Below are 57671 nucleotides of genomic sequence, written 5' to 3' on the forward strand. Positions count from 1 at the left end.
CGATTATATTGAAGGCACGCCAGATTATCCTTACTATGCTGTGACTCCTATTCTTTCTTACGACGATTGGTCGTCTTCGGGCGTGCCTTACGGTGTAGCACATAATTTTGATTTAGACAAAACCGTGTCTATTCCTGCCAATGCAGAGAGTACTCATTTAAGAACCATTATTTCAGGTTGGGGACACGCAACACCGGAAGATACTGGAACAGGAAGAGGTTGTGCAGAGTGGTGTTATAGAACACACAGTGTTAAAATAAACGGTGCAAATACATTCGATCATTATATGGGACCAATGAATTGTGCGGCTAACCCAGTAAATAATCAAAGTCCAGGAAACTGGTCTGCTGATCGTGCGGGTTGGTGCCCAGGAATGGAAGTTCCCACCCGTTTAGATGTATTCGGTACGTCACTGGCAGGAAACACATTTGCTTTCGAGTATGACTACGAAGATTGGACTAACGATGGAGAAAATGGTAATGCTTATTACGCTACTTCTATATTTGTAGTCGTTAAAAGTAACACCCCAATTAATGCTCCAATAGTCACAAATTAAAACAGTTAATTAAGTGTCGAAAAGCACGCTATTTATAGCGTGCTTTTTTTGGTCTACACTTTTAGGTTTATTATCTTCCACTTATGAAACACCTGCTATTTTTTATTCTATTTTCTTGTAGTTTTTTAGGTAAAGCGCAACAAACGTCAGACATTGATTTTAAAAAGGCTATTGTTGATTTAAACACGATAGACGCTGAAAATAAATCGGTTAACGGAAGTGTCATCTATTCGTTTGATGTTTTAAAAACTGTAGATTCATTTTATTTAGACACTAGAAATAGTTCTTTTTCTAAGGTTTTACTTAATAATAAGGTTGTAAAATATCGTGTTAAAGAGGATAGGTTTTGGGTGTTAAGCACTTTGAAGCCTTCAATGGAAAATACATTGGAATTTTCGTTTTATTCGAGACCTAAAAAAGCGCTGTACGTTATTAATAGTGAAAGTGAAGAGCAACATCAAATTTGGACACAAGGTCAGGGGCAATACACCAGTAATTGGTTGCCGAGCATAGATGACACGAATGATAAAATAGAGTTTGACATATGTGTAACCTATAAAAATAATTTTGAAGTTATTGCTAATGGAAAATTAATTAAGAAAGAAAGTACTGCCACACATACCACTTGGCAGTACGATATGAAACAGCCAATGTCAAGTTATTTAGTAGCTTTAGCTATTGGAAAGTATAACAAAATTGAGGAGTTATCAGCGAGTAAAATACCATTAAGGTATTACTATTATCCAAAAGACTCCTTAAAAGTAGAGTCCACTTATCGCTACTCTAAGCAAATGTTCGATTTTTTAGAAACTGAAATAGGAGTAGCTTATCCGTGGCAGAATTATAAGCAAGTCCCAGTGAAAGATTTCTTGTATGCCGGAATGGAAAATACAGGCACAACCATTTTTAGTGATGCTTTTGTAGTCGATAGTACTGCCTTTAAAGATCGAAACTATGTAAACATAAACGCACACGAATTAGCACACCAATGGTTTGGGAATTTGGTTACCGCCACCAAAAGTAAACACCATTGGCTTCAAGAAGGCTTTGCAACCTATTATGCGTTATTAGCAGAACGGGATGTTTTTGGAGAGGACTTTTATTTTTGGCGATTACACGAATATGCTCAAGAGTTATTAGAGCAGGAGCAAGCAGGGGAAGGCACCGCCTTGTTAGATCCCAAAGCAAGCAGCGTTACTTTTTATAAAAAAGGAGCTTGGGTTTTAGAAATGCTTAGAGAAAAAGTGGGAGAAAAGGCTTTTAAAGACGCGGTTAAAAAATATTTAAATACCTTTCAATTTAAGAATGTAGAAACCGATTATTTTTTTAAGATACTTGAGCAAACGTCCAATCAGGACTTGAGTGCTTTTAAATTGAAGTGGTTAGAATCAGCAGATTTACCTATTACAGAAATGACCAATCATTTGATAAATCAATCAGAAAGTATAGCAACATTTTTTAAATACGATTGTTATGCAGAGCCAGATAGTTGTAAGAAACTTTTGCTAACAAGTGAAGCTGTAGAATTAAAATCTAAAATAATTCCGCAGTTAAAAGGTGATATTCCAGCATTTTTATGGTCTGAGACTGATTTGAAAGTAAGGCAAGCCATTGCTAAAAGTTTTACAGTCGTTCCTTTAGAGTTAAAAACCCAATACGAAACATTTTTAGAGGATAATTCGTACGCTACAAAAGAGGTGGCCTTGTATACGCTTTGGGTTAATTTTCCTGAAAGCCGATTGCTCTATCTCGAAAAAACAGCTAATATTAATGGTTTTAATGACAAGAACATTAGACTATTGTGGTTGGTTTTAGCTCTAAATACAGAGGGGGTTGCCAATAATGATAGAATTGATTATTACGCTGAGTTAATAGAGTATACCTCTCCAAATTTCGATTTTAATGTGCGCCAAAATGCACTGTCCTATTTACAATCTTTGGATGGGTTTAATGACACCGCAATTAAAAATGTAATTCTCGCCACTACGCACCATAATTGGAGGTTTAAAAAATCAGCTAAAAGTATTTTAAAATCTCTTTCCGAAAACGAGAAATATAAAGACATAATTACTAATTTAGAACAAGAAAAACCATAACAATTTGAAAGCATTAGTGATCTCTGGTGGCGGTAGTAAAGGAGCCTTTGCTGGTGGTGTCGCGCAATATTTAATAGAGCAGGAAGGTAAACAGTACCATATGTTCTTAGGCACGTCTACAGGGGGGCTACTCGTTCCTTTTCTAGCCACGAACGATATCGGTAAACTGTACGATATTTTTACTAACGTAAACCAACAGTCTATTTTTAGTGTTAATCCTTTTGTTGTGAAAAAGAAAAAAGGACGTGAATATGTGTCTATTAATTATTTTAATACGGTGCTTCAGTTTATAAAAAAGAGGCGCACTTTTGGTGAAAGTAAAAATCTAAGAAAAAATATTAAAAAGAATTTCACCAAAGAAGAATTTAATCTTATTCGCGCAACAAAAGAAGACGTCATTGTAACGGTAGCAAATCTTTCAAAAAACAGAACCGAATATAAATCTATTAATGATTTTGAATATGATGAGTTTTGCGATTGGATATGGATTTCTTGTAATTATATCCCGTTTATGTCTTTAGTGAAAAAAAATGGGTTCGATTACGCAGATGGGGGTTTAGGCTGCGTTATTCCTATTCGAGAAGCAATAAGACGTGGTGCTACAGAGGTTGATGCCATTATTTTAGAAAGCGAAGAGTTAGAGTATAATAAGGTACTCGGTAGCAATCCATTTTCCTTAATGTTTAGTCTGTTTGGACATTTATTAGATCAGGTAGAAAAAGGAGATATTGCTATTGGTAAACTCGCTGCACAATACAGAAACGTAAAACTGAATCTTTACTACACGCCAACGAAACTCACGGAAAATTCATTAATTTTTAATAAAAAATTAATGGAAAAATGGTGGTTAGAAGGATATGCTCACGCCGAAAGTAAACACGGTAAAGGTCTGTCTATGGACGATAGTCTCTCCTTAGAAAAGGAAATTACCAGATAGCGCTTATTTCTTCTTTTATATACGCTAAAGCTGTACTGCTTGGCGCTTGTTTTTCCATCATTTCCGTTAAAATTACTTCGCGAAGTTTATTTGCATTGTCTGTTTTTTCAGACATATTAGCTTTTAAAATAAGCTGAATGGTCGTGTTTTTTGCCGCTAAAATTATACTCCAGCAATCGCTAGTTAAATAGATTTGTTGCGATAAATTATGCTCAAATTCTTGTTCTATACTATCTATTAACAATCTCTCGTAATCATTTTTATCGCTAGAAAGCGGTGCTACTCTTATTAATAATTTAGAGGGTACAATACGCTCCAAAAACAAAGTCATACGCTCGTAAGCTTGTAGGCGCATCGGTAACGCTTCTTTCTTGAAGTCTTTATGCATTAAAAAATGACGTCTATTATTTTCGTTTTTAATATGTTCTTTAAAAAAGAAATAAGCAATAACTCCAGTTACGACTGCTGGAACAGTATAAATAAGAAGATTAATAAGTTGGTCCTGCATAATTGTGAATAAGATTATAAAGCAAACTTAGTTTCTTTTTAAGTAGTGTACAAGAAAACCGATAGTTGAATGAACGTTGGTTTTAAAATAATGAAGACTACGTTTTATAGTATGGGAGTATATTTCTTATAACGACCCCATTATATTTGAGTTGCTATTAGTCAACAATAAAAAAATCGGCAATACTAAAGTGTTTCTTAAAGGTTGTCGGTTTTTTTTATTCGGAAACAATTAAGACAATGTGCTATTACATTGAAATCGCATTTTACAAATAACCTCTTAACTATTTAGCGCAACTCTATTATTATTATTATTATAGAAACTTATAAACCCTAAACCTAACAAATTCTCTAAAGCTATGAATTCAACATTTAAAATTTTTCTATTTAGCGCAGTGCTAGCACTTACATTTGCTTGCAATAACGACGACGATGATGGTACAGATACCATTAATCCGCCAAATGAAGACGTGTGTAATTATCAAGGTCTTACTTTTTATACAACGTCCAACGGGACCGAAACTCTTATTCCCGGCGCAGAGCTAACTGCACAATATGTAACTGGAGGCTCTAATGGACCAGAAATTGAAATATACAAAACTACCAATCCTGGTTTTTTTAATTTTACAACCATCGTGGTTAATGAAGATGCTACAGGCACAGGCACCATTAATCTTGATGGTAACACGTATGCGAACTTAGCAATTACTTGCCAGAGAGGCGTTACCGGGACTACAGGAGCTGTTGTTGGCGACGAATTTAGATTCGATATTGTAGGTAACGGTTTGGAAATTGAGTTGTGTGTAATAGTAACCGACTTAACGTTGGGATACATTGATGCAGATGGTGATGGGTGCGGGTCGCAAACTATTTCTTACGGTTTTGGAGTCTTAAATAATATAGACACAGACGACACGGATTCAAGTATTTGTAATTAAAAACTTAAATAAGATGAAAAATATAAACATAATACTAGTACTCATTTCTCTTTTTGCCTTTAGTTGCGATAACAACGACGACGAACAAACAGATCCAGTAGTTCCAACCGATGGTTTTACGCACAATAATATATTTTTTGAAACTCCGAATGCTTATTTTGAGATAGATGAAGAGGATGACGACCCTAATATTGGAGGCGATGGCTTTCCAGATAATTACAGTTTTTTCTTTTCCAACGGAAGAATGTTCGACAATGATTTGGCAAATGTAAATGGCGTAAACGATGATTATTTATTCTCTTTAAACACAACGAGCTGGGTGTTTTTAAATGTAGAAGTCCAAGACAACCCAAGTTTGGCAAATGCAGGGCCACTGCCAAATAATACGTATGTGGTTTCTAGTATTCACGATTCTGTTATTATTGAGAATGGTCAAATAGATGCTTTAAGTCCAATATATATAAATAATAACACAGAGTTCGGTATTGGTAGCGAGAATGTGGGCATTTTTAATTTCCCAGGCCCAGTAGGTCCATCAATTACTTTTAATGCTATTACTATAGATAATGCTAATCCAACAGAAAGCACAGTAGATGTCGATTATACATTTATGAATGAAGATGGCGAAATAATCACGGGGCATTACGAAGGAACTTTCGGTATCATTTTAGACTAAAACTTAAAACTATGAAAATAATAAAAAATATTTTATTTGCTGCCGTTATCCCTATGCTTTATAGCTGTGACTACGGCAATGATAATGATCCTTTTGTAGATGAGGTTTGTGGAGACGGTGAGCAAGGTATTACTGTTATAAACGAAGGAGAGAACAATCTTCTCTTTGACGGAAACCTTGTTAATGTGCAATACGTAACTGGTCATCCAGATGGTGATTATTTGCACATATTTAACACCCAAAATGCACCAATAATGGATTTCTATACCTTTGGGACTACCACCGGTAGCTTGTCTACTTTAGGGACTAATTTTAATGCAATCGATGGCAGTTATTTTATGATGAATGGAAGTACCTATCCAGTAGGTAATACACAATTTTATACAACAGTAGTCAGTACATTAAGTGGCGGAAATCAACCTGGTGACGTAGTAACACTAGAACTTTTATATTTGTCTGCTCAAGATAATGATGCTGTCGATGCCTCAGTTAATGTGTGTGTAATTATAGATGAAATTGTAAGTGTTACCGATTATGTTTATATAACAGATGGTTCAAACCTAAAAATTGTAAATGTGACTAACGTTTTATCGCCTAGCTTGGAAACCGCTATTCCAGCACCAACATCATACTATGTAAATACTGCAAACAGCCTTGCGTATGTTGGGCATTTTGATGCCACAGAGCCTTTTGTCAGTTTTGTAAACATTGCAAACCCGCCAACTGCAACTATTTACGGTTCACTTGCAAAAAGTGCAACTTATGGTCGCGTTTCAGATGTGGTAGAAGTAGAAAACTACACGTATATTTCAGATGAATATAGAGGGTTTCATAAATTTCATATGGCGAGTGCAGAGTATAGTATTGTAGATGGCCACGATACAATGAGTATGGTTAAAAATGGAGATGATTTAGTTATTATAGATTTAGCTTCTGGTTTACATAGAATAGATATTACAGATCCAAGTACACCTTTGGTAACGAACACTACAAGTGCCCCTATGGATGTAGACATAGCTTCTTATCCTTACAGCAATGGAAGTTTTCATAGCTGGACAAGAACCGATGGCACCTATTATTATGTGGCGAATATTATAGATCAAAAATTAAAGAAATTTCAACAAACGCCAGCCGGTTTCCAATTAATTGATGAGGTTATTATTGGCGGTCACGCAACGGCTTTGGATGTTTCAGGTGCTTATGCTTATGTTACAATGAAACCTGGTCCAGACGCTCCTTTACAAACAAGTTACGATGGTGTGAAAATGATTAATTTAAACACGATGTCTGTTATGGACTCAAAGCCTCTAAATAACGCTAGTGGTGTCGTTGTTAATCTTAATTATGCTTATGTAACAGATGCCAATGCTTTATATATCTATGATATGTCTGGAGGGAGTTTAAATCTAGTGAGCACTTTTAATGCTGGCTATGGAAATTATATAGCAGTAGATAATTAATCAGAAAAATTAATAAGAAAAACAATGAAAATATTTTTAAAACCTTTTTTAGTATTCGCTCTTATAGTTTCTACGTTTAGTTGCGGTAACGATGACGATGCCGTAATTACGCCAACATTAAACACAAGCGAATATTTTAAATACACACTAAACAATGGAACAGAGCGTATTTTTGACGCTTCAGCAAAAGGCTATTTTACACCAAATACCAATTCGCCATTCGAGAAGTTTTATTTTAGGGCTTCCGCTGGCTCTGTAAATGATGCGAGCATTTTTGTAGATGGAGATTTTACCTTTCCAGATTTTACAACGTTTACAAATGAAAGTAATTTTTCTTGGGGAATTTCAGATGGCGTAACGAGTAATTTCATTTTTACAGAGTTTTCTCCAGGTCATATATTTGTGTCAAGTATAACGAATTTTGCTAGTTCTCCAGTGATGTGCACGGTTACGGTTCACCCCGTAAATGTTGGAGATTACATAGAGTTTACTTTTGAAGGCGATTTTTTGTATGCAACAGATACTACTGCTCAAGGAACAATAGTCGGCGAAGGCAGAATTTTAAGAAAACCAGATCAATAAAGGTTTTAGTAAGTAACCTCGGAGAGTAATAAGTTTGAAAAGGGATGGGCTGTCTCTGCTAAATAGCAAATGAAATGATGAATAAACGTACAAATATTTATGTCCATTATAATGTGCCGATCACTGCGAATACAGCAACCACAGAAATTAACACGACATTTTCTGTAAACGATAACTAAGGCTTTTCTATTACTTTAAACAGGTACCCAAATGCAGTAATGGATAAACTAAGAGTGGTATTGCAAACGAAAGGTGAGTTTAGATTGAAAATTATAAATGGACGAGACCTATTTATAGTACCTTTTAATACAGACGAAAACAGTTTAGATTTGGAAAGCTTATGTAACGGACTCTATTTTTTGTAGGTTAAAACATCTAAAGGTAATTCAATTAAAAAAATAATTAAAGAGTACCTTTTATCAGTTATATTGAGGAACACTAATTACTGTAAAACATTGCGCACCATTGAAACATAAAAAATGGCATATAACTCTATTACTTCTATTATTATGGAATGTGTTATTCGCGCAGCAGTATACCAATTATTCTACTAAAGACGGCTTGCCAAGTAACCACGTCTATACAATTATGCAAGATGCTAAAGGCTATATGTGGTTTTTAACAGATAAAGGAATGGTAAAGTATAATGGTAAAACTTTTAAAACTTTTACAACTAAAGAGGGGTTGCCAATTAACGATGTTTGGGATGCTTTTGTAACACCAGATGGTAAAATTTGGTATTTATCTAAATCTTCGCGCTTGGGTTTCATTGAAAATGACAGTGTTTTTTCATTTCCTAACATGGCGAAAAACGAAATTATGAATCCCATTTTTTCCTCTCAAATACAAAATAACGTGTATCCCAATGGGCCTAATAAGATGTTTACTTTAAAGGATACCATTTGGGAACAGATAAAAGAGCCTGAAAATAAATTAGGTAACAAAGATTTTGTTAAAATAATCAATAATAGTAATGTCTCTTATTTAACGTACAGTTACACTACAGATAATTTAATTGTTTATGATGAAAATAGCACTATTCTTAAACAATTTCACGCAAAAAATACAGCATACCACAAGACATCGAGAGGTCAAATAACAGAGAACTTGTTTTTTTGGGTATCAGATAAAAAATATTACATTTTAAATTTTGATACATTAGAATTCAAGACCTTTACTTTTAAAGATGAAATTGACATAGATTCTGTAAAACACGCCAGAATAAATGTGGTAGGTGATACATTTCAAATTTCTGGAGCTTCTTTTGTTGGGTATTTAGATGAGAACTTTCATATTTCTAAACCCTTTTTTTTTCCGCCGCATTTAAATGCTCATTTTGGTTTTATAGATAATAAAAATACAATCTGGTTATCTACTTTTAATAAAGGCGTTTACAAACTGCCTGACCTTAAACAAAATATTATTTATGATTTTGAAGGTGATAAGATTCAAAATTTAAACCGTATTCATAATAATTTAATTGCGAGTGTTTACAATCAAGGCTTTTTTAAGTATGCTGAAAGTGATAAAACATTTAAGCCTTACCTCTCTGTAAACGACTATATTTATGGCGCATCTGAAATCACGGCTCTTAATACAGCCTATTATTTTACGCCAAACATTATTTTTAAAGAATTTAGGGGAGAGAGACCAATTGCAACGTTTAAAAAAGAGTCTTTAAATCCAGAATATGCTACTAGACATTTAAAAAAGGTTGTTCTTTTTAATTCAGAGTTATATGCAATTTATTCCTTTGGAATCTATAAAATAGATGATGAAACCTTTAAGATTAAAGCTGATATCTCTCAGAGAGGGAGTAACGACTTGTTAGTTTTTAACTGTCGCTTAATTATTGCTACCAATAGTGGTTTAAAGGAAATAGAAAACGATGCTGTAAAAAACGTCATTTTTAAAACCCAAACTTTTAAAAAACCTGTATTAAGTATTAAACCACTTTCTGAAACTGAACTATTAATAAATACAGATGGTTTTGGAAGTTTTATATCAGATTTAGACACCATTAGGCCGTTAAATGGTTCTGAGTTTTTAATAGTTCAAGATGCCTTTGTTAAAGATAATACCATTTGGTTAGCTACAAATACAGGTGTATTGCATCTTGAAAAAAACAACGGTGAGTACCAATTAGTAAAATCTTATGGTGTAAACGATGGACTGCCTAATAATAATGTAAATTCTATTTTTGTAGACAATCAAGATTTAATTGTGGGTACTAACAATGGGTTGGCTATTTTACCTATCCACCAAGAAACACAAAATTTGTTACTTGATGTTTTTATAGAAAAGGCCACTTATAATGATGAGGTTATTACGGAGTGCGACAACACTTTTTTGTACACCAGTAATAATGTGGTTAACTTAAAATCTGATATCATAAATTTCTCTGAAGATAATGAAATCCTTCTTAATTATAAATTAGAACCTATTCAAAACGAATGGATAACAACGTCATCAACTATTTTTAATTTCAATAATTTAAAACCCGATCATTACACTTTTAATTTAGAATCCGGTACTATTAAAAAGCAACTCAGCTTTACAATTTTGCCTTTGTGGTGGCAAGCGTTATGGGTAAAAATAATGTTAGTTTTAATTGTGGTCGCTGTAATCGCTTATTTAGTTTGGGTGGTGAGTAAAAGCGTTCAGCTTAAAAAAAATAACGCCCTCATTCAAGAAAAAATGATGATTGAAATTCAGCTCAAAGCGTTGCGCTCACAAATGAATCCTCATTTTGTGTTTAATTCTTTAGCTGCGATTCAATATTACATAAATAACAATGAAATTGAAGCTTCAGAAACTTATTTAGTTAAATTTTCTAAGCTTATTCGCCAGTTTTTCGAATTGTCTAAAGAAACTGAAATCAGTTTAAATGAAGAAATTAAGCTCATTCAAAATTATTTGGATATTGAAAAATTACGATTTAAAGATAAGTTTCAATACCATATTAATTGCGATGATACAGTGAATACTAAGCAGGTAAAGTTGCCAACAATGTTATTGCAACCTATAGTAGAAAATGCCATTAATCACGGTATTTTTAATAAGGTAGAAAATGGAAATGTCTTTGTAAATGTTCTCTATATTTCAGAAAAAAGCTTTAAAGTTGAAATAATAGATGACGGTGTAGGATTTGTAAACACCCAAAAGCCGAATAATCGTAAAATAAAATCTTCGAATGTGTTAGAAGATCGTTTGAAATTTTTGAACAAAACAGGGCAGTGGTCTATATCTTGCACCGAAGAAGAATTAAACCCCAAATTAAGTGACAGAGGTAGCGTATCGACTTTTATAATCACACAACTATAATTTATGAGCAAGATAAGCGCTATTTTAATTGATGATGAAATTACTAACCTGAAAGGTTTAAAGCAGAAACTCGGAAAATTATTTCCAGAAATACAAGTAGTTCATACTTTTCAGAAGCCAGAAGACGCAATAAAAGGGTTGCAAGAGACCCAACCAGATTTGGTGTTTTTAGATATTGAAATGCCTCGTATTAGTGGTTTCGATGTGCTAGCTAAACTTGAGAAAATCGAATTTCAAGTTATTTTTGTTACCGCATACAGCGAATATGCCGTGGAAGCCTTTAAACAAAATGCTGTAGATTATATTTTAAAACCAATCGATGACGAAGATTTAATAGTTGCAGTGGAGAAGGCGGTTAAAATAGTACAAGAAAAAAAAGACTTTAATACCAACTCCAAATTAGTAAACTTATTAACCAATACGCTCTCTAATAATAAAAAGATAATAGTGCCAACCGCTAAAGGGTTATCCTTTATACCGCAAGAAGAAGTCTTGCATTTAGAAGGGTATGAAGGCTATACAAAAATACATTTAACCAATCTTACCACAATAATTAGCTCTTATAATCTTGGACGTTTTGAGAAACTATTGAGCAACATTTTTTTTAAATGTCATAAATCTCATATTGTAAACTTAGAAAAAGTGCGTCATTTTGAAAACGAAGGCTACCTTTTGTTACAAAACGACCAACGTGTGCCTATTTCCAGAACCAATAAAAAAGCCTTTCTAGCACTTTTTAAGTAGCGTTTTTAAAGAGGCGCTTTTTACAATTTATTACAAGGAGTTTATGAGCAAGTATTAAAATTGAATTAAAAATAAAGACTAAAAAAAAGCCTAGAATTCTTATTCCAGACGCTTTACACTTTCTTTGTTACTTTTATTTAATTAGCTAAAGTATTACTTTCATTGCTATTAGTTTCTGCTTTCAACGTTTTACCGTCCTTTCCGCCTAAGTATATGCACTCTTTCAAATCTTGCATACGTGTAAAGGGAACGAGTGTTTTATTGTATTTAAAAGCACTACTTAATTCTTTGGTCAATTCTCTATCATTAATATTTAAATCGATATCATCCATTGTAAATTGGCAAGGGTGTTCGTAACCTGCGGCGTGCGTAATTTCTATAAATTCTTTTCTAAAGGTTTTAAAGTATTGCGCTAAACGAATGGATTTTAAAGTTGGGTCTATACCATTTTGTAACCACTTACTTTGGGTGGCAACACCACTTGGACATTTATTGGTGTGACAAATTTGCGCTTGAATACAACCAATGCTCATCATCGCTTCACGCGCCACATTTATACAATCTGCACCCATTGCAAATGCCATAGCAGCTTTCGCAGGGAAACCTAACTTACCACTTCCTATAAAAACAATTCTCTCGGTAAGGTCTCTTTCTTTGAACACTTTATATAAGTCACTAAATCCGTACACCCACGGTAGCGATACATGATCGGCAAAACTTGGCGGCGCTGCTCCAGTACCTCCTTCACCACCATCTACGGTAATAAAATCGGGGCCTTTACCTGTTTTTTTCATTAAGTTCGCTAACTCTTTCCATTGTTCTAATTTTCCTATGGCAGCTTTAATTCCGACGGGTAAACCGGTAACTTCAGCTATATCTTCAATGAGTTGAAGCATTTCTGGAACGGTGCTAAATGCCGAATGTGTTGGTGGAGAAAGTACATCTTGTCCTAGCGGGACACTTCTAATATTTGCAATTTCGGGAGTAATTTTAGAAGCTGGTAAAACACCTCCTTTACCTGGTTTTGCGCCTTGAGATATTTTAATTTCTATGGCTTTTATATAAGGGAAATCTTCCACTAACTTCTTCATTTTATCCATAGAAAAATTACCGTTATCATCTCTAACACCAAAGTAACCTGTACCAAAATGAAAAACAACGTCGGCACCATTTCGGTGATAATGAGATAAACCACCCTCTCCAGTATTGTGGTAAGCTCCAGCAATTTTAGCTCCCTTATTCATAGATTCTACAGCTTTTGCTGAAAGAGATCCAAAACTCATTGCCGATACATTTATTACAGAAGCAGGGCGAAACGGTTTTCTTCTTTTATTGAAAGATCCCATTACCTTTGCACAGGGCAAAAAAGCGGGGTCTACAGCATTTGGGTGATCTACAGGAAACTTATAAGCGAACATTGCATTATTAATAAAAATGTGCTGATGTGCGTAAATATCGCGATCTGTACCAAAACCTTCGTAATTATTTTGGTGCTTTGCTGAGGCATAAATCCAACCCCGTTCAATACGGTTAAAAGGTAATTCTTCGCGATTATTTGCAACAAAGTATTGGCGTAATTCTGGTCCTATACTTTCTAATAGATACCTAAAGTGTCCTGCAATAGGAAAGTTGTGACTAATGGTATGTTTTCTTTGTAAAACATCTCTAAGAGCAATAAGTATAAGGGCTATAAGAACCCACATCCACCAAGAAATATTAGATAGAAAATCTAGAACAGTATCCATAATAGTTTAATTGTAAATTTTTACTCAAAAATAATCAATTTATAATACAAAGACAATTATAGGGTGATAGAAAAACTTTAACCGATTAAAATGATGCGCTCTCTAAGTGCATTCTGTAGCTATTGCTAAATGTTTAAAATTATTACCTAAACCAGTGGGGTAATGCCAACGACAATTACTATTTTTATACCCTAAAAATAACAAGAGTTTGGAGAAGTATTTAAGTCAGTTAAACGAAGCACAATTAGCACCTACGATACAAAAAGACGGCGCAATGATTGTTATCGCAGGTGCAGGTTCTGGAAAAACACGTGTATTAACCTTTAGAATTGCCTATTTAATGAGTCAAGGTGTCGATTCGTTCAATATTTTAGCGTTGACCTTTACTAATAAAGCAGCAAAAGAAATGAAAGGGCGTATCGCCGAAATTGTTGGTAGTGGTGAAGCTAAAAACTTGTGGATGGGAACCTTTCACTCGGTATTCGCTAAAATCTTAAGATTTGAAGGACATCATTTAGGCTTTCCTAGTAATTTTACGATTTACGATACTCAAGATTCTCAGCGCTTAATGGGCTCTATTATTAAGGAAATGGGTTTAGATAAAGATGTCTACAAAACAAAACAGGTGTATTCGCGTATTTCCTCTTATAAAAATAGTCTGGTTACAGTTAAAGCATATTTTAAGAATCCAGAACTAATGGAAGCCGATGCTATGGCGCGTCGTCCGAAAATGGGAGAAATTTATGCAGAATATGTAGACCGCTGTTTTAAAGCAGGCTCTATGGATTTCGATGATTTACTTCTAAGAACTAACGAGCTCCTTACGCGGTTTCCAGCCGTTTTAGCCAAATATCAAGATAAATTTAGATATATTTTGGTCGATGAGTACCAAGATACCAACCACTCCCAGTATTTAATTGTTCGTGCTTTGGCCGATCGTTTTCAAAATATCTGTGTTGTTGGTGATGATGCGCAAAGTATTTATGCCTTTAGGGGAGCGAATATTAATAACATCTTAAATTTTCAAAAAGATTACGATGACGTAAAATTATATAGATTAGAACAAAATTACCGCTCTACAAAAAATATTGTAAATGCGGCAAATTCTGTTATCGAGCACAATCAAACTAAATTAGAGAAAGTGGTTTGGACTTCCAACGAAGAAGGGCCTAAAGTTGTTGTTCACCGGTCGCTTACCGATGGCGACGAAGGGCGATTTGTAGCAAGTAGTATTTTCGAAAACAAAATGCAACACCAAATGCCTAATAGCGATTTTGCTATTTTATACCGTACCAATGCGCAATCGCGTGCTATGGAGGACGCTTTAAGAAAACGCGAAATTCCGTATCGTATTTATGGCGGATTATCATTTTACCAACGAAAAGAAATTAAAGATGTTTTGGCGTATTTGCGTTTGGTGATAAATCCTGCCGATGAAGAAGCGTTAAAGCGTGTTATTAACTATCCGGCGCGAGGTATTGGTCAAACAACCATAGATCGTTTAATGGTTGCAGCCAATGGTTACAAAAAAACTATATTTGAAGTCTTAAAAAATATCGATAAAGTAGATATTAAAATTAATGGCGGAACACGAAATAAATTAAAAGACTTTGCAACGCTTATCGAAAGTTTTCAAGTAATGAATCAAACTGCGAATGCTTTCGATTTAGCAGAATACATTACTAAAACTACTGGATTACTTAAAGAACTTAATAAAGACGGTACACCGGAAGGTGTTGTTAAACTCGAAAACGTCGAGGAGCTTTTAAATGGTATTAAAGATTTCGTTGAAGGACAACTAGAACTTGCTGATGCTTCAGATTCGTTAGCCGAATTTTTAGAAGATGTGGCGCTAGCTACTGATATGGATTCTGATAAAGGAGATGAAAACCACGTCGCATTAATGACTATTCACTTAGCAAAAGGGCTAGAGTTTTCTCACGTTTATATTGTAGGGCTTGAAGAAGATTTATTTCCTAGTGGAATGAGTATGAACACGCGAAGTGAGCTTGAAGAAGAACGCCGTTTATTTTATGTTGCGTTAACACGTGCCGAAAAGCAAGCGTATTTAACCTATGCGTTATCGCGATATCGCTGGGGTAAATTAATAGATTCAGATCCTAGTCGCTTTATTGAAGAAATAGATGAACAATATGTTGAAAATTTAACGCCTATTGAAGAGCGTCGTATAAACCCAATGCTCTCCGAAGATATTTTTGGAGATGCACCACCTAACAAAATAAGATTTAAAAAAGCCGTGCAACCTAAACTCCAAAAGAAGTCGAATAAAAAGGAACCAGAAAATTTTAAATTAAGCGTTCCTAAAAAATTGAAAAAAGTTGAAAAAACAGCCGCTACGGCAGAGAATACTAATTTGTTCGATGGTGAATTGGCCGTTGGTAACTTTGTAAAGCATTTACGCTTTGGAAAAGGAGAAGTTCTTAAAATAGATGGCAAAGGCGGCGATATAAAAGCAGAAATTAGATTTGAAGTTGGTGGCGTTAAAAAGCTATTGTTGCGTTTCGCAAAGCTTAAAATTATTGGGTAACAATTAATAACTGTTTAGTACGTGTTTTGTAGTTTAACAAAAAAAACAGTTTAAGCGTAGTCTTTTAAGGTCTACTAGCAATAATAAATATACTAGCGTTCGTTCGTAGTTTAGAACGCCCCGTTAACTTTAAGGTGTATTTTAATTTAGCCTGATCAATAAGGATAATTTTAATTAATTAAATTATTAGTAATCAGCTTATTTGTAAAATTATAATTATTTTTAAGTACAAAAAAATACGGTTATGGCAGAATTAATAAGAATTTACGAAGAAAACCCAAATCCGAAGGAAATAAAAAAGGTCGTTGATTGTTTAAAACGCGGCGGACTTATTGTTTATCCAACCGATACGGTGTATGGATTAGGTTGCGATATTAACAACACGAAAGCGTTAGAGAAAATCGCTAGAATAAAAGGAGTGAAACTTGAAAAAGCTAATCTGTCGTTTATTTGTCACGATTTAAGTCACCTTAGCGATTATGTAAAACAAATAGATACCTCGACTTTTAAAATATTAAAACGAGCGCTTCCTGGGCCTTATACTTTTATTTTGCCAGGATCGAAATCGCTGCCTTCAGTTTTTAAAAAGAAAAAAGAAGTAGGAATTCGTATTCCTGATAATGCGATTACGTTAGAAATTGTAAAAGCATTAGGAAACCCTTTGGTTTCAACTTCTATTAGAGATGAAGATGCCGTTTTAGAATATACTACCGATCCTGAATTAATACTTGAAAAATGGGGTAACCTAGTCGATTTAGTTATCGATGGTGGTTATGGCGATAACCACGCGTCTACTATTATCGACTTATCTGATGGTGGTGACAATCCTGTTATTATTAGAGAAGGAAAAGGAAGTCTGGAGATTTTTTAATTAACTTAAAATAGTGTCATAAAAAAAAGCCTAATCGAAAGATTAGGCTTTTTATAGTATATAAAATGAATAGGATTATTCTTTAGATAAACTCTTCATTTCTTCTTCAATCATATTATAAAACTGATCAATTCTAGGTAAGATTAAAATCTTAGTACGTCTGTTTGTTGCACGGTTTTCAGCTGAATTATTTTCAACTAAAGGCACATACTCAGATCTACCAGCAGCAATTAATTTAGAAGGATCTACCCCTAAATCTTGTAATGCTCTAACGATAGATGTACTACGTTTTACACTTAAATCCCAGTTGTCTAAAAGAGCATCTCTTTTTCCGTAAGGAACATTATCTGTGTGACCTTCCACCATAGCCTCAAAATTAGGCTTGCTGTTTATAACAGTTGCTACTTTAGCTAAAATTTCTTTTGCTCTCGTAGTTATGTTATAGCTTCCGCTTTGGAATAATAATTTATCAGATAGAGAGATAAATACAACACTTTTTTCAACGTTAATTTCAATATCTGGATCGTTTAATCCAACTTCTTTCTTAAGACTTGTAACTAAAGCTAGCGTAACACTGTCTTTTTTAGTTAAAGCATCTTGTAAACGCGTTATTTTTAAATCTTTCTCTTTTAAACTTTCAAGAGATTTTTCAAGATTAGTAGCGCCTTTGGTAGTAAGAACCGTCATATCTTTAGACGTTTCAATTAACGCTTGGTTAGTCGATTTCATATCGGCTAAACGTTCGCTAAGTCCTTTTGCTCTAGCTGCCGATGCTGCTTCATCCGCTAAACAACGATTTAATTTAACTGTTGCGGTATTTAGTAAGTCTTGTGTTTCCTTGTGCTTACCTTCTAATGCTAAGTATTCCTTTTTAGAAACACATGAACCCAAAGTAAGTAGTGCTACGGCACCAAACAATATGATTTTTTTCATAATTTTAATAAGATGGTTTAATTGTTGAACAATATCAAAAGTATATAAAAATTAAATGTTAAAAGAAGCATTAACAAAACTTTTACTATAACAGTTACAAATCTCTGTAATAACGCTTTTTTTGAGCGAAATACAGCCATACAATACTGTTTTTGGTGTAGTAGTTTTTAATTTGAGGACTCTTTGTACGCTTTTTTAAAAGCGTGCTAAGATGTCTATAAAAGCTAAAATGTGCTTGTAAAATGGCTAAAATATGTTTCGGTTTTAAATCAACTAAAAATTTTAAAGCAGCAAAACCATCAAATACCAAACGTACGAAAATTAAGGCGAATAGATTGCCAGAGGCATTTTTAGACAAACAAAACAAACTATTTCTAAAGTTTAAGTATGTTTTTTTAGGGTTTATAGCGTTTAGCGTTGCGCCGCCAACGTGGTAAACAGTGGAGGTTCCCACGTATTTCGTTTTATAATTTAAATTATAAGCACGCCAGCATAAATCAATTTCTTCCATATGCGCAAAAAAGGATTCGTCAAATCCATTTAAAGCAGAGAAAACTTCTTTTCTTATAAAGAAACAGGCACCCGAGGCCCAGAAAACAGGAGTAGTGTCGTTGTACTGATTAGTATCTGCTTCAATGGTGTTAAAAAGGCGCCCTCGGCAATACGGGTAGCCATATTTATCTATAAATCCTCCCGCAGCTCCCGCATATTCAAAATGAGATTTCTTTTTATAATCTAAAATTTTAGGCTGAATGATTGCTGTTTCCAGTTCTGCTTTAAACGTGTTAATAATAGGAGTGAGCCAATTTTCGGTAACCTCTACATCGCTATTCAGTAAGCAAAATAAAGGCTCTTCAACGTGTTTTAAAGCGTCGTTATAGCCTTTTGCATAGCCACCATTACTTTTATTTTCTATGATTTTCACTGAAGGATAATGCGTGCGGATAAATGCCAGTGAAGCATCGGTAGAGGCATTGTCGGCCACATAAATCGTCGCGTTTTGTGAGTGTTTTACGACTGAAGGTAAAAAGGTTTCTAATAACTCTTTTCCATTCCAATTTAATATAACAACAGCTAATTTCATTCTTATTTTTTATAATTGGGAATCTCTTTTAGAAACTGATACTTTTCAGCATCAAAATCCATTTGACAATAATAGTGATTCAAACCATTAGTCACCATTAAATAAGTAGCATTTAACGCTAAATTATAACGCGCCACTTGGTCGAAGGTGTTTTGTTTTATAGCAATTTTCGGAGCTTTACATTCCACAATTAAGTGAATACTGCCATCGGGATTAAACACCACTATATCATAGCGTTTTTTTAAATCGTTGATGATAAGTTCTTTCTCAACATTAATAAGGGATTTCGGGTAGTTTTTCTCTTCGATTAAATACCACACACAGTGCTGGCGGACCCATTCTTCGGGTTGAAGAATTACGAATTTTTTACGAATAGCATCGAATATAGAAACTTTATTTTCGCTATTTTTGAATCGAAACGAATATGTAGGGAAATTTAATTGTTGCACTACACAAATTTGGTGAATTTTTTTTAATGGACGAAGTTAAACAGTTAGTAACTGATATAAAAAAGAAAAACCTAAAACCTATTTATTTATTAATGGGTGAGGAGGCGTATTACATTGATAAGATCTCAGATTTTATTGAAGACACCGTATTAGCCGAAGAGGAAAAAGAATTTAATCAAATGGTGTTGTATGGTCGCGATGTTACCATAGACGATATCATAGGGCAAGCAAAACGCTACCCAATGATGTCTGATAAGCAGGTGATTATTGTAAAAGAAGCTCAAGATTTATCGCGAACCATAGACAAGTTAAACGATTATGCTAAAAACCCACAACTCTCTACAGTGTTGGTTTTGTGTTATAAATATAAGTCGGTAGATAAGCGTAAAGCGGTTTACAAAACCATAAAAAAAATGGGGGTTATTTACGAAAGTAAAAAATTATACGATAATCAGGTGCCAGATTGGATTCGCCGTGTGCTCTCTACAAAGGGCTATACGATAGACCCAAAGGCCTCGCAAATGCTAGTAGAGTTTTTAGGAACTGATTTAGGGAAAATAAACAACGAGTTAGAAAAACTGCAGATTGTGTTACCTAAAAACTCCGAAATTACACCATTGCATATCGAAGAAAATATAGGGATTAGTAAAGACTATAATAATTTCGAATTACGAAAAGCTATTGGAGCAAGAAACGATGTTAAGGCGTATATGATTATTAAGTACTTTGGCGAAAACCCAAAAGACAACCCTATGGTTGTTACGGTGTCTTTACTGTTTAATTTCTTTTCGCAGTTACTTCATTTACATGGAATGAGCGATAAATCGCCGAGAAATGTGGCGTCAGCATTAAAAGTGAATCCTTATTTTGTAAATGAATATATAGAGGCCGCCCGAAATTTCCCAATGCGAAAAGTGAGCGGAGTTATTGGTCGTCTTCGAGAATTTGATGTTAAAAGTAAAGGTGTCAATTCTAACGCTACGCCGCAAAAAGATTTATTAAAAGAAATGTTGTTTAACATATTGAATTAAAACATTCTGCGTTTAACTTTTCAAGCAGGCCTCTTAACACTTTATATTAAATTCTCGTTAAAATTATGCTGTAATTATTTGAAGTTTTGATTTCTAAGTATATTTAATAGGAATTAATACTAATCTTAAACATCAAAAAATGGAAAATTTAAATAAAAAAAAAGTCGCAATCTTAGCGACTAATGGATTTGAAGAAAGTGAATTAAGAGAACCTAGAAAAGCACTGGAAGACGCCGGAGCAGAAGTACATATTATCTCAGAAAAATCGGGAGAAATAAAGTCTTGGGCCGATGGAAATTGGGGAAAAGCATATAACGTGGACAAAACCTTGAACGACGTATCTCAAAGTGATTATAAGGCACTAATGTTACCGGGAGGGGTGATCAACCCAGATACGCTAAGACGAAATGAGAAAGCAATTGCCTTTATAAAATCGTTTTTTGAAAACCACAAACCTGTAGGAGCTATCTGTCACGCGCCTTGGTTATTAGCGGAAGCTGAAGTTTTAAAAGGGAGAAAAGTGACCTCTTACGGTTCTATTAAAACTGATATTGTTAATGCAGGTGCTAAATGGTACGATGAAGAAGTTGTGGTAGACGAAGGTTTAGTAACCAGTCGAGACCCTAACGATTTACCAGCTTTTAATGCTAAATTAATAGAGGAAATTTTCGAAGGGAAGCATTCAGGCCAAACACCATAATATAGCAAATAAATAAGGTCCTAAAAGCAAATCGAAATGATTTGCTTTTTTTATACCCCAATTTAAGTCGTTTACAAATCTTCAAGTTTTAAGTTAAAATCGTATTGTAAATCTTCGTGAAGTGCGGGGATTTTCTTTTTAATAATTACAATCTGCCTGTTGTAAATTAATAATAAGGTAGTATTGGTTTTTATAGAAGGTTTAAAAGCTTTTAGTTGTTCGCAAAAATAAATGAGAAGCTCTATTTCTGTTTCTTTCTGGCTAGAATAGCGCACATATTTCTTAATAATTCTCAGTATTTTCCGAACACTTTTTTTAATATAGAAATAACTGTTTGTGTTAATCTGCCGGAACTGTTCGCTTATTTCTTCTTTTATACTTTCAATATAATCGGCTTCATTTTGCGACGCGAAGAGTAAATAGGTGAGTAGCTCTTTGTTCTCTTTCTTAAAACGAGAGAGTCTTAAACACAAGTTCATTAAATCTTCTTGAGAGGTGTGTTTTAATTCGTCCTTAAGTTGTTTTACGGAAGCAGCTTTCATACTATTTATAGTGATTTCTAATAACTTTCTTAACGTACACCAAGCGTACAATGCCTACAATTAGTAGTACAGGCGAACAAAATAATAACACAACGCCAAACGACTTAATATCCGAAAACCATTCCAGTTTTAGAATCGTTATACCCGAGCCTAAAAACACAATAAAGGTTCTAAAATAGGCCAAAAAAGCACGTTCGTTCGCTAATTTTGTGCGCTCAATGGCTAACCAATCGCGAGTGGTTAATTGAGGGTTTTCTGTATTTTGCATTGTACTATGGACTATTGTTTGCCGTAAGATAATACGTTTAAAGATAATTTATAAATAGCTAATATATTTTAATAAAAACTAATTGTTGGCTAATTACAAAGAAATAATAAATGTAAACATCCCTTTTAAAAAGAATGGCAGTTTACAATCCGACTATTTTTTAACCAAAAAACCTTTCGAACTGAATGCGTTGAAAGGTTTTAGGTTGTTATATTTATTCGAAAGGTAACTTATCTTAATTTCGGAAAATCTTTAGGGTTAACTTCGTTCATTATTTCGTAAACCGCTTCAAAAATATCTTCGGCAGACGGTTTAGAGAAGTAATCTCCATCCGTTCCATAAGCTGGTCTGTGTGCTTTTGCTGTTAATGTTTTAGGTTGGCTATCTAAATGCTTATACCCGTTTTGTGTGTTTAACACTTCGTTTAATAAGTACGCCGAAGCTCCTCCAGGAACATCTTCATCAATCACCATTAAACGGTTTGTTTTTTGAAGACTTTTCACTACATCATGGTTTAAATCGAAAGGTAATAACGATTGTGCATCAATCACCTCAGCATTAATACCAACTTCTAGTAATTCTTTAGCGACTTGCTCTACAATTCTTAACGTAGAACCGTACGATAATAACGTAATATCAGAACCTTCTTTTACGGTTTCTACCACACCTATTGGTGTTGTAAACTCTCCGAAATTAGTCGGTAATTCTTCTTTTAGACGGTAGCCATTTAAACATTCTATAATAAGTGCAGGCTCATCACTTTGTAATAATGTGTTATAAAAACCAGCAGCTTTAGTCATATTTCGTGGCACTAAAACGTGTACACCTCTCACTAAGTTAATAATACCACCTAATGGGGAACCAGAGTGCCAGATACCTTCTAAACGGTGACCACGGGTACGTATAATTAGCGGGGCCTTTTGGCGTCCTTTGGTACGGTAGCGTAAGGTTGCTAAATCGTCACTTATAATCTGTAAAGCATATAAAATATAATCTAAATATTGAATTTCGGCAATCGGGCGTAAACCACGCATCGCCATTCCAATACCTTGACCTAAAATAGTCGCCTCTCTAATACCCACATCCGATACACGTAATTCGCCATACTTCTCTTGTAAACCTTCTAGACCTTGGTTAACATCGCCAATCGCTCCTGAATCTTCACCAAAAATTAGTGCTTCTGGATATTTACTAAATATAGCATCGAAGTTGTCTCTCATTACAATACGTGCATCTACTTCCTCAACATTGGAAGCGTATTGTGGTTTTACTTCTTTTACATTAATTACTGAAGAGGCTGTATCGTTTACTAAATTATTACTGAATTCAGGTTGAATTTTTACAAAGTAAGCGTTTATCCACTCTTGTAATTCTTGTTTTGCTGACGAGTTTTCGTTTAAAACATAACGCAAAATTTTACGAGCAGAAGACAGAATGTCTTTTCTGTTAGGTTCGCTAATTTCTGATAAATCGTTAACTATTTTTTCAATAAATGCTTTGTTAGAACTCGCTGAAGCTACTTTATTAAGTATCTCTAAGGCTTCTTTACGTTCGGCTTGAAAGGGCTCTATAAAAGCAGACCAAGCGGCTTTTTTACCGTCTCTTACTTGCTTTTTAATTGTTTTTTCTATGTCTTTTAGCTCCTCGTCTGTAGCAATACTACTAGCGATAACCCAAGATCTCATTTTTACATTACAATCGTTTTCTGTTTCCCATTCTAAACGCTCTTTATTCTTATAACGTTCGTGAGAGCCCGAAGTAGAGTGTCCTTGAGGTTGCGTTAATTCGCTAACGTGAATTAAAACAGGAACGTGCTCTTCTCTTGCTATTTTTGAAGCTTCTTGATACGTTGCCATTAAAGCAACATAATCCCAGCCTTTAACACGTAATATTTCGTAGCCATTAGTTCCTTCTTCACGTTGAAAACCGTTAAGAATAGTAGATATGTTTTCTTTGGTAGTTTGGTGTTTCGCGTGCACCGAAATGCCGTACTCGTCATCCCAAATACTCATTACCATCGGTACTTCTAAAACACCAGCGGCGTTAATAGTTTCGAAAAATAAGCCCTCACTAGTACTAGCGTTACCAATAGTACCCCAAGCGACTTCGTTACCGTTAACAGAAAAATTATCGGCAGCGATGCCTTCTACATTTCTATATATTTTTGAAGCTTGCGCTAAGCCCAATAAACGTGGCATTTGTCCCGCGGTAGGAGAAATATCTGCACTCGAGTTTTTTTGTTGTGTTAAGTTTTTCCAGTTTCCGTTTTCGTCTAAACTATGAGTTGTAAAGTGTCCACCCATTTGGCGCCCTCCAGACATTGGCTCTTGCTCTAAATTTGTGTTACCATACAATCCTGAAAAAAACTGCTCAATAGAAAGTTCTCCTATCCCCATCATAAAGGTTTGATCACGGTAGTAACCTGATCTAAAGTCGCCATTCTGAAACGCCTTAGCTAATGCTAATTGTGGGACTTCTTTACCGTCTCCAAAAATCCCGAATTTGGCTTTACCTGTAAGCACTTCTCGTCTTCCTAATAAGCTACATTCTCGACTGGTTACAGCGGTCTTATAATCGTTTAAAACTTGTGCTTTAAAGTCTTCAAAAGACATGTCCTTTTTTAAGTCTGATAATGTTTGCATAATATGTGTAGTTTTCTGCAAAATTAGGCAAAATTTATAAATTTCACAATACCTAAACGGGTCTAATTATTGCGAATTATGGCGCAAAAAGAGGTTTTTATTGCGATATTTTTACTAAATGCGATAAATCGCGATTTTCGCTAATAATATAATAATGAGTTTTTGTTTTGTGTTAGCGATAGTAGCGATATCCTTTTATTTTTTCCAAATAAAAGATTTAGCGTATAGCGCGGTGCTAATTTTTTTTAATTAGTAAACACCATAAATTTAAATAGTAACATACTTAATACCAGCGTCTAGTGAACAGTTTTAAGAGTGTGTTGGGCGATAGTGTAACGATAAAACGGATACTTTTATCGTACTCTGGTTGTGCAATTTCCCAGCCTTTATTAGAGTAAATAGGGAAGTACAATTCGAAATAATTTTCGACTAAATTTAAACGGATACCACTGTCGTAAACAAACTTAGGGCTCGTATCGTGATTTTTTAAGACACCGACATCGCCGTAAGCCATAATGTAACGCCAAATCGTGGTGCTGGTATTTACGGTAGAAATCCATTGGTTTGCAAATGGCGTCTCTAATTGTGATTTGAAACCACCTTCGGCAATTATTAATTGCTGACTTAATATGCCGGCTTCTTCTGTACGCCCTAAATAATCGTAGTCGAAGAGGTAATCTGTTGGGCGGTCTAGGGCAAAACTAAAGAAATTGGTGTCTTGATACGTTTTATTGTAAATAAAGGTACCAAAATAGGCACGCAGATTGTATTGGCGATTGTTTTCGGTAAGGGTTCTAAATTCTAAAGTGGTCGATAATTTGCCGAAATTTTGCGCGATTTGTAAATCAGTATTCCAAGAACTGTAGTTTTTTAAATTAGGATTCACCTCGGTATAGCTGGCGTTAAAAACGCTGTATTTTGGTTCGCCTTCCGTTTTAAATTCTCCCATTAAATCGATTTCACGATCGATATTTACGTATCTAAAATCGAGATATTTCTTTTTATTTTTGCGTAAATCGTCTGGGTTTCTAAATCTAAAACTTACGGACGGTGTAAAGGAAGTGTACGACAAGTTAGGCGCATAATTGTAGTATTCTCCACGAAGGGTATAGCGGGTAAAATAGTGATTGCTATCTTCTTTGCGATCGGCGTAACTAAAGTAGGCGCTACCCACTAATTGGTCGCTTTTAAAGGCGTATTTTGGACTAAATTTATATAGAAAATCTTTAGAGAGTACTGTTTTATTATACAGTTTTAAACCCGGTGAAAAACCGTCGTAAAAATTATACGCAAATTCTGGCATAAAGAAAATCTGACTGTAATCGGGGTCTTCAATGTCTTTAAATAATCGAAATTGAATAGGTTTATCTAGAAACGTATTAACGCGTTTCCAATTATTTCTAGTATTAACTTCTGGTATGATTTTGTTATAATTTATCGCTAAACGATCGGCATCGGAATTTGCTATAGTAATGGTTTTGCTATCTCGAAATCCAGAAATCCATTGTTGGGCAATTACGGAGTCGTTTTTTAGGGTGTATAAAGAAACTGGCATTTCGTTATCTCTGCGATTTTGTAAGGTTACCCGTAAGGAGTCACCTACTTTTTTAACGCGCTTTATTTTGAAGTCTATTTTTTCGCTGGTCGTTACGTAATCGTTGTAAAACCAATCGATATCTTTATCTGTGTTGTCTTTTAAGTAGGAAATAAAAGTTTCTGCATTTGTTGGCTTTAGGGCATTGTCTTTAAAAAACTCTTTAATTGCTTTTTCGCCAAGCGCGCTGTTTGTATAATCGTCTAAATAACGCAATCCAGCACCAGCTTTGTATTTGTTTGCAATGTTTTCGTTAAACTTAAGTAGGGAGTCTTTAGCCATACTAAGCGGTTGGTCTAAATGAGCTCTTGCCATATGAATATAGCCTAAGTTGTATTGGTCGTTAAATTTTAAATCGGCGGCGTGAAAGGCGCGAAGTCCCCAAATGTTTCCTAAAGTGCCTGTAAGTTTAATTTCGGGATAATAAATGTCTATATATTTTATTAATAAATACGTCTGAATCCCATCGATAACCCATTGCTCTTCTCTGGGATTGACAAGAACTGTGTTTTCTAGAAAATTTCGTAAACCTGTTTTTAGTAATTTTAATTCGTATTGAAAGGTGTCTGGAAATGGACGGATAAAACTTGGTAATAGGTTTAAGCCGTAAATAGGATCTCTTTTATAATCGATAGCCGTTAGTAATAGCTTCTCGTGTGGGTAATCTCCTAAATGATTACTGATAAAACCTGACACCTTATCGGAAGCTAAAACCATTTGGGTGGCTTTTAAACCCTCATTATCGATATTAGACTGAATGGTTAAGAAATCGGTTTCTACGGTTTTAAACGTATTTGCTTTGTTTAAGAATAATTTTGAATTGATTCTTTCCTCTCCTTCTAACAGTGTTGTTTTCTGTGCGTTATTAACCGTCGTTTCTACGGTGTTTAATTCGGAAATTAAAGTGTAGTCTTCTGGATACGTAAATTGCACCGTAATATTAGATTTTGGCACATAGGCATCGTTTAAATCTTTATTGCTAAAGTAGTGCCATTCGCCATCGAAAACAGCGGGTGTTATGTACCAAAATCTTAAATTATAATCATTAGTATCTGTAACGCCATACCTCGTAAATTTATCGTTAGGGATCTGTAGCGTGTACTTTAAACTAAGATGGTACGCCTTATTTGGCAATAGCGGTGTGCTTAATGCTACTGCAATAATATCTGGATTATTTTTTAATCGGTTGTAAGTAACCCCTTTGTTTTCAGCTGTAATTTCTGATAATACTGTAAATCCACGGTCTTCGTTTTTCGCGAAATGAAATGTATTCTTAAACTCTTCGGCAAATCGGGTAGCCAACGGTGTGTTTTTAGTTGAATAACTATGACTCCAATCGGTTAAATAAATAGTGTCTAAGGTTTTATTAGAATCGTTAAAATACGTCATGTTTTGCTCAATATGAATGCTTTTTGTTTCAACATCCAAATCGGCAGTAATAGCCATTGTATTCTGACCAATAGTAGTAATACTGAAAAATAGACACGCGAGTAGTGTGGTGTAAAAATATTTCAATGGGGTGTAGCGTTTTTTTTAGTAATAACGAAAAAATTAAGAGATTAGCATAGCATAATGATTAAAAGTTTGGACTTAAGCGGTACTCCTTGTAGAAATCGTCCAAAATCGTAACCACTTCATCTTCGGTGTCTACTAGATGTATTAAATCTAAATCGCCAGGACTCACGTTGGTAAATTTGTCTAAAACGGTCTTTTTTATCCAATCAATTAAGCCTTCCCAGAAATCTTTACCGACAAGAATAATAGGGAATTTTTCAATTTTATTGGTTTGAATAAGGGTAATCGCCTCAAAAAGTTCGTCTAAAGTACCGAAGCCTCCAGGCATTACAACAAAACCTTGCGAGTATTTTACAAACATAACTTTCCGTACAAAAAAGTAATCGAAATCTAAAGATTTGTCATTGTCGATGTAGGGGTTGTCATGCTGCTCGAAAGGAAGGTCTATATTTAAACCTACCGATATACCGTTGGCTAAGTGCGCCCCTTTGTTACCTGCTTCCATAATTCCTGGTCCACCACCAGTGATAACACCATAGCCCGCTTCGCAAATACGTTGTGCTATAGCCTCTGTAAGCTTATAATATTTATGATCGGGTTGCGTTCTTGCCGATCCAAAAATGGATACACAAGGCCCAATTTGACTCATTTTTTCAAATCCGTAAACGAACTCTCCCATAATTTTAAAAATGGCCCAAGAGTCGTTTGTTTTATTCTCATTCCAACCTTTGTGATGTTGTTCTTCTCTCATTTAATATAGTATTTGAATCGTGTTTATTTTGAATTGTTAAAAACAAATTTAATAGAATTTAGGACATAAAAAAGGTATTCAATTTTTTTTAAAAATTTATTTATTTTGGCGTCCGTTATGTCCCAAAAAAAACGAGCCATTTGGCTCGTTTTTGAACGTGTTTTATCTATTTTTATAATGGTTTACGTCCAGTAATTATATTGTATAGTATAACTATTACAGCTATTACTAATAATATGTGTATTAAATTGTTAGTTCCAATGCCTGGCATCACTCCTAAAAAACCTAGGAGCCAAACAATAATACAAATTACGGCTACAAGCCAAAGAATACCTCTCATAATATTTTGGTTTTAAGTTATGTTACTAATATAGTAAACAAAATTTTATGAGAACGTTAATTTTTTATCAAATAACTAATATATTAACGCAATAGTTATTGTAACTCTTTTTTCAGGAATTTTGCGGTGTAACTTTTCTTGTGTTTTGCAACGTGTTCTGGCGTGCCTTCTGTGATGATTTCACCGCCTCCTTTTCCGCCTTCGTAACCGATATCTATAATATGATCTACCGTTTTTATAACATCTATATTATGTTCAATAATTAGCACAGTATTGCCTTTATTGGCCAATTCGTTTAACACTATCATTAGCACTCTAATATCTTCAAAGTGAAGTCCTGTTGTGGGTTCATCTAGAATATAAAAGGTATTTCCGGTATCGCGTTTGCTTAATTCGGTAGCAAGTTTAATACGTTGGGCTTCACCACCGGATAAGGTTGTGCTTTGCTGCCCTAATGTAATATAACCTAAACCAACCTCTTGAATGGTTTTTAGTTTTCTATAAATCTTCGGAATGTTCTCAAAAAAGTCAACCCCTTCATTAATAGTCATATTTAAAACATCGCTGATGCTTTTACCTTTATAACGAATTTCTAAGGTTTCGCGATTAAAGCGTTTCCCTTGGCAGGTTTCGCATTCTACGTACACATCTGGAAGGAAATTCATTTCTATAACCCGTAAACCACCACCTTTACACGTTTCGCAACGTCCGCCGGAGACATTAAAACTAAAACGTCCGGGCTTGTAACCACGAATTAGTGCTTCGGGAATTTTTGCAAATAAACTTCTTATTTCTCCAAAAGTTCCTGTATAAGTTGCAGGATTACTTCGTGGTGTTCTACCAATGGGAGATTGATTAATATCGATTACTTTATCAATATGCTCTAAACCTTTAATGCTTTTATAGGGCATAGGTTTTTTTACGCCATTAAAATAATATGCGTTGAGAATAGGGTAGAGGGTTTCGTTAATTAAAGTCGACTTACCGCTTCCGGAAACGCCAGTAACGCCAATCATTTTTCCTAAAGGAAATTTAACCGATACGTTTTTTAAGTTGTTTCCTGTACAGCCTTTTAATTCAATAAAGTTGCCGTTTCCTTCACGGCGCTTTTTAGGGATTTCTATTTTTCGCGTACCATTAAGGTATTCGGCAGTTAGCGTGTGCTCTTTTAATAGTTGTTTTGGTGTTCCTTGACTTATAATTTCGCCACCATATTTTCCAGCGCGCGGTCCGATATCAATAACATGATCGGCACGTTCTATCATATCTTTGTCGTGTTCGACAACAATTACCGAGTTTCCAATATCGCGCAACGCAATTAATGAGTTGATTAGTTTTTCGTTATCGCGTTGATGTAAACCAATACTTGGTTCGTCGAGAATATATAACACACCCACTAATTGCGAACCAATTTGAGTCGCTAATCGAATACGCTGTGCCTCGCCACCAGATAGTGATTTCGAGCTTCGGTTTAGGGATAAATAATCTAAACCAACATCGAGTAAAAACTGAAGTCTAGCTTTAATTTCCTTAATCACTTCCTCTCCAATTTTAAGCTGTTTCTCTGTTAGATTTTTGCTTAGCGTATCAAACCATTCCGCCAAATCTACAATGTCTTTACTGGCTAATTGTGCAATATTCTCACCATTCACTTTAAAATATAAAGATTCTTTACGTAAACGCGCACCTTTGCACACCGGACATTCTACTTTGTCCATATACTCTTTAGCCCAACGTTGTAAAGATTTAGATTCAGCAGTGTTGTATTGGTTCTCGATAAAATTAGCAATCCCTTCAAAATCTATTTTGTAATCTCTGGCGATGCCAAGCGTTTTACTGTCGACTGTAAATTTCTCGTTACCACCGTATAAAATAATTTTTTTAGCTTCTTCGGGAATGGATTTATAAGGATCGGTTAATTTAAAATTATAGCGCTGTGCAATAATTTCTAATTGCTTGAAAATCCAACTTTTTTTCTCTGGACCTTGCGGCGCTAATGCTCCGTTTTTTATCGATAAGCTGTCGTCGGGAACAATTTTATTTTCATTGACCTGATAGAGGTCGCCAATACCACTACAATTGCTACAGGCTCCTTTTGGAGAGTTGAATGAAAAATTATTAGGTTCTGGATTGGGATACGAAATACCAGAACTTGGGCACATTAAGTTTCGGCTAAAATAACGTGCTTCTTGCGTGTCTTGATCGATTACTAAAAGCACATCGTCGCCGTGATACATTGCCGTATTAATGGTCTCGCTTAAGCGTTTGTCATTTTCTGTTGTATCGTCTATTTTAAGTCTATCGATTACAATTTCAATGTCGTGCATTTTGTAACGATCCAGCTTCATTCCTTTTTTAAGGTCTACAATTTCGCCATCTGTTCTTACTTTTACAAACCCTTGTTTTGCAATTTGCTCGAATAATTCGCGATAGTGTCCTTTACGAGAACGGACCACAGGTGCTAGAATATTAATGCGTTTACCTTTAAAATCGGTTATAATTAATTCTTTGATTTGCTCATCGTTATAGCTCACCATTTTATCGCCTGTATTGTAACTGTAAGCATCGCTGGCACGCGCATATAATAGACGTAAAAAGTCGTAAATTTCGGTAATCGTACCCACTGTGGAACGCGGTGACTTACTTGTTGTTTTTTGCTCGATAGCAATAACAGGCGAAAGTCCGTCAATTTTATCCACATCGGGGCGCTCTAATCCGCCAAGGAATTGCCTCGCATACGCCGAAAATGTTTCAATATAACGACGCTGTCCTTCAGCATAAATAGTATCGAAGGCTAAAGACGATTTTCCACTTCCTGACAACCCTGTAATAACTACAAGTTTTTCTCTAGGAATGGTAACATCTATATTTTTTAAGTTATGTACTCTGGCACCTTGTACCTCAATATTATCTTCAAAATTGGTCATAAAATAGCTGTTTTGCCTCAAATTTTAGCAAGATGGCAAAGATACAATTTTTGCCAATGGTTTTGAAATGGAATACGTTAGGTTTTTCTTAAACTACATTGATGCGTCGTTGGGTGTTGTTTTAATATTTTCTAATTCAATACCCAAGACTAACATTTTATGAAAGGTTGGTAAAACGGCACCGGTCTCTGTGGTCGTCCAATCGTTCCAAGAGGCTTCTAGCCCGTTGATAGGTAAAACATCGACCCACATTTGAAAATGAGTAGGCTTCCCGGAATCGTCTAGATGCCACAAATACGAATCTCCAGGCGTTGTGCCACCAGAATTATAGGTAACCAACAACGCTTTCTTAGAGTTTTCTAAAGTAACAATTTTTCGGGTTACGCCGGGATCGAACACTTTGTAAGGTGCAACCAACCAAAAGGAATCGTTATTAAAGTATTTGGTTGCTTGTTCAATATATTGGTGCTTGTCGTCACCTTCAATTTTTACATTATTTTTAAATACCTCACTTTGCGATGGTGTGCCTAAATCTAGACTTACTTTATAGTCTTTCCATAAAACTTCACACGTATTTTTGGCTTTATTCCACTTAAAATGATGACGTCTTTTAAAGGTCCATTCTATATAATCGGTGTTTTTATAAGCTTCATAATTTAATTCATCCAGCATACGCTCTGCTAAAACATTGGCTTGTTCGTTTTCTATTCCCGTTGGGAGTTTTTCGTTGTATTTAAGGTATACAAAGCCAAAAAGAAGCAGCGAAGGCAAAGTGAAAAATATAATTATTCCGATGACTATTTTTAATCCTTTTTTCATTGACGTTTATTTTTATAGCGTTGATTTAAATCTGAATAGATTCTGATTTGTAACTGTAAATTTAAATAGATTTTTCGTTTGAAAGCCTTTAATACGCTTCAAATTAATCTTAAGCGGAGTCTGTACATTATGTTTTTAAAACCCAGCAGCTGCATCGTCGCCTCGTTTATCTGCACCACCTTCTAATGTGCCATTGTCTAATACTAAAACGCCATCTACTTTTCCTATAACTGGCGTTCGCGTTTCGTTAGTTATATATCCTTTTTCGTTTAGCTCTTTAATAATAGCCCCTGAAAAACTATGCGGTTCCATTCGTATTTCGTCTGGTAACCATTGGTGGTGAAAACGCGGCGCATTCACCGCATCTTGCATCGTCATTTTATACTCGTGAACGTTTAAAATAGTTTGTAATACCGATGTTATAATCGTCGACCCACCCGGTGTACCCACACTCATAAGTAGTTTGCCGTCTTTTTCTACAATGGTTGGCGTCATTGTGCTAAGCATTCTTTTTTCGGGGAGAATAGCATTTGCTTCGGCACCAATTAAACCATAGACATTTGGGACACCCGGTTTACTAGAAAAATCGTCCATTTCATTGTTTAAAAAGAAGCCCAATTCACTACAATATAATTTAGAACCGTACCCCGAGTTTAAAGTGGTCGTTACGGAAATAGCATTACCAAACTGATCGACAATAGAATAGTGCGTGGTTTCGTCACTTTCGATAATATCTACTTTACCATGTTCTATTTCGGTTGACGGTGTTGCTTTTTCAAATGAAAAGGTAGCCATTCGGTCTTTTAAATACGCCTCACTAATCAGTTGGTCTTGAGGTATGGTTACAAAATCAGGATCTCCTAAATAGTAACTTCTATCGGCATAGGCACGGCGTTCAGCTTCGGCAATCACTTGAATGGCTTTTACCGAGTTATGGCCCATCGCCTCTAAATCGAAAGGCGCGATAGATTTCATTATTTGTCCTAAAGCAATACCACCACTCGACGGCGGCGACATAGAAATAATGCGTAGATCATCGTAATTAAAAGTGACTGGTGTACGCCATTTGGCATCGTATTTTGCTAAGTCGTCTTCCGTAATAATACTGCCATTCTCTTTAAGAAAACGAACTAATGTTTTTGCAATGTCCCCTTTATAAAAAGCATCGGGTCCCTTTAGCATTATCGTTTCGAGTGTTTTTGCTAGATTTGGGTAAGCTATAGTGTCGTGTACTTTCCAATGTTTCGCTAAGTGAATGGTATCGGTATTCGTTACTAAAAAATCGTTGCGTTTTTCGTTTAAACGCGCTTCTTGTTTTTCGGTAACGACAACCCCTCTTTTTGCAAGAGCGATTACCGGTGTCAAGATGGTCTTTATAGGTAGCGTTCCAAACTTTTCGTGCGCTGCAAATACGCCGGCGATTGTACCGGGCACACCCACGGCCAGAGCACCACGTGTACTTAATTCTGGAATGACGTCTCCGTTTTTATCTAAATACATATTTGTAGTTGCGGCCGACGGTGCTTTTTCTCTATAATCTAACGCACCGATATCTCCATTATTTAGTCGGTAGACCATAAAACCACCACCACCAATATTCCCGGCGTAGGGATAGGCAACAGCCAAAGCGAGTTCGGTGGCCATCATAGCGTCGAAAGCATTTCCACCGTCTTCTAAAATACGTTTTCCGATCTCTGAAGCTTCAACGCGGGCAGATACTACCATTGCTTTTTCTCCAATAACACCACGTGTATTCGTGGTGTTGTCCGTTGTGGTTTTACACGACCAAATAGTTAGTACGCTTAAAATTAGTAGGTAGTGTTTTTTCATTCTTGTAATCTCTTTAATTGTTCTGCTGAAAACGCAATAAGCTCCTCAAAGAAAGCCGTAAACTCCTCTTCAAATTCATCATAAAACTCTATGAGCTCGTTTACGGCTAAATTCATTTGTGCTTTATTTTTTGTTCGTCTATTCATTCCCTCTAATGTTTGGGAAATTCCTTCGATATTGGCATAGTTTAAAATCCAATTATCGGCCATCATATAAGGCATCATATTTGTGATGCGGGTAGGCAGTGCCTCGGTATTATTGTTAAGTAGTGTATAAAAATCATCGACATAGTCTGCTAGCGGCACGTTAGAGTAACGCGACCAGTTTTTTGCTAGAAAATGATCGTATAAAATATCTACGATAATGCCCGAGTAGTGTCCATAATTTTTATGCAGTTTTTTGGTGCTTAATCTTACGGTTTTATGCGCATCGGTAAAGGTATCGATTTGGCGGTGTAATAAAATACCTGTTTTAATATCCTCTGGATAATCGCGATACTTTTTACCGCGAATACCATCGGCAATAAAATTACCTATAGTAACGCCATCGTTATCCCCTGAGAGGTAAATGTGTGCTAGAAAATTCATTGTGTGAAATTACGAATTAGGAGCTGACTAAAACAATTTTGAAATGTTATATTTGTAATAAAACTAACATACTTTATGACACTTATAAAATCAATTTCAGGAATAAGAGGGACTATTGGCGGGAGAGTAGGTGAGAATTTAACGCCTATAGATGCTGTAAAATATGCTGCCGCTTATGGTACGTGGATAAAACAACAATTAAATAAAGACAGTTATCGCGTGGTGGTGGGGCGTGATGCACGGCTATCTGGTGAAATGATTCAGAATTTAGTAATGCAAACGCTGGTAGGTTTAGGGATTCATGTTATTGATTTAGGCTTATCGACCACACCAACCGTAGAAATTGCTGTGCCTTTAGAGCACGCTGATGGCGGAATTATATTAACGGCGAGTCACAATCCAAAAGAATGGAACGCTTTAAAATTACTGAATGCAAAAGGTGAGTTTTTAGATGCTGTTGAAGGTGCTAAAATATTAGCCTTGGCAGAATCGGATGCGATGCAATTTGCAGCAGTGGACGACTTAGGAAAGATTACAAAAAACGCGGCGTATATCGATATTCATATTGATTCGGTTTTAGATTTAAAAGTAGTGAATACCGATGCTATCGCGAAAGCTAATTTTAAAGTGGTTGTAGATGGCGTAAATTCTACTGGTGGTATTGCTATTCCATTATTATTAGAACGTTTGGAAGTGGAAGCCGTAAAATTATACTGTGAGCCTACCGGGCATTTTCCGCATAACCCAGAACCTTTAAAAGAACATTTAACCGACTTGTCTGAAGCTGTTAAAAAAGCCCACGCCGATTTTGGTATTGTAGTAGACCCAGACGTGGATCGTTTAGCATTTGTAGATGAAAATGGCGAGATGTTTGGAGAGGAGTATACTTTGGTGGCTTGTGCTGATTATGTATTGAGTAAAACCCCAGGTAATACGGTAAGTAATATGAGTTCTACGCGAGCACTTCGCGATGTTACGGAAAAGCACGGTGGTACTTATGAAGCGAGTGCGGTTGGCGAGGTGAATGTTGTCGATGTAATGAAAAAAAATAATGCGGTTATTGGTGGTGAAGGTAATGGCGGAATTATCTATCCAGAATCGCACTACGGAAGAGATGCCTTAGTAGGGGTTGCGCTTTTTTTGAGTTTATTAGCTGAAAAGAAAATGGCTGTTAGCGAATTGCGCAAAACGTACACAAGCTATTTTATGAGTAAAAAGAAGATTGCCTTAACTCCAGAAATTGATGTGGATGCTTTATTAGTGGCAATCACCGAAAAGTATAAAAACGAAAACCTTACAACTATAGATGGTGTAAAAATTGACTTTGCCGATAATTGGGTGCATTTACGTAAAAGTAACACAGAGCCTATAATTAGAGTTTATACAGAAGCAAAATCGCAAGAATTAGCCGATACGTTAGCCGATAATATGATTGCAGAATTACACGCTATAGTAAAGGCGTAGTAAAATAAAAAATGAGTAAAATTGTAATTGCTTACGCCATTTTACTCAAATTATACAGAATACAAGTGTCTCTAGTGTTTTTTATTGAAACTCTGGCGGCACTTTATCTCTATGTTTCCAACGTTTATGCGTCCATAGATAATAGTGTGGATCGGCGTAAATTTGCTCTTCGGTGAGTTTTAAGAATTTATCTGTAATTTCATAATCCTTAAAGTCATTAGGCTGTACTGCCAATGTTGTAAACGTGGTTTCGTAGTAGCCTCTTTTAACACGTTTAACTCCAAAATACACCACTGACATATCAAAACGTTTCGCTAGTAATTCGGCACCCGTATGTACAGGAACTTTAATACCCATAAAATTTTGCCAATGGTGCGCCTTGTAAGGTTTTGGTGATTGATCGGATACAAAACCGTTTATTGTTAATTCGTTGTTTCTCTTAGCAGTAAGAAGTGCTTCGGCAGTTTCTTTAGTCGTAATTAAATACGAGTTAAACTTAGCACGAATTCGTTTAACTAATTTATCGAAATACGGATTTCCTAAACGTTTATAAACCGCATAGCCTTTAGATTTTACATAGGTCTGTAAGACAAAAATCCATTCCCAGCTGCCATAATGAGCGCACATTAATATAACGCTTCGGTTGTTTTCTTCGTGTTGTTTTAATTCTTCTATATTAGTGAAGGTAAATCGTTTTTGCATTTCCTTTTTAGAAATGGTCAATGATTTTAGGGCTTCGACAATCATATCACATAAATGATGATAGAATTTGCGCATAATTTCTTTAATCTCAACGTCTGATTTTTCAGGAAATACCAGACTTAAATTTTCTTTAACGACAGCTGCTCTGTAACCGAAAATTTTGTAGACAAAAAAGTATAATACATCTGAAAATGCGTATAGTAACTTAAAAGGAAGCATAGAAATTAACCATAGTAATGGATAAACTATAATATAGACTAGAAATTGCATTAAATAGGTTTAGTTTTACAAACGCAAATATATGTTATATTTGAAACAAACGTAAAGGAATAAATGGGCAATTTAAATAGCATTACAATTATGCTTATTGCAGCAAATGCAATATTTTCATATAAAGGATTTAACAATTACGCTTTTTTCGAGAAGTTCAAATTCGATATCGGAGCCATTCAACGCGGACAAAAATATAGAATGGTGAGTTCTGGATTTTTACATACTAACCCAGCTCACTTATTTATGAATATGTTTGGGTTGTTTTTATTTGCAGATCAAGTTATTGCTGGTGTCGGCGAGATTGGTTTTCTAATCGTGTATTTTGGTAGTTTGCTTGCTGGAAGTCTACTGTCGTTATATTTTAATAAAAACGATTACAATTATACGGCAGTTGGCGCAAGTGGCGCGGTGACCGGGGTATTGTATTCGGCTATTGTTTTGGGACCAGAATTAAAATACTATTTTATATTCTTACCGTCGCGCATAGGGAGTTTCGATTTAGGTATAAAAGGCTACCTTTTAGGAATAGGCTATATGCTGTATACTATTTATGCAATGAAAAAGAAAACGGATAATGTTGGTCACGATGCCCATTTTGGTGGCGCAATTGGCGGTTATGTGTTTACTTTGTTATTAGCAAGCTCGTTGCTAACGGTAAACTTAACCGTAACATTATTATTGGCGTTACCGATTGTTATTTTATTTGTTATGAAGAAAGCAGGGAAATTATAAGTATAAAAAAAGCCTACAACTTGTAGGCTTTTTTATGTTATAGCGAGCGTTATTCTCTTAGCTTTTTGGCTGTAATAATTCAGCGACTTTATCTTCTAACTGCTGACCTCTTAAATTTCTTGCAATTATAATTCCGTTTTCGTCTAAAATAACGGTGGCAGGAATAGAGCGTACACCATATTGTACGGCGATACGTTCTTTCCAACCTTCTAAGTTAGACACCTGTGGCCACGTTAATTTATCATCTTCAATCGCTTTTATCCAACGGTCTTTTTGAGACGCTTTATCTAGTGATACGCCAATAATTTCTAGACCTTTACTATTGTATTTGTTATACATTTTAACCACATTAGGATTTTCTACGCGACACGGTTTGCACCACGACGCCCAAAAATCGATAACCGTCACTTTCGCTTTTATATCGCTAAGAGCAATCGCACTTCCTTCGGGTGTAAACCCTGAGAAATCTGGAGCTTTACTACCCACATTAATTGCGCCTGTAGATTTAGGAGCTACAGTTTTTGCTGCGTTGTTTTTAGTGATAGTTGCTTTTGCATTCTTAACCGCTTCAGAATTTTTAACACTTTCAGATAAGGCCTCATAAAGCGTATTAAATTCAGATTCTTCAACTTTATTTGTTTTTGCCAAACGTTCCAAAGTGATTCCCGAAATTATAGCGTCAGTATTCTTTTTAATAAACGTTTTATCGTTTTTAACAGCTTCAACCATTAAACTATCGTAAGACTGTTTAACAGCTTCCATACCTTCTGTGTTATTAGCTACTTGGGCCGTTTTATAGCGATCGCGTAACTTGTTATTAAAATTTCTTAGAGTTAAGTTGCTTTTATTATATGCAGCAACATAATCATTTTGTTTACTTCCTGTAATTTTAGAACTTTGTAAACTATCCTTATAAACTTCTAAAGTCATCTCTTCATTTTCAAGAATTATAGGAATCACACCATTAAGGGTTTCAATAGTAATATAATAACCATTAGCAGCATCTACACTTCCTACAAACTTGAATGCACCATCTTTAATGACAGCGGTATCTATTACCTTATTCTGAATACCATAAACCGAATGTATTTTCGCAATTTCATCGTTTAGAGCCGAATCGATAGAGGCATTAATTTCGTAGCTTGTATTTTGTTTTTCACAAGAAAAGCCTAAGAGAACAAGGCTTAAAAGCGCTATTTTTTTTATCATAATGGTGTTGAATTTAAATTTAAAATCAAATATAACAGATAAAATGTAGAGGACTAAAATTTTGGCAAAACCTTTTGAGTTTTATCTCTTTTCAATTTAGTATTTTTGCACTATGATGTATAACGATACTATTGTCGCTCTAGCTACCGCTTCTGGTGCTGGGGCAGTTGCTATTATTCGCGTTTCGGGTGTGGATGCTATTACTATTTCAGATTCTTGTTTTAGATCTGTAACCGCAAATAAATCCCTTAAAAAACAGAAAACGCACACACTTCACTTGGGGCATATTATAGATGATAAACGCACTATTGATGAAGTTTTGGTTTCTATTTTTAAAAATCCGAAATCGTATACAGGTGAAGATATAGTCGAAATTTCGTGTCACGGTTCTATTTATATTCAGCAAGAAATTATTCAGTTATTGCTTCGGAAAGGTTGCCGTATGGCCGATCCGGGAGAGTTCACCTTGCGTGCTTTTTTAAATGGTAAATTAGATTTAAGTCAGGCAGAAGCTGTAGCCGATTTAATTTCTAGTGATAATGAGGCCTCTCATCAAGTGGCTATGCAACAAATGCGTGGTGGTTTTTCGAGTGAAATAGCCAAACTGCGTAAAGAACTTTTGGATTTTGCCTCGCTTATTGAGTTAGAACTCGATTTTGCTGAAGAAGATGTAGAGTTTGCCGATCGCTCGGAGTTTAAGGCATTGGTAAAACGAATCGGGATGGTGTTACGTCGTTTAATAGATTCTTTTGCTGTGGGGAACGTTATTAAAAACGGAATTCCAGTAGCTATTGTGGGAGAACCCAATGTGGGGAAGTCTACGTTGCTAAATGTTTTGCTGAATGAAGAACGCGCGATTGTTAGTGAAATTGCAGGTACTACGAGAGATACTATTGAAGATGAATTGGTAATAAATGGTATAGGCTTTAGATTTATAGATACTGCGGGAATTAGAGAAACAAAAGATGTTGTTGAAAGTATAGGGATCAAGAAAACCTTCGAGAAGATGGAGCAGGCGCAAGTGGTTGTTTTATTGTTTTCGGCGATTGAATTTAAAACGGAAGCGGCCCGATTAAAAGTAGAAATTGAGAAAATTAAAAACCGATTACCCTTAAAACCGATGGTGATTATAGCTAATAAAGTCGATACCCTAAATGCTGAAGAAATAGAGCGTTTACATACTGAATTTGAAGATGTTCATTTGTTATCTGCCAAAACCGGAGAAGGAGTAGACGCTTTAAAAGACAAACTAATTGGTTTTGTAAACACAGGTGCTTTAAGAAATAATGAAACGATTGTAACTAATACGCGTCACTATTCTTCTTTATTAAATGCTTTTGAAGAGATTGAAAAAGTGAAATACGGATTGGAAAACGGTGTTTCTGGCGATCTTTTAGCTATCGATATCCGTGAAGCTTTATTCCATTTTGGCGAAATTACAGGACACGTTACTAACGATGAGTTGCTAGGAAATATTTTTGCTAATTTCTGTATTGGAAAGTAAACACACATAATACTACATAACAAAACACACAAAACCCTTATAAAATAAGGGTTTTTTTATACTCTTGTTTTTAATATTTTGTGTTTTAGGTGCATTTTTCAGTGTTTTTTGTACCTATACTGTACCTCGTTTTAATATATTTGTAAAAACGATGTTTTGGGGGCAAATCATGGCGCTTAAAGACCCTTAAAACACCTTAGAGACACTTAAATTATCTTAAAATGAGTTCGAATATAAGCATTGAAAAAGTATGTCAGCATTGTAATTTTGTGTTCGTAGCGAAGACCACAAAAACGAAATATTGTTCGTTAAAATGTTCTTCAAAGGCTTATAAAATAAGGGTTCGAGAAGCTAAGGTGGGTATTGCGAAAAAAGAAACTGAAAAGAAAATAGAAGCGCAAAACGGAAGTGTGATTAGTCTGGATTCTAAGGTTTTTCTAAAGGTGAGTGAAGCGGCCAAATTACTGAGCTGTTCGACACGTACAATTTATAGGTTAATTCAAGAAGGAACTTTGTGTGCGAATAACTTAGGAGAGCGCATTACACGCATTAAAAGAAGCGAGCTAGATAAAGTGCTATTAAAGGAAGAAAATGAGAGAGTGTTACCTGTAGTGTTTAATAAGAATGATTATTATACAGTTTCAGAACTCTTAGAAAAATATAAGTACTCCAAATCTTCAATCTATCAAATTCTAAAACGAAATAAGGTCGAGAAAATTCAAAAGCATAAACACGTATTTATTTTGAAAGAAGAAGCAGATAATTTACTAAACCACATCTAATATGATTAATGTAACCTTAAGACAGAAAAAAATAGCTAATGGTAAGTTAAGTCTGTATTTAGATTTCTATCCAGAGATCGTAGATCCTAGAACAGGTAAATCTACACGGCGCGAGTTTCTGAAGCTTAAAATTCACGAATTGCCTTTAAACGAAATGGAGAAGGCACACAATAAAGAGACTATTCAATTTGCAGAACTTATTAGGTCTAAGCGATTACTTCAGTTAAGAGATCGAGAGTATGGTTTTAAAGAAAATATCAATTTAGACGTTAACTTTATAAGTTTTTTTGAGTTAATCGCAGAAGAGGCTTTAAATAAAACAACTCATAAAAATTATTTAGTTTGGATGGCCGCTATGAAGTATTTTCAGACTAAATATGGCAGTACTTTAAAAACTAGAGAGATTAATAAAGAACATTTACGAGACTTTAGATCGTTTTTATTAAGTACAAATAACTTAAGATCGAAAATCAAGAAACCATTATCGGTTAATACTGCTGCTACTTACTACAAGAAATTTATGTTTGTTTTAAAAGAAGCTTACAAAAGAAAACTGTTGGATGAAAACTTGGCGGAATTTGCAGAATACATTAAGGAGAGGCAAACGTTCAGAGAGTATTTAGATGAAGCCGAGTTAAAAACGCTTTGGAATACACCTATTAAAATAGAATCTGTAAAACACATGGCACTGTTTTCAGCCTTAAGTGGTTTAAGATTTGTAGATATTTCTGCTTTAGAATGGGCAAGTATTTATAATGATAAACATCAAGGCTCTTATATTAAACTTCACGAAAAGAAAACGAATAACATTAGTAATTTGCCACTGTCTGATGCCGCTATGCGTATTTTAAAGTTGCAAGGCACTACCTCTGGAAAAGTATTTCCTGAAATGGAATATTCTAGAATCGTTAAACCAATTCAAGAGTGGATAAAATTATCAGGAATAAATAAAAAGATTTCATTCCATAATTTTCGCCACAGCTTCGCAACTTTACAATTAGCAAATGGCACGGATATTTATACCGTATCGAAATTATTAGGACATAAGAATGTCTCAACCACTCAAATTTACACCAAGGTTATGGATAGAAATAAAGTAGAAGCAGTTAACAGAATAAATTTAGATTTAGATGGATTATAGAGAAGTGTATTTTAAATACGAAAAGGAAACAGCAAAAGAGATGAAACAGCACATCGTCTCAATTTTTAAAGCTAAAGATCCTCGAATTGTATACACTAAAATTGAGGAAGAGATTAGTAATGGTTATTATTCGAAAAAAATTGAAGACTATAGAACATACTTAGAGACGAAGGAACCTGAAGTATGGAATGCTTTTTTAAAAGGATATGAAGATTATAATAATTATCCCCACATAGAGTTTTTTAATACGGTTATGGAACTAGAGATCGAAGGCCTAATTGTAAATTACGAAAAAGAAAAAAAGCAGAAACTTTTCGAAGCAATATGTAAGCATCACATTATTCGAAAAAACATCGGTTGGTTTAGGGTACATAGATCCTATTTTGAACTGGTTAGAGATACTAAGATGTATGAGAATATTGACTTTTTAAATATAGAAGGGAGGACTCTTAATACTACTAAAGAGTTTTATGAAATGTATAAAGTGAAACACCCTGATTCTGAAATTGAATCTGGAGGTATGGTAATTACTTTGGATGATTCTAATTTAAAACAAAGTAAAAAAGTTACTTCACAGAAACCATCGGACGGAAACCCTTTCACAGACGAAGAAAAACTTATTCTTAGAGGTGTCTTTTTTAGAGTGATAAACAAGGAGTTTAAGTATAGTGAGCGAGATCAAATGAGGATCAGTTTACATAACTTTAATAAAATGATTTCCATTTTAGGTTCTTTGGAAGATGAAATTGAGTTGACAGGTAAATCAAATTCTTCCTCTAAACAGTATTCAACTTCATTAAAAATTTATGATCAATATTCCGATCGAACAAGGAGTGATAAAATAGATGTTATAATTTCAAAATTCAAAGTGTTTAATATTTCAGTAATAAATTCAGCATTAAAAACATATAAACACACAGGTAAAATATAAAACCGTTTCTAATTTTCAATGATATATATGCCTTGTAATTGTTGTTTTCATAGATTAAAACTTTGGTTATGAGGCTTTTGAATGATTTGCTTAGAATTCTAAGCAAATTCTAAGAGAAGACCTTACGTGCTTAAAGCTACATAGTATTGCATAATAATTATTAAAATAATTTATTATGTCAGAAAAAGTATTTATCCTCACCGAAGGGTTACTAGACCAACTAGTAGAAAAATTAACGATTAAAATTGTAAACGAGTCCCAGAATCAAAAAAGTGATTCTGAAGAGTTGTTAGGCATGAACGAAGCCTCTCAATTAATTAAATTAACTAAGCCTACGCTTTATGGCTTAGTCCACCGAAAGAAAATACCTTTTTGTAAAAAAGGAAAAAAACTGTATTTCTATAAATCCGAATTACTTGAATGGATAAATTCAGGTAGAGCTTCTACAAAAAAGGATTTAGAAGAGCGTGCGAACGCGTATATTTTAAAGAATTCTAACTTTTAAGCGTTACTCTAACGTTTAAATAACGCTTATGGATACATACAAGTATACCTGTGGATATTGTAGTAAAGACTACAAGCCACGCAGACGTAGAGTTCAAAAATACTGTTCAGCCAGTTGCAGAGTTGGTGCTTTCAAGCTTAAAAACAAAAAAAGTAAGCTGCAAGTAACAGAAACGCTTGCTAAAGAAAGCTCTAACAGATCACCAGTTAAAATAGAACATCCATCAATGGCTGGTGTTGCAAATGCAGCTTTAGGTAGTGCAGCAGTTGGCGCTTTAACTAAGCTTTTGACTAAGCCTGAAAACAAACCCGCAACAAAGGGCGATATTGATAGGATAGTTTCCTTAATACAGAATAGATATTTACCTATTCTTAATTTACAGCTCGGAACTAATGCTTCTAAACCGCATTATGATATTGTGACCAAGAAAGTAATTTATCTTAATAGTTAATATATGAATTTAGGATTTATAAAATTAGACAGAGCTATTCTCAATTGGGAGTGGTACGAAGATCCAAATGTATTTAAGGTAATAATACATTGTTTACTGAAAGCCAATTTCACTACAAAAAAGTGGAAAGGATATACGATAAAGAAAGGGCAGTTTGTAACCTCTAACGATAAGTTATCCAATCAAACAGGGTTAACAGTAAGTCAGACTAGAACAGCGCTAGGAAAGTTAAAAGACAGCGGATATATTAAGGTTAATGCTAATTCAAAGTTTACGGTTATTACAGTAAGCCCAGAGTTTAATGACTATTTGAATATTGAATCAGAATCGCAAACAGATAACGCTAAAAAAACCAACAACGGTGATGGCTTAGGGAGAGAGAAGCCTAAGTGCTCGCAAGCAAATAGTAAGCCATTAGCGAGCAAGGCACAAACCAATAGCCTTCCAGTAACAACAACTAAGAATGCTAAAGAACTAAAGAATGTAAAAAAGGAAAATAAAGAGAGAATTAAACGTGAAATATTTCAGCTATCTCAATATCCAGAAAATAATTTAAAACGGTTTTATGAGTATTATACAGAAGAGAATAAAGGAGGTGCTATGAGATTTGAGTCTTATGAATTTTGGAATACCGAAGCACGAGTAAAAAAATGGATGGCTAACGAAAGGCATTCGAAAACGAATTTTAAAGCGGAGTCTGAATTGCAAACTAATAGATAAAGGTATTATGATGAGACAAAATAAAACGCAAAATTTCGAGCAGATATACAAGGCTATGTCTAATCCCGAGAATCATACAGCGGAAAATGCGAAAAAGAATGCCAATGCACCCACTAAAGCCGAACTGTGGAAGGTTTTCACAAAAGTTTTTTACCAGAAAAATGGAAAGGAATTTCTTAAAAATGAACAGACTTTAAATAATTTAGAAGTTTTGTTTTACTATTTTCTAAACGATCCTAAGTTTTTTGAATGCAAAAACTTGGTAACCCATTTAAATGAACCAAATTTTAATAAAGGCTTGCTAATAATAGGTGGCGTAGGAACTGGCAAAACTGTTTATCTTAAAGCTTTTGAAACCGTGTTTAAACACTATACACCATTGCGGTTTAAAGGATACAGTTCAAAATTACTTACTAGCGACTATGAAAAGTGTTCAAACGCAATGGAAAAAGATTACTTTTTTAAAGATTTAAACAGGAAACGTCTTTTTATAGATGATATTGGATCAGAAAAAAATGCTAGTAATTATGGGATAGTGGATGTAGTCGGGAATATTTTATCCAATAGATACGATAACAAACAGATTACCTATGCAACTATGAATTTTATATCATCATCTCATAGCGTTGAGGAAACCTTACGAGGTTTAGGAGAGCGCTATGGGCATCGCGTTTACGATAGATTATTCGAAATGTTTAATATCGTAGTATTTACAGGGCAAAGCTTAAGAAAATAAGTCGCCCTGTCCTTGCACAATTAAAGCAAAATAATAAAACCAACAGTCTACTACACAAATTTGGTTTTAACTACGCTATTCTTTCTAACACTCCACAATAGTCATAATCTAGTAAACCTCAGTTCTTGAAGGTTTATTTAAGACACTATCCTGTCTTATATAAATTCTAGGCACACTAAATTTAATCATTTTAGTGGCTTAATCGTTTATTTTTCTATTTATTCAAAAAGGAATTCCTTGTAAGTTTTGATCTGGCGGGGCTACTCTTTTGCAAAGGAGTTATCTAACCATATGTTGAGCTCTACTTTGACAAATAGATTAAGCCTTATCAAGGCTATTAAATTTGATAAATACCAAGCATGCTTTGCTTGATTTTTCAGTGCTTTTGGTATAGGTAGAGTTATCAATGCCGTCCATATCTGTATCATTACCACATTTCGACTTGTACCAATAAAATATTTAACCTCCCGTCTAGCCTTAAATAGTTCGCTTATTGTATTTGCTGTCCAAGACATCTGGTTTGTAATGACCTGGATGATCTGTTAGTTTTTATCATCCCACAGGGCAACTCTGGGCAGCTTTTTAGTGTGTTTTTGTTTAGTCTCCTCCCTGTAAGCGCAATAATTTCATCTTTTAGGACGAGCTGATTTATATTCCATGGTAGTTCTAATTCTTTTAGAGTTTCAAATTTTATGTTATCCTTATGTCGTACTACAAAATAAACACCGTTAGTGTTCCATACATTTGAGAGTGAAAAATCATTATAAAACCTAACGGCAACTATAACGCTTCCTTTTAAAAGAGGTACGTCATAAGCGCCTTTGTTATCTGCTGTTTTACCATCTGTAATGTTTACATAAGCTGGTAAATGCCCGTCATAATCAAGCAGAGTATGCATTTTTGCTACTCCTTTCTTGGTTTTATATTTTGCCCAATCAAGTAGGCTAAGACAAAGACTTAACGTTGTGGCATCGAGCAGGAATATTTTTGATTTTATCTTAAATTTTGAACGCTTCATATAAGCCTGCTGTCTTAAACTTTCTAGCAAAATATATAGTAGTCTTTAAAAAGCTCCTAATTTCTGTTTTGATTATGATAGCCTATTGTTGATTTTGATGGCGCTTTACTCATCGTTTAATGATTAAGATTCCCTGTTGTAAAACGTAAATCTTTAATAATATCCCGAAGCGATTGGCTTCTTGAAAATTGATAAAACAGCATTGTGACCGAGTGAGACAAGCTATTAAAGACTTTTAGTGTCTATCAGTTTGTCAAGTTTTAACTAGTTTGTTAAGTTTAGAAATGTCTAGTTTTTAAATTATTTGAGAAAATAGAGTTGCATTAACCATAAGAGGAAGGATTTTATTCTACAACTCAAAAATATTTGAGATACTTGACTTTATCCTCTTGCTTTTTACAACCTTTAGGACGCTATTGGTTAAAAACTTAAAATTATTATCCCCTAAAAGATATAAATAATGCTTACATAATTTGAATTATTTACTAATACTTAAATTGCTGTCACTACTTTATAATTTTTAGGATTACAGAGTGTATAAATAGTTAGTTAGATAGGTCCTAAAATAACTCTAATTTATGACGTGTTCTTTAAAATAATTTAAATCGATATGTAATTGTCTGCATTTCAACGAAATAATAGAGTTTTTGTTGTTAGTTAAAAATAAATAGCATTTATTTAAATTCTGATAACCACTTATTATTTAAATAATGTTGTTTTTTTTTATTAAAATGAGATTCTATTTTTATTGTCTTAATCTTTTAATAATTAAATATTTTTTTAACATAAAAACTAACTTATGAGGATTACATTTTTGTTTTTAATGAGTTTTATTTTTTCTCACACTTCTATAAAGGCACAAAATTACCCAGGAGGTGTAACTGGAGCCGAAGTTTGGTATATGGGAGATTGGGAAGATATTAACAATAGTGAGTTTGTTAATTCCGCTCAAACCGATATTAAAATAAAAAGGTGTGGAGAGCATTTTGAAAAAGGGTTATTTAATTTTAATCCTTCTATTTTTTCAGAGAAGCTTTGTTTAGAATATAGAGCACCTTTAGAAAACTCTACAGGCAGAAATGCCTTTTTTGTAGGAGAGCCTTATGAGCAAGAGTTGTCGTTTTCGCACTTGGCAACATTTTGGAGATCAGACTTTATACAAAACGATTCTATAATTAGAAATTTTATAGACCTAAATAACGAAAATGTTTTTTCGGATAGGTTATATGCAAATTATTCTAGTGATAAAAATGCAAATTTAAATTTTTACCATACCAACAACTACAATATTGATAAAAAATTTAAAAGTTATGGACAAGAAGGAGAAACATCGTTTTTCATTGGTAAACCAAAGGTAATAATTCTAGACGAAAATTACGAGGATAGTTTTTTTCGAGGTCGTTTTCCTGAATTTTTGTCTTTTCCTAGAGAGTTAAGTGACAATGAACGTAATAGGGTTGAAAGCTATTTGGCTCTTAAATATGGTCTAACCCTGAATAATGAAACATCTTATTTAAACTCTAAAAACTTGATTTTTTGGGATAAGTCAAATAATGACTTATTTGCTAATCGAATTTTTGGTTTTGGTAAAGATCTTACCTCTGGATTAAATCAATTACAAAGTGAAAGCACGCATTTAAAAAACCACTTAATTTCTGCTATAGATGAAATTTCAGAAACCAATATGGAGAAACAAACAACTATAAATTTAGATGATAATCATTTTCTTGTTTTTGGCGATAATAAAGGGGAACCTTTTTTTATCAAAGAGAATTCCAATAGAATTGCATTTTGGGAAAAAGTTTGGTTAGCTCAGCGTACAGGTAAAAATATGGATACCTCACCCATTCACTTCAAATTATTTTTAACTAGTGAGGTAAAAGCATATTTGCAATCACGACCAGATAATGTGTTATGGTTAATGCAAGATAAATTTATAGGTAATGATGAAGTGTCAGATTTTAATAATCAAAATGTAGAGTATTACGTAGGGAACGTAAATTTGGAAGAAGGATTCGCTTATTTTACAGATATATATTTCGATTCAGATTTTAGTATTTACGATCAATTCACTTTTGGATCTGGACCAGAGATGATTGTTCAAGCACAAGTGAAGGGTTGTAAAAGTGATAAATTAGAAGTGGTTCTTGATATAACTGGAGGTAAACCTTATTATCATATTGTTGTAGAATATCCAGATGGAACTGATGAGTACGATACATCTGAAAATTCTTTTACTTTTCTAGGAGAAGTGGGAGTTACATATCATATAACTGTATATGACGAACAAGGGGTGGTCTCACAAGTAGATATCACTGCCCAGGGATGGGATTTTTCGTTAGATCTAGGCCCTGATCAATATTTGAATGCTTCTCAAACTGAGATTGTGCTAGATGCGAGCCAAGGTATAGAAGATCCAGACGCTACTTACGCATGGTATTTAGATGGCATTTTATTAAATGAAACTGGAAGTTCAATAATTGTTACAGATATGGGTACTTATGAAGTAATAGTTAATAGTGGAGATCTTTCATGTTCTGTCTCTGATAGAATCGAAGTTATAAATAGGGGCTTTACTGCATCTGTCTCAATTATTCAAGGTTGTGGTAATGAGTATAATAATGGTATTAATATATCCATTAATGGTGGTGTGCCACCATTCACGACTGTAATTCAATCAAACCAAAGTAGCACCAATTATGTTCATAATAATTCAATACTTATATCTGATTTAGCTAATGAGTTATACTCAATTACGATAACTGATTCAGAAGGGGCTAATTATATGGAAAGTATCGAATTTTTCATTCAGAATTTTGAGCTTGATTTGATTACCCAAATAGAATATATGACTAATGCCTCAATATATTATCCAGGTGACTTCGGCTATCCTAACAATCAGTATAACTATCCTCATATTAGTACAGGGGAAGATTATACATTAGATGCTAGTCTTTTAATTTCTGGCCAAAATGTCGAGTATAAATGGACAATTAATGACATCCTAATTAGTGAACAACCGATTATTTCATTTAGTTCTGATAATGGAAATTATTGTACTCAAGTTCCCTATACTTCAAACTTTCATCCTATTGTAACAGTTGAGGTTTTTGATAGTGCCTCAGGTTGCTTTCTAACTGAATCTTTTAGTTTTAAAGGGTATTGTCCAAATAATAATTATGATATTCCGCAATCGCTAAATGAAATAAAAGATTTAATTTCCTTAAAGACTAAAGTATACCCAAATCCCTCAGAACCAAATACTACTTTCTCATATCAATTAATAGGTTCTGAACAGTTTGATGGTACTGTAGAAATCTTCACAGTAACGGGAGCAAGACTTTATAGTCTTGAGATCACTGGAGATTCAAATTACACACTTCCTTTTAATTTACAATCTGCAGGAATGTACGTAATTAGAACAAGCTCTTCTTTAGGAGTGAAAATAGATAAAGTAATAATAGAATAAATAGCCTTAATTTTATGCCAACTAACCATTTTCAAACAATTAAAAAATCATATTTTACTGCAACTCTATTAACTAGCCTGCTTAGTAATATTATAGTTTTTGGTCAACCTATTCAGCAAATATCTCAGAGTGTTAACAGACTAGAAGTTATTAAGTTATCAAATTATGGTTATACTGATAATTACAACAGTAGTTTATCAGAAAAAACTTATAAAGAACCTTTTACCACTAGTGACAATATAGATACAACCAGTTATAAAACTAAACGCACAAAATCTAAAGAAAAGACTTTAGTTAATAAAAATAATACAACGGTGTTTTATGCTTTGGAAGAACAAGCGATTATTGGTATTTCTTCTAATGGTCGAGAAAATCCTAAGGATAATTTCTTTACCATTTCGTTACCTGATACTTTAAATATAAATAATTATGATGTCGTTTTAACCTATAATGTATTTGGTGTAGAGGGGGCTCAGCATACAACCAAAAGTATAAATAATAGTCCAGTATATGGAGGGCAGGCTGTAAAATTAAATAAAGATTGGACACTAGTTGAAGAATACATTCCAGCCCAATATTTAAAGAATGGTAAAAACGAAATATTTTTTAACAGAAGAGCAGATAAAAACTATTTATATAAGGTAAAAAATTTAAGTATAAAATTTGTTAAAAAAAGGATTGGAACCTTTTTTTTAACTCAAAAGAGACTTACTAATTTTAACGGAAAATTACATTTACTTGGGTATGTTACTAATAACATAAATGAAATAGAAGTGTTAGGTAAAATGATTGCTGTTAAAAATGGTGTTTTTGAATATGTTTTTGATACTGTACCTAATAATTTTAAAACATTAAAAATTAATTACGGAAAGTACAATCAATTACAAGAAGAGTTTACATTAGATTATAGTCAAGAGTCTATTAATTTGGTGCTTTCAAATACACTTGCGAACCAAATTACCAGTGTTAATAATGATGCTATGCAGAATACTTTAACTCTCGATGCTTTAACATTAGAAGATGTTTCCAAAGTGTCCAAACTTACAGAAAATATGTTGGGAATTGAGGGGCTTAGATTTGAGGAACTAAGACCTTTAAATAGTGATGTTAGCAATGTAACTTCTGGTAAATTTTTAGGTTATAGAGTAAAAACAATTAAGAAAAAGGAAAGTAGCTCTTTTAAGGTTTATTTAAAATACGACGAGACTAAAATTCCTGATGGCTATAGCGGTAAGGATGTTAGAACCTTCTCCTTTGATAAGAAAAAAAGAGAATGGATTGCTTTACCCGTCGATAGTTTAGATTATGAAAGTAAAACAATTATTTCTAATTATAATGGAGATACTGATTATATAAACGGTGTAATTAAAGTACCAGAAATGGCTGAAACATCAAGTTTTGTTCCTACTACAATTAGCGACATGAAATATGCAGATCCTAGCGCTGGAATAGTTAGTATTTCTCCACCAAGTCCAAATCCTAATGGTATAGCGTCCACTAGTTTTCCAATAAAATTACCAACAGGAAGAAATGGTATGATGCCAAGTTTAAGCGTTAACTACAACAGTGAGGCCAGTAATGGCTGGATGGGTGTTGGATGGAACCTCCAATTACCGTCTATTACGCTTGACACGCGTTGGGGAACGCCACGTTTTGATTCCGTGAATGAATCGGAAATTTATCAATTAAATGGAGAAACATTAGTTCAAAAAGTTAATGGTGATTACACAAATCCACATCGATATCCAAGTGATATATTCAGAAATCAAAATGAGTCAAAGATTTTTTACTTAAGAAAAGAAGGGAGTTTTTATAAAATTGTTCGTCTTGGAACAACTACTCAAGATTATAAATGGGAAGTTACGGACAAGTATGGAAACAAGAGTTTTTATGGAACAACTACTAACACTGTTATTCGTGATGCTACTTTAAGTTCAGGAAATATAACCCATTGGGCTTTATACAAAACACAAGACCCTTACGGAAATTATGTTATTTATCAATACGATAAAGGAATGGCAAATACTCAGGAAACAAATGGAGTTACTGCCCAGTATTTCTACCCTAAAACCATTAAATACACATTAAAAGGGAGTTCTAATCCTAATTATTATCAAATAGATTTCCTAAGAAAAAATTACACGCTTGGTTCTAGTGCTATTATAAACCGTACAGATGTTGCCTTGAGTGCACGAAATGGTGTTATGATGGCAGAACACGAATTGCTTACAGAAATCAAGATTAAGTATTACGATGGTCTATCCAAGCCTATTCGAAGCTACCGTTTTGATTATATAGAATCTGCATTTAAAAAAATGCAGCTAAGTAAGATTTCAGAATATGACGCAGCTGGAAATCATTTTTACTCAAATACTATGGAGTATTATGATGAGGTTGGAAATGGTCAGCTTATTAATACAGGGTCTGTTAATTGGAATGGTAGTTCAGATAACCTAGGCTCACCTCTTTTAGATTTAGCTCCAGGTGGTACTGCAATACCTAATGGTTCTGCTCTAGGAACAGGAACAACTAGTGGCGATTCTTATGGCTTAAGGTTTGGTATCGGCTTGGGAACAGGAGTCACTAGTGTAAGAAATACATTAGGCGGTTCTAATAATTATAGTCAAGCTAAAGAAAAAACAAGAATTAGTTTTTTAGATATTAATGGAGATGGCCTTCCAGATAAAGTATATAAGCCCGATTCAGGTGGATTAAAATATTTACCAAATTTAGGAGTTATAAATGGTCAAGGAAGTTTTGGTTCATCACTTCCTGTTGGCTGGAATAATTTAGATGAAACTAAATCTAAAACAAATACTAAGGGTATAGATGCAAATCTTTTTGGGCTAGTTGGTGCTGGAAGAAATTGGAATAAAACGCGTACTGAAACAGATGGCTATTTTACGGATTTTAATGGCGATGGTCTTCCGGATATAATAACAGGAGGTTCAGTGAGGTTTAACAGAACGTCACCGTGGTCTACACCTACAAGCATAAGTTTTAATGCTAATGTAAACACTACTGAAAATCCAATTACATCAGGAGCAATAAATACAGCTTTAATTAATAATCTTGATTTAGAAACAAAAGAAGAACTTAGAGAAGAACATTCTCAGTTTGACCATGTAAAAGTTTGGACAGCACCTTATACAGGAACCATTAATATTCAAGGAGTAGCTAAACTAATCGCGAAAAACAATTGTGGTAACTCCAGTGAACCTAATCAATTTAAATTAACAATAGAACGTGCTTCTAATGGACAAAATACTGGTACTACAAATCAAATTTCAAGTAGTTTTCTCTCTAATGTTAATCAAACAAAATCATATAATATTTCTCAAAGTGTTATAAAGGGAGATTTGTTATTTTTTAGAATGCATAATGAAGTTTATGGATGCGGTGGTGAATTAGACTGGAATCCTATCGTAACCTATACCCCTTTAATTAATATTCCGAATACAACTAATGAGCAAAGTAAACACTATAGTGTATTTAAAGCTCATGAGGATTATATGATGAATAATGGAGGAAGTTGGTCTCCAGATAAAGAAGATAATAGTATTTCTATTAATTGGAACTTACCAAGCTTCACTCAATATCAGTTTTCAGACAATATAACGTTTAAAATTGAAAAAGTTAGAAGAAGACATATTACAAGTGGCACAAATGAAGGCGAAGTCGATCAAGAGTTATCCTGGGTATGGAGTAAAACTTACAATCATCAAAACGGAAGTACCGCTTTTACTTCTTTACCTTCCAATTTTTATAGCACATCAAATCAGTTTGTTAATAATGGGTTATATAGTTATGAATACCGATTATATGTAGAGAGCGATTCTAATGTGCAATGGGATCTAATAAATTGGCAACCAATTATTACTGGTGGTTCATCGGGACAACACTATGCGCCAGTTAGCTATATTGCATATGATAGTAATGTGAATCAAAGTAACTATCAAATTTATGGTAATAGTTTTCCAAATCCAAACATAGATCCTACTATTCCAAATGATGAGAATAATCCTTTACTTCAAATAAACCATAATATGTTTGACGTTGATTATAGTCAGTTTATAACCAATATAGAAGATGTACAGTTTCCAGTTAAAATTAACTGGGTAGTGAAAGAAGAAATAAGCTCTATATCAAGAGTGTTACACAAGCGTACATTTTATTTACATAAAATAGACTGTTTTGACCCTCCATTACAGCCAGATTTTTGCACCTATAAATTCCGTGTTTCAAGCACTCCAACGAGTTCAGAAATAGTTCCTAGTAATTCATTTTATAAACCTTACTTTCAATATGATATTACTAAAGAAAAGGTACAAGAACTTAAAAATTCATCAGGTAAACTATATGCTTCTTTTTATTTAGAACATCCAGAATTTGGACAAAATAATAGTGCAGAGATTAGCATATCATTACATCCAAATGTGACAAATAACTCATTTACAACCAAAATATTAAATAAGCCATTCTTTTCTAAATCACCTACTTTCTATGGATGGACTTACCGTGGTTGGGGACAGTTTTTATATAATGGAGGACTAAAATTCCAGTATGATAATGAAGGTAATATTATATATAACACACCTTCTACTTTATTTGATGGAGCTATAGATATGTCCGTTTTTGACTACAATGCAAATCTTGATGATTTACAAAACGATATTGATAATGCTGATCCGAGTAATATGGATTTAAATGATACTACAATACGTTATACTTTTTACACTCAAGATAATGAAACAAATAGCTATAAAAATATTGCCATTAAAAACAATGCAGATATACCAGTAAAATTTGGATTTAATAATAGTAATCAATTAACTACTTTATTAGGACGTTTTGCAGAACATAATATCTATGATTTATGGACTGACCCAGCTACACTTATAAATGGCAGTGCATTTGCGGGGTTAAAACAGCGTTCAATATCGAAAGGTAAATCTACTTCAGGTAATGTTGGTATTGGATCTGTAGGAGCTTCGGGGACAAAAAGTGAGGCATCTTCAAAAATATTGAATCAATATTTAGACCTTAATGGAGACCGTTATCCAGATATAGTTACAAACGGTAACATACAATTTACTAGTATGAGAGGTGGATTATCTAGCGAAATTATTGTTAATAATTTTGTGTCTGGAGCAAAAAGTAAAGACGAAACAGTTGGAGTAACAGTTTCTGGAGCCGCTCCAAATTCAACAGCTTCAGATAATATGAATACGACTAATGCTACTAAGACTAATGTAAATTCTGGAATTAATACGAGTAATGGTAATTCTTATGATAGTAAACAATGGAGTGATATAAATGGAGATGGTCTCACAGATAAAATCACCATTTATAAAACCGAAATAAGAGTACAACTTAACACAGGATATGGTTTTGGAAACGAAGTAGTTTGGGGTTCTGGTTACAATGACTTGTATGTAAGTACAAGGAATAACATTGGTGTCGGAGGAGGAATAAGTGGTAGTTCTTGGGCTGCTGGTTTTGGTGCAGCAGAAAGCAATGCTAAACTCAATGCAGCATTAATTGATGTAAATGCCGATGGGCTTCCAGATCTTGTAGAGGAAGCAGGCTCTAATTATAAATTTTATCTTAATAATGGCACTAGTTTTGAATCTACTGCGATCCAAACATTTCATAATGCTTCTATAGATAAAAGTACTTCATTTACAGGTAATATTTATGGCACAGGAACTTATGGGTTTTTTATATCTCTATGGATTTTGACTATTAAATTTACATTTACACCAACCGCAGGTGTAAATGCTGGCGTTAATGAGAAAAGAATTACAGTACAAGATATAAATGGTGATGGGCTTCCAGATGTACTTCAAAAGGGAAGTGATAACGGAGATGTTATAGCAAAACTTAACAAAGTAGGAAAAACCAATTTACTTAAAACAGTAAACACTCCTTTGGGTGGTAGTTGGACTATTAATTACAATCGAGAAGGAAACACCTATAATATGCCTCATAATAAGTGGGTGCTTAAGGAAATAGCAACCGATGATAATTTCATTGCCGATTCTAATTTTGCTCCTAACATTTCTAAAGCTGGTATAAGTTATGAAAACCCTAAATACGACCGAAGAGATCGTGAGTTTTTAGGATTTGGTGAGGTGCGTGTAGATCAGAAAGATGTATTAAATAACGATGCTACTTATCGCTATTCTGTGACAGAATATCATAACGAAAACATTTATTTAAAAGGATTAGCAAAACGCACAGCTACTTATAAAGGTGATGGAGAAGTTTTAACGGAGTCTACAACTTTATATAATATAATGGATCCCGACCAACCAATTATAAACTTAAACGCTTCAGAAGCTAACAATTATCTACAAGGTAATGTAAATGTGTCAGATTTAGATAAATCGCGTTTATTTGTGGCGCCTGTTAAAACAGTATCTACAACTTATGAAGAAGGCATAGGACTTAGTGTAGAACAACATTTTAGTGAATATGATAGTATCGGAAATTTATTGATTTATAAAAATCTTGGTAATCAATATGCTAACGGTGTTAATACTGCCGCTTATTATACAGAGTTGGAATATGCTAGTGACAGTGAATTCACTAATTTAGATAACTGCACAGGTCTTGTTAAAAGTATTAGGGTTTACGACCAGATTACTAGCCAGTTATTAAGAGAAAGAGAAGCCGTATATAATAATAAAGGAAAGTTAAACACCATTAAAACTAAGCTTAATATAAATGATACTAATACCGTTGTTTTAAATTATGATAGTTACGGTAATGTAGAAAAGACTATTTTACAAGGTGGTTTTGAAACGAATATAACATACGACACAGCGTTACATACTTACCCAATACAAGTTAAAAACCCGTTTAATGAAATAGCTACATCTAGTTATAATTACTTGTTTGGTGTCCCAACTTTAATAACAGACGCTAATGCTAAAAAAATGCGTTCGCGGTATGATAATAGAGGGCGACTTGTAGAAGTAACAGCTCCCAATGAAATGCCAAATGGTTGGACTATTAAAATGCAATACGAAAACG

45 protein-coding genes (2 of these 45 only partly in view) are annotated in these 57671 nt (G+C 34.3%); 26 read left to right on the forward strand and 19 right to left on the reverse strand.

The window, feature by feature from the left end; genetic code table 11:
* The 3 genes from ES677_RS01090 to ES677_RS01100 form a co-directional block, all read left to right on the forward strand.
* Window positions 1-556, forward strand: the 3' portion of a protein-coding gene (locus ES677_RS01090; protein ID WP_211357853.1) for a peptide-N-glycosidase F-related protein. 956 nt of this gene lie to the left of the window's left edge; only the last 556 of its 1512 coding nucleotides appear in the window; the start codon falls outside the window, past its left edge; the stop codon is at window positions 554-556.
* Between the two features lie 83 nt (window positions 557-639).
* Window positions 640-2652, forward strand: coding sequence for a M1 family metallopeptidase (locus tag ES677_RS01095; protein WP_148380170.1), 2013 nt, complete (start codon window positions 640-642; stop codon window positions 2650-2652).
* Window positions 2653-2656: 4 nt separating this feature from the next.
* Window positions 2657-3589 carry a patatin-like phospholipase family protein gene (locus tag ES677_RS01100; protein WP_148380171.1) on the forward strand — a complete coding sequence of 311 codons (933 nt, stop codon included), beginning with the start codon at window positions 2657-2659 and terminating at the stop codon, window positions 3587-3589.
* Here the strand turns inward: ES677_RS01100 and ES677_RS01105 are convergent.
* Complete coding sequence (locus ES677_RS01105) at window positions 3579-4097, reverse strand: DUF7935 family protein (protein ID WP_148380172.1); 519 nt, start codon at window positions 4095-4097, stop codon at window positions 3579-3581. The genes ES677_RS01100 and ES677_RS01105 overlap by 11 nt on opposite strands.
* 358 nt (window positions 4098-4455) lie before the next feature.
* Here ES677_RS01105 and ES677_RS01110 point away from each other — a divergent pair, with 358 nt between their 5' ends.
* The 7 genes from ES677_RS01110 to ES677_RS01135 all read left to right on the forward strand — a co-directional run bounded on the left by ES677_RS01110 (window position 4456) and on the right by ES677_RS01135 (window position 11820).
* A complete protein-coding gene (locus ES677_RS01110; protein WP_148380173.1) occupies window positions 4456-5034 on the forward strand; it encodes a hypothetical protein in 579 nt (192 codons plus the stop codon).
* A gap of 13 nt (window positions 5035-5047) precedes the next feature.
* Window positions 5048-5710: a hypothetical protein gene (locus tag ES677_RS01115; RefSeq protein WP_148368602.1), complete on the forward strand. Its 663-nt coding sequence runs from the start codon at window positions 5048-5050 to the stop codon at window positions 5708-5710.
* Between the two features lie 11 nt (window positions 5711-5721).
* On the forward strand, window positions 5722-7170 hold the full coding sequence (locus tag ES677_RS01120; RefSeq protein WP_148380174.1) for an LVIVD repeat-containing protein: 1449 nt from the start codon (window positions 5722-5724) through the stop codon (window positions 7168-7170).
* Window positions 7171-7194: 24 nt separating this feature from the next.
* The gene (locus ES677_RS01125) at window positions 7195-7752 is read left to right on the forward strand and encodes a hypothetical protein (RefSeq protein ID WP_148368600.1); all 558 of its coding nucleotides are present in this window, start codon (window positions 7195-7197) and stop codon (window positions 7750-7752) included.
* Window positions 7753-7970: 218 nt separating this feature from the next.
* On the forward strand, window positions 7971-8117 hold the full coding sequence (locus ES677_RS15235) for a hypothetical protein (RefSeq protein WP_170234417.1): 147 nt from the start codon (window positions 7971-7973) through the stop codon (window positions 8115-8117).
* A 100-nt stretch (window positions 8118-8217) separates the two neighbouring features.
* Entirely contained in the window at window positions 8218-11076 is a 2859-nt protein-coding gene (locus tag ES677_RS01130) for a sensor histidine kinase (RefSeq protein ID WP_148380175.1), read from the forward strand.
* A gap of 3 nt (window positions 11077-11079) precedes the next feature.
* The gene (locus tag ES677_RS01135) at window positions 11080-11820 is read left to right on the forward strand and encodes a LytR/AlgR family response regulator transcription factor (protein WP_148368598.1); all 741 of its coding nucleotides are present in this window, start codon (window positions 11080-11082) and stop codon (window positions 11818-11820) included.
* A gap of 137 nt (window positions 11821-11957) precedes the next feature.
* Here the strand turns inward: ES677_RS01135 and ES677_RS01140 are convergent, their stop codons facing one another.
* A complete protein-coding gene (locus ES677_RS01140; RefSeq protein WP_148368597.1) occupies window positions 11958-13565 on the reverse strand; it encodes an FMN-binding glutamate synthase family protein in 1608 nt (535 codons plus the stop codon).
* A gap of 208 nt (window positions 13566-13773) precedes the next feature.
* Between ES677_RS01140 and ES677_RS01145 the strand changes: the two genes are divergently transcribed.
* Window positions 13774-16113, forward strand: a complete 2340-nt coding sequence (locus ES677_RS01145) for an ATP-dependent helicase (RefSeq protein WP_148368596.1) — start codon at window positions 13774-13776, stop codon at window positions 16111-16113.
* Window positions 16114-16357: 244 nt separating this feature from the next.
* A complete protein-coding gene (locus ES677_RS01150) occupies window positions 16358-16984 on the forward strand; it encodes an L-threonylcarbamoyladenylate synthase (RefSeq protein WP_148368595.1) in 627 nt (208 codons plus the stop codon).
* A 75-nt stretch (window positions 16985-17059) separates the two neighbouring features.
* Here ES677_RS01150 and ES677_RS01155 read toward each other — a convergent pair whose 3' ends face one another.
* The 3 genes from ES677_RS01155 to ES677_RS01165 form a co-directional block, all read right to left on the reverse strand.
* Window positions 17060-17917, reverse strand: coding sequence for an OmpA/MotB family protein (locus ES677_RS01155; RefSeq protein ID WP_148368594.1), 858 nt, complete (start codon window positions 17915-17917; stop codon window positions 17060-17062).
* A 94-nt stretch (window positions 17918-18011) separates the two neighbouring features.
* On the reverse strand, window positions 18012-19001 hold the full coding sequence (locus ES677_RS01160; RefSeq protein ID WP_148380176.1) for a glycosyltransferase family 2 protein: 990 nt from the start codon (window positions 18999-19001) through the stop codon (window positions 18012-18014).
* 2 nt (window positions 19002-19003) lie between these two features.
* Entirely contained in the window at window positions 19004-19450 is a 447-nt protein-coding gene (locus ES677_RS01165; protein WP_148368592.1) for a type I restriction enzyme HsdR N-terminal domain-containing protein, read from the reverse strand.
* Between the two features lie 26 nt (window positions 19451-19476).
* Between ES677_RS01165 and holA the strand changes: the two genes are divergently transcribed.
* Together holA and ES677_RS01175 are read left to right on the forward strand one after the other, a co-directional pair.
* Window positions 19477-20481 (forward strand): DNA polymerase III subunit delta, encoded by a 1005-nt coding sequence (gene holA, locus ES677_RS01170; RefSeq protein ID WP_148368591.1) that lies wholly within the window; start codon window positions 19477-19479, stop codon window positions 20479-20481.
* A 139-nt stretch (window positions 20482-20620) separates the two neighbouring features.
* Entirely contained in the window at window positions 20621-21181 is a 561-nt protein-coding gene (locus tag ES677_RS01175; RefSeq protein ID WP_148380177.1) for a type 1 glutamine amidotransferase domain-containing protein, read from the forward strand.
* A 71-nt stretch (window positions 21182-21252) separates the two neighbouring features.
* Here ES677_RS01175 and ES677_RS01180 read toward each other — a convergent pair whose 3' ends face one another.
* From ES677_RS01180 to ES677_RS01225, 10 genes are all read right to left on the reverse strand, one after another.
* Window positions 21253-21723, reverse strand: a complete 471-nt coding sequence (locus tag ES677_RS01180) for a hypothetical protein (RefSeq protein ID WP_148368590.1) — start codon at window positions 21721-21723, stop codon at window positions 21253-21255.
* Between the two features lies 1 nt (window position 21724).
* Entirely contained in the window at window positions 21725-21991 is a 267-nt protein-coding gene (locus tag ES677_RS01185; protein ID WP_148380178.1) for a DUF202 domain-containing protein, read from the reverse strand.
* A gap of 230 nt (window positions 21992-22221) precedes the next feature.
* Window positions 22222-24633: an alpha-ketoacid dehydrogenase subunit alpha/beta gene (locus ES677_RS01190; RefSeq protein WP_148380179.1), complete on the reverse strand. Its 2412-nt coding sequence runs from the start codon at window positions 24631-24633 to the stop codon at window positions 22222-22224.
* 283 nt (window positions 24634-24916) lie between these two features.
* Complete coding sequence (locus ES677_RS01195) at window positions 24917-27742, reverse strand: gluzincin family metallopeptidase (protein WP_148380180.1); 2826 nt, start codon at window positions 27740-27742, stop codon at window positions 24917-24919.
* Between the two features lie 61 nt (window positions 27743-27803).
* On the reverse strand, window positions 27804-28493 hold the full coding sequence (locus ES677_RS01200) for an LOG family protein (RefSeq protein WP_148368586.1): 690 nt from the start codon (window positions 28491-28493) through the stop codon (window positions 27804-27806).
* Between the two features lie 172 nt (window positions 28494-28665).
* Window positions 28666-28833: a lmo0937 family membrane protein gene (locus ES677_RS01205; protein WP_148368585.1), complete on the reverse strand. Its 168-nt coding sequence runs from the start codon at window positions 28831-28833 to the stop codon at window positions 28666-28668.
* Window positions 28834-28928: 95 nt separating this feature from the next.
* Window positions 28929-31760 carry an excinuclease ABC subunit UvrA gene (uvrA, locus tag ES677_RS01210; protein WP_148380181.1) on the reverse strand — a complete coding sequence of 944 codons (2832 nt, stop codon included), beginning with the start codon at window positions 31758-31760 and terminating at the stop codon, window positions 28929-28931.
* Between the two features lie 93 nt (window positions 31761-31853).
* On the reverse strand, window positions 31854-32579 hold the full coding sequence (locus ES677_RS01215) for a hypothetical protein (protein ID WP_148368583.1): 726 nt from the start codon (window positions 32577-32579) through the stop codon (window positions 31854-31856).
* A 135-nt stretch (window positions 32580-32714) separates the two neighbouring features.
* A complete protein-coding gene (gene ggt / locus ES677_RS01220) occupies window positions 32715-34409 on the reverse strand; it encodes a gamma-glutamyltransferase (protein WP_148380182.1) in 1695 nt (564 codons plus the stop codon).
* A complete protein-coding gene (locus ES677_RS01225) occupies window positions 34406-34996 on the reverse strand; it encodes an acyl carrier protein phosphodiesterase (protein ID WP_148380183.1) in 591 nt (196 codons plus the stop codon). The genes ggt and ES677_RS01225 overlap by 4 nt, the downstream gene beginning before the upstream one ends.
* Window positions 34997-35071: 75 nt before the next feature.
* Here ES677_RS01225 and glmM point away from each other — a divergent pair, with 75 nt between their 5' ends.
* Window positions 35072-36460, forward strand: a complete 1389-nt coding sequence (gene glmM / locus ES677_RS01230) for a phosphoglucosamine mutase (protein ID WP_148380184.1) — start codon at window positions 35072-35074, stop codon at window positions 36458-36460.
* Between the two features lie 81 nt (window positions 36461-36541).
* Here glmM and ES677_RS01235 read toward each other — a convergent pair whose 3' ends face one another.
* Window positions 36542-37432 (reverse strand): lysophospholipid acyltransferase family protein, encoded by an 891-nt coding sequence (locus ES677_RS01235; protein WP_148368579.1) that lies wholly within the window; start codon window positions 37430-37432, stop codon window positions 36542-36544.
* A 63-nt stretch (window positions 37433-37495) separates the two neighbouring features.
* On the opposite strand from ES677_RS01235, the gene ES677_RS01240 reads away from it, so the two are divergent.
* Window positions 37496-38167 (forward strand): rhomboid family intramembrane serine protease, encoded by a 672-nt coding sequence (locus ES677_RS01240; RefSeq protein ID WP_148368578.1) that lies wholly within the window; start codon window positions 37496-37498, stop codon window positions 38165-38167.
* Between the two features lie 57 nt (window positions 38168-38224).
* Here the strand turns inward: ES677_RS01240 and ES677_RS01245 are convergent, their stop codons facing one another.
* On the reverse strand, window positions 38225-39376 hold the full coding sequence (locus tag ES677_RS01245) for a TlpA disulfide reductase family protein (protein ID WP_148368577.1): 1152 nt from the start codon (window positions 39374-39376) through the stop codon (window positions 38225-38227).
* Window positions 39377-39488: 112 nt separating this feature from the next.
* Between ES677_RS01245 and mnmE the strand changes: the two genes are divergently transcribed.
* From mnmE to ES677_RS01285, 8 genes are all read left to right on the forward strand, one after another.
* Window positions 39489-40880 carry a tRNA uridine-5-carboxymethylaminomethyl(34) synthesis GTPase MnmE gene (gene mnmE, locus ES677_RS01250; protein ID WP_148380185.1) on the forward strand — a complete coding sequence of 464 codons (1392 nt, stop codon included), beginning with the start codon at window positions 39489-39491 and terminating at the stop codon, window positions 40878-40880.
* A 221-nt stretch (window positions 40881-41101) separates the two neighbouring features.
* Entirely contained in the window at window positions 41102-41662 is a 561-nt protein-coding gene (locus ES677_RS01255) for a helix-turn-helix transcriptional regulator (RefSeq protein ID WP_148380186.1), read from the forward strand.
* A 1-nt stretch (window position 41663) separates the two neighbouring features.
* Window positions 41664-42803, forward strand: coding sequence for a tyrosine-type recombinase/integrase (locus ES677_RS01260; protein ID WP_148380187.1), 1140 nt, complete (start codon window positions 41664-41666; stop codon window positions 42801-42803).
* A complete protein-coding gene (locus tag ES677_RS01265) occupies window positions 42793-43734 on the forward strand; it encodes a hypothetical protein (protein WP_148380188.1) in 942 nt (313 codons plus the stop codon). Before ES677_RS01260 ends, ES677_RS01265 begins: the two co-directional genes overlap by 11 nt.
* 175 nt (window positions 43735-43909) lie before the next feature.
* On the forward strand, window positions 43910-44239 hold the full coding sequence (locus tag ES677_RS01270; protein ID WP_148380189.1) for a helix-turn-helix domain-containing protein: 330 nt from the start codon (window positions 43910-43912) through the stop codon (window positions 44237-44239).
* Window positions 44240-44267: 28 nt separating this feature from the next.
* On the forward strand, window positions 44268-44690 hold the full coding sequence (locus ES677_RS01275) for a SprT family zinc-dependent metalloprotease (protein ID WP_148380190.1): 423 nt from the start codon (window positions 44268-44270) through the stop codon (window positions 44688-44690).
* A gap of 3 nt (window positions 44691-44693) precedes the next feature.
* Window positions 44694-45410 (forward strand): hypothetical protein, encoded by a 717-nt coding sequence (locus ES677_RS01280; RefSeq protein WP_148380191.1) that lies wholly within the window; start codon window positions 44694-44696, stop codon window positions 45408-45410.
* A 7-nt stretch (window positions 45411-45417) separates the two neighbouring features.
* On the forward strand, window positions 45418-46146 hold the full coding sequence (locus tag ES677_RS01285) for a P-loop NTPase family protein (protein ID WP_148380192.1): 729 nt from the start codon (window positions 45418-45420) through the stop codon (window positions 46144-46146).
* Between the two features lie 490 nt (window positions 46147-46636).
* Here the strand turns inward: ES677_RS01285 and ES677_RS15585 are convergent, their stop codons facing one another.
* Both ES677_RS15585 and ES677_RS15835 read right to left on the reverse strand, forming a co-directional pair.
* Window positions 46637-47164, reverse strand: a complete 528-nt coding sequence (locus ES677_RS15585; RefSeq protein WP_246124306.1) for a transposase — start codon at window positions 47162-47164, stop codon at window positions 46637-46639.
* Window positions 47165-47280: 116 nt separating this feature from the next.
* Window positions 47281-47367: a DUF4372 domain-containing protein gene (locus tag ES677_RS15835; RefSeq protein ID WP_317130599.1), complete on the reverse strand. Its 87-nt coding sequence runs from the start codon at window positions 47365-47367 to the stop codon at window positions 47281-47283.
* Between the two features lie 596 nt (window positions 47368-47963).
* On the opposite strand from ES677_RS15835, the gene ES677_RS01295 reads away from it, so the two are divergent.
* Window positions 47964-50633 carry a T9SS type A sorting domain-containing protein gene (locus ES677_RS01295; RefSeq protein ID WP_148380193.1) on the forward strand — a complete coding sequence of 890 codons (2670 nt, stop codon included), beginning with the start codon at window positions 47964-47966 and terminating at the stop codon, window positions 50631-50633.
* A gap of 14 nt (window positions 50634-50647) precedes the next feature.
* Window positions 50648-57671: the 5' portion of a SpvB/TcaC N-terminal domain-containing protein gene (locus ES677_RS01300; protein ID WP_148380194.1), read on the forward strand. Its footprint extends 3407 nt past the window's final position; 7024 of the gene's 10431 nt are visible here — the first part of the coding sequence; the start codon lies at window positions 50648-50650; its stop codon lies off the right edge, out of view.

It is taken from the genome of Bizionia gelidisalsuginis (genome assembly GCF_008086185.1).
Classification (GTDB): Bacteria; Bacteroidota; Bacteroidia; order Flavobacteriales; family Flavobacteriaceae; genus Bizionia; species Bizionia saleffrena.

Coding starts and splice junctions, on each gene's coding strand:
- ES677_RS01095 (WP_148380170.1), top strand. CDS start 640: ATGAAACACCTGCTATTTTTTATTCTATTTTCTTGTAGTTTTTTAGGT.
- ES677_RS01105 (WP_148380172.1), bottom strand. CDS start 4,097: ATGCAGGACCAACTTATTAATCTTCTTATTTATACTGTTCCAGCAGTC.
- ES677_RS01110 (WP_148380173.1), top strand. CDS start 4,456: ATGAATTCAACATTTAAAATTTTTCTATTTAGCGCAGTGCTAGCACTT.
- ES677_RS01115 (WP_148368602.1), top strand. CDS start 5,048: ATGAAAAATATAAACATAATACTAGTACTCATTTCTCTTTTTGCCTTT.
- ES677_RS01120 (WP_148380174.1), top strand. CDS start 5,722: ATGAAAATAATAAAAAATATTTTATTTGCTGCCGTTATCCCTATGCTT.
- ES677_RS01125 (WP_148368600.1), top strand. CDS start 7,195: ATGAAAATATTTTTAAAACCTTTTTTAGTATTCGCTCTTATAGTTTCT.
- ES677_RS15235 (WP_170234417.1), top strand. CDS start 7,971: ATGGATAAACTAAGAGTGGTATTGCAAACGAAAGGTGAGTTTAGATTG.
- ES677_RS01135 (WP_148368598.1), top strand. CDS start 11,080: ATGAGCAAGATAAGCGCTATTTTAATTGATGATGAAATTACTAACCTG.
- ES677_RS01140 (WP_148368597.1), bottom strand. CDS start 13,565: ATGGATACTGTTCTAGATTTTCTATCTAATATTTCTTGGTGGATGTGG.
- ES677_RS01150 (WP_148368595.1), top strand. CDS start 16,358: ATGGCAGAATTAATAAGAATTTACGAAGAAAACCCAAATCCGAAGGAA.
- ES677_RS01155 (WP_148368594.1), bottom strand. CDS start 17,917: ATGAAAAAAATCATATTGTTTGGTGCCGTAGCACTACTTACTTTGGGT.
- ES677_RS01160 (WP_148380176.1), bottom strand. CDS start 19,001: ATGAAATTAGCTGTTGTTATATTAAATTGGAATGGAAAAGAGTTATTA.
- holA (WP_148368591.1), top strand. CDS start 19,477: ATGGACGAAGTTAAACAGTTAGTAACTGATATAAAAAAGAAAAACCTA.
- ES677_RS01175 (WP_148380177.1), top strand. CDS start 20,621: ATGGAAAATTTAAATAAAAAAAAAGTCGCAATCTTAGCGACTAATGGA.
- ES677_RS01180 (WP_148368590.1), bottom strand. CDS start 21,723: ATGAAAGCTGCTTCCGTAAAACAACTTAAGGACGAATTAAAACACACC.
- ES677_RS01185 (WP_148380178.1), bottom strand. CDS start 21,991: ATGCAAAATACAGAAAACCCTCAATTAACCACTCGCGATTGGTTAGCC.
- ES677_RS01190 (WP_148380179.1), bottom strand. CDS start 24,633: ATGCAAACATTATCAGACTTAAAAAAGGACATGTCTTTTGAAGACTTT.
- ES677_RS01200 (WP_148368586.1), bottom strand. CDS start 28,493: ATGAGAGAAGAACAACATCACAAAGGTTGGAATGAGAATAAAACAAAC.
- ES677_RS01205 (WP_148368585.1), bottom strand. CDS start 28,833: ATGAGAGGTATTCTTTGGCTTGTAGCCGTAATTTGTATTATTGTTTGG.
- uvrA (WP_148380181.1), bottom strand. CDS start 31,760: ATGACCAATTTTGAAGATAATATTGAGGTACAAGGTGCCAGAGTACAT.
- ES677_RS01215 (WP_148368583.1), bottom strand. CDS start 32,579: ATGAAAAAAGGATTAAAAATAGTCATCGGAATAATTATATTTTTCACT.
- ggt (WP_148380182.1), bottom strand. CDS start 34,409: ATGAAAAAACACTACCTACTAATTTTAAGCGTACTAACTATTTGGTCG.
- ES677_RS01225 (WP_148380183.1), bottom strand. CDS start 34,996: ATGAATTTTCTAGCACACATTTACCTCTCAGGGGATAACGATGGCGTT.
- glmM (WP_148380184.1), top strand. CDS start 35,072: ATGACACTTATAAAATCAATTTCAGGAATAAGAGGGACTATTGGCGGG.
- ES677_RS01235 (WP_148368579.1), bottom strand. CDS start 37,432: ATGCAATTTCTAGTCTATATTATAGTTTATCCATTACTATGGTTAATT.
- ES677_RS01240 (WP_148368578.1), top strand. CDS start 37,496: ATGGGCAATTTAAATAGCATTACAATTATGCTTATTGCAGCAAATGCA.
- ES677_RS01245 (WP_148368577.1), bottom strand. CDS start 39,376: ATGATAAAAAAAATAGCGCTTTTAAGCCTTGTTCTCTTAGGCTTTTCT.
- mnmE (WP_148380185.1), top strand. CDS start 39,489: ATGATGTATAACGATACTATTGTCGCTCTAGCTACCGCTTCTGGTGCT.
- ES677_RS01255 (WP_148380186.1), top strand. CDS start 41,102: ATGAGTTCGAATATAAGCATTGAAAAAGTATGTCAGCATTGTAATTTT.
- ES677_RS01260 (WP_148380187.1), top strand. CDS start 41,664: ATGATTAATGTAACCTTAAGACAGAAAAAAATAGCTAATGGTAAGTTA.
- ES677_RS01265 (WP_148380188.1), top strand. CDS start 42,793: ATGGATTATAGAGAAGTGTATTTTAAATACGAAAAGGAAACAGCAAAA.
- ES677_RS01270 (WP_148380189.1), top strand. CDS start 43,910: ATGTCAGAAAAAGTATTTATCCTCACCGAAGGGTTACTAGACCAACTA.
- ES677_RS01275 (WP_148380190.1), top strand. CDS start 44,268: ATGGATACATACAAGTATACCTGTGGATATTGTAGTAAAGACTACAAG.
- ES677_RS01280 (WP_148380191.1), top strand. CDS start 44,694: ATGAATTTAGGATTTATAAAATTAGACAGAGCTATTCTCAATTGGGAG.
- ES677_RS01285 (WP_148380192.1), top strand. CDS start 45,418: ATGATGAGACAAAATAAAACGCAAAATTTCGAGCAGATATACAAGGCT.
- ES677_RS15585 (WP_246124306.1), bottom strand. CDS start 47,164: ATGAAGCGTTCAAAATTTAAGATAAAATCAAAAATATTCCTGCTCGAT.
- ES677_RS15835 (WP_317130599.1), bottom strand. CDS start 47,367: ATGCTGTTTTATCAATTTTCAAGAAGCCAATCGCTTCGGGATATTATT.
- ES677_RS01295 (WP_148380193.1), top strand. CDS start 47,964: ATGAGGATTACATTTTTGTTTTTAATGAGTTTTATTTTTTCTCACACT.